The 57671-nt window shown below is 41.2% G+C and carries 51 protein-coding genes and 1 tRNA gene (2 of these 52 running past the window's edge); 18 read left to right on the top strand and 34 right to left on the bottom strand.

What is annotated here, in order from left to right; translation table 11 throughout:
• The 3 genes in view from JO943_RS07190 to JO943_RS07180 are tightly spaced (at most 50 nt apart) and all read right to left on the bottom strand, a layout consistent with a single transcriptional unit that may run on beyond the window.
• Window positions 1-444, bottom strand: partial view of a hypothetical protein gene (locus JO943_RS07190; protein WP_202740395.1) — the 5' portion only. 48 nt of this gene lie to the left of the window's left edge; 444 of the gene's 492 nt are visible here — the first part of the coding sequence; the start codon lies at window positions 442-444; the stop codon falls past the left edge of the window.
• 50 nt (window positions 445-494) lie between these two features.
• A complete protein-coding gene (locus tag JO943_RS07185) occupies window positions 495-644 on the bottom strand; it encodes a hypothetical protein (protein WP_202740394.1) in 150 nt (49 codons plus the stop codon).
• 10 nt (window positions 645-654) lie between these two features.
• Window positions 655-912 (bottom strand): hypothetical protein, encoded by a 258-nt coding sequence (locus JO943_RS07180; RefSeq protein ID WP_004770428.1) that lies wholly within the window; start codon window positions 910-912, stop codon window positions 655-657.
• 739 nt (window positions 913-1651) lie between these two features.
• On the opposite strand from JO943_RS07180, the gene JO943_RS07175 reads away from it, so the two are divergent.
• From JO943_RS07175 to JO943_RS07160, 4 genes are all read left to right on the top strand, one after another.
• A complete protein-coding gene (locus JO943_RS07175; RefSeq protein ID WP_202740393.1) occupies window positions 1652-2707 on the top strand; it encodes a hypothetical protein in 1056 nt (351 codons plus the stop codon).
• Window positions 2708-2834: 127 nt separating this feature from the next.
• Complete coding sequence (locus tag JO943_RS07170) at window positions 2835-3068, top strand: helix-turn-helix transcriptional regulator (protein ID WP_004673345.1); 234 nt, start codon at window positions 2835-2837, stop codon at window positions 3066-3068.
• 384 nt (window positions 3069-3452) lie between these two features.
• Window positions 3453-4640, top strand: coding sequence for an inovirus-type Gp2 protein (locus tag JO943_RS07165; protein WP_202740392.1), 1188 nt, complete (start codon window positions 3453-3455; stop codon window positions 4638-4640).
• Window position 4641: 1 nt separating this feature from the next.
• On the top strand, window positions 4642-5712 hold the full coding sequence (locus JO943_RS07160; protein WP_202740391.1) for a hypothetical protein: 1071 nt from the start codon (window positions 4642-4644) through the stop codon (window positions 5710-5712).
• Window positions 5713-5792: 80 nt separating this feature from the next.
• Here JO943_RS07160 and JO943_RS07155 read toward each other — a convergent pair whose 3' ends face one another.
• The 4 genes from JO943_RS07155 to JO943_RS07140 form a co-directional block, all read right to left on the bottom strand.
• Complete coding sequence (locus JO943_RS07155; RefSeq protein ID WP_009510207.1) at window positions 5793-6686, bottom strand: reverse transcriptase family protein; 894 nt, start codon at window positions 6684-6686, stop codon at window positions 5793-5795.
• Complete coding sequence (locus JO943_RS07150) at window positions 6664-6987, bottom strand: helix-turn-helix domain-containing protein (protein WP_009510187.1); 324 nt, start codon at window positions 6985-6987, stop codon at window positions 6664-6666. The genes JO943_RS07155 and JO943_RS07150 overlap by 23 nt, the downstream gene beginning before the upstream one ends.
• Before the next feature lie 63 nt (window positions 6988-7050).
• Window positions 7051-7215: a hypothetical protein gene (locus JO943_RS07145; protein WP_009510285.1), complete on the bottom strand. Its 165-nt coding sequence runs from the start codon at window positions 7213-7215 to the stop codon at window positions 7051-7053.
• A 681-nt stretch (window positions 7216-7896) separates the two neighbouring features.
• Window positions 7897-8850: a hypothetical protein gene (locus JO943_RS07140; protein WP_032873559.1), complete on the bottom strand. Its 954-nt coding sequence runs from the start codon at window positions 8848-8850 to the stop codon at window positions 7897-7899.
• 250 nt (window positions 8851-9100) lie between these two features.
• Between JO943_RS07140 and JO943_RS07135 the strand changes: the two genes are divergently transcribed.
• Entirely contained in the window at window positions 9101-9412 is a 312-nt protein-coding gene (locus JO943_RS07135) for a DUF6953 family protein (protein WP_227614430.1), read from the top strand.
• Window positions 9413-9454: 42 nt separating this feature from the next.
• On the opposite strand, the gene qatD is transcribed toward JO943_RS07135, so the two are convergent.
• From qatD to JO943_RS07095, 8 genes are all read right to left on the bottom strand, one after another.
• Complete coding sequence (gene qatD / locus JO943_RS07130; RefSeq protein ID WP_032873556.1) at window positions 9455-10195, bottom strand: Qat anti-phage system TatD family nuclease QatD; 741 nt, start codon at window positions 10193-10195, stop codon at window positions 9455-9457.
• Window positions 10195-11523, bottom strand: coding sequence for a Qat anti-phage system QueC-like protein QatC (qatC, locus tag JO943_RS07125; protein WP_032873554.1), 1329 nt, complete (start codon window positions 11521-11523; stop codon window positions 10195-10197). The genes qatD and qatC overlap by 1 nt, the downstream gene beginning before the upstream one ends.
• Window positions 11516-12277, bottom strand: a complete 762-nt coding sequence (locus tag JO943_RS07120) for a hypothetical protein (protein WP_032873552.1) — start codon at window positions 12275-12277, stop codon at window positions 11516-11518. Before JO943_RS07120 ends, qatC begins: the two co-directional genes overlap by 8 nt.
• Before the next feature lie 16 nt (window positions 12278-12293).
• A complete protein-coding gene (locus tag JO943_RS07115; protein ID WP_032873550.1) occupies window positions 12294-14087 on the bottom strand; it encodes a P-loop NTPase fold protein in 1794 nt (597 codons plus the stop codon).
• Window positions 14088-14451: 364 nt separating this feature from the next.
• Entirely contained in the window at window positions 14452-16182 is a 1731-nt protein-coding gene (locus JO943_RS07110) for an esterase/lipase family protein (RefSeq protein ID WP_202740390.1), read from the bottom strand.
• Between the two features lies 1 nt (window position 16183).
• The gene (locus JO943_RS07105) at window positions 16184-17242 is read right to left on the bottom strand and encodes a T6SS immunity protein Tli4 family protein (RefSeq protein ID WP_032873543.1); all 1059 of its coding nucleotides are present in this window, start codon (window positions 17240-17242) and stop codon (window positions 16184-16186) included.
• A gap of 20 nt (window positions 17243-17262) precedes the next feature.
• On the bottom strand, window positions 17263-19995 hold the full coding sequence (locus tag JO943_RS07100) for a type VI secretion system Vgr family protein (protein ID WP_032873541.1): 2733 nt from the start codon (window positions 19993-19995) through the stop codon (window positions 17263-17265).
• 20 nt (window positions 19996-20015) lie between these two features.
• A complete protein-coding gene (locus JO943_RS07095; RefSeq protein ID WP_320407884.1) occupies window positions 20016-21350 on the bottom strand; it encodes a hypothetical protein in 1335 nt (444 codons plus the stop codon).
• A 268-nt stretch (window positions 21351-21618) separates the two neighbouring features.
• Between JO943_RS07095 and JO943_RS07090 the strand changes: the two genes are divergently transcribed.
• Both JO943_RS07090 and JO943_RS07085 read left to right on the top strand, forming a co-directional pair.
• A complete protein-coding gene (locus tag JO943_RS07090; protein ID WP_202740389.1) occupies window positions 21619-21945 on the top strand; it encodes a gamma-glutamylcyclotransferase family protein in 327 nt (108 codons plus the stop codon).
• Between the two features lie 100 nt (window positions 21946-22045).
• Window positions 22046-22121, top strand: a tRNA-Thr gene (locus JO943_RS07085).
• A 9-nt stretch (window positions 22122-22130) separates the two neighbouring features.
• Here the strand turns inward: JO943_RS07085 and JO943_RS07080 are convergent.
• The 4 genes from JO943_RS07080 to JO943_RS07065 all read right to left on the bottom strand — a co-directional run bounded on the left by JO943_RS07080 (window position 22131) and on the right by JO943_RS07065 (window position 25986).
• On the bottom strand, window positions 22131-22553 hold the full coding sequence (locus JO943_RS07080) for a GFA family protein (RefSeq protein WP_005227807.1): 423 nt from the start codon (window positions 22551-22553) through the stop codon (window positions 22131-22133).
• A gap of 7 nt (window positions 22554-22560) precedes the next feature.
• Window positions 22561-23388 carry an SAM-dependent methyltransferase gene (locus JO943_RS07075; RefSeq protein WP_202740388.1) on the bottom strand — a complete coding sequence of 276 codons (828 nt, stop codon included), beginning with the start codon at window positions 23386-23388 and terminating at the stop codon, window positions 22561-22563.
• Between the two features lies 1 nt (window position 23389).
• The gene (locus tag JO943_RS07070) at window positions 23390-24688 is read right to left on the bottom strand and encodes an FAD-dependent oxidoreductase (RefSeq protein ID WP_005282532.1); all 1299 of its coding nucleotides are present in this window, start codon (window positions 24686-24688) and stop codon (window positions 23390-23392) included.
• Window positions 24689-25119: 431 nt separating this feature from the next.
• On the bottom strand, window positions 25120-25986 hold the full coding sequence (locus JO943_RS07065; RefSeq protein ID WP_005282529.1) for a pirin family protein: 867 nt from the start codon (window positions 25984-25986) through the stop codon (window positions 25120-25122).
• Between the two features lie 286 nt (window positions 25987-26272).
• Between JO943_RS07065 and ycaC the strand changes: the two genes are divergently transcribed.
• Complete coding sequence (ycaC, locus tag JO943_RS07060; protein ID WP_004657244.1) at window positions 26273-26899, top strand: isochorismate family cysteine hydrolase YcaC; 627 nt, start codon at window positions 26273-26275, stop codon at window positions 26897-26899.
• Window positions 26900-26968: 69 nt separating this feature from the next.
• Entirely contained in the window at window positions 26969-27895 is a 927-nt protein-coding gene (locus JO943_RS07055) for a LysR substrate-binding domain-containing protein (protein ID WP_005227815.1), read from the top strand.
• An 8-nt stretch (window positions 27896-27903) separates the two neighbouring features.
• On the opposite strand, the gene JO943_RS07050 is transcribed toward JO943_RS07055, so the two are convergent.
• Window positions 27904-28824: a LysR substrate-binding domain-containing protein gene (locus tag JO943_RS07050; RefSeq protein ID WP_005227817.1), complete on the bottom strand. Its 921-nt coding sequence runs from the start codon at window positions 28822-28824 to the stop codon at window positions 27904-27906.
• Window positions 28825-28960: 136 nt separating this feature from the next.
• Between JO943_RS07050 and JO943_RS07045 the strand changes: the two genes are divergently transcribed.
• The gene (locus JO943_RS07045) at window positions 28961-29638 is read left to right on the top strand and encodes a hydrolase (protein WP_199949097.1); all 678 of its coding nucleotides are present in this window, start codon (window positions 28961-28963) and stop codon (window positions 29636-29638) included.
• 108 nt (window positions 29639-29746) lie between these two features.
• On the opposite strand, the gene JO943_RS07040 is transcribed toward JO943_RS07045, so the two are convergent.
• Together JO943_RS07040 and gabT are read right to left on the bottom strand one after the other, a co-directional pair.
• Window positions 29747-31195: an NAD-dependent succinate-semialdehyde dehydrogenase gene (locus tag JO943_RS07040; protein WP_202740387.1), complete on the bottom strand. Its 1449-nt coding sequence runs from the start codon at window positions 31193-31195 to the stop codon at window positions 29747-29749.
• Window positions 31192-32484, bottom strand: coding sequence for a 4-aminobutyrate--2-oxoglutarate transaminase (gene gabT, locus JO943_RS07035; protein ID WP_202740386.1), 1293 nt, complete (start codon window positions 32482-32484; stop codon window positions 31192-31194). The genes JO943_RS07040 and gabT overlap by 4 nt, the downstream gene beginning before the upstream one ends.
• 153 nt (window positions 32485-32637) lie before the next feature.
• Between gabT and JO943_RS07030 the strand changes: the two genes are divergently transcribed.
• The gene (locus JO943_RS07030) at window positions 32638-34137 is read left to right on the top strand and encodes a PLP-dependent aminotransferase family protein (RefSeq protein ID WP_032868489.1); all 1500 of its coding nucleotides are present in this window, start codon (window positions 32638-32640) and stop codon (window positions 34135-34137) included.
• Between the two features lie 69 nt (window positions 34138-34206).
• Here the strand turns inward: JO943_RS07030 and JO943_RS07025 are convergent, their stop codons facing one another.
• From JO943_RS07025 to JO943_RS07010, 4 genes are all read right to left on the bottom strand, one after another.
• Window positions 34207-35640: an amino acid permease gene (locus tag JO943_RS07025; protein WP_202740385.1), complete on the bottom strand. Its 1434-nt coding sequence runs from the start codon at window positions 35638-35640 to the stop codon at window positions 34207-34209.
• Between the two features lie 427 nt (window positions 35641-36067).
• The gene (ssb, locus tag JO943_RS07020) at window positions 36068-36640 is read right to left on the bottom strand and encodes a single-stranded DNA-binding protein (RefSeq protein WP_005227828.1); all 573 of its coding nucleotides are present in this window, start codon (window positions 36638-36640) and stop codon (window positions 36068-36070) included.
• Window positions 36641-36691: 51 nt separating this feature from the next.
• Window positions 36692-38053 (bottom strand): MFS transporter, encoded by a 1362-nt coding sequence (locus JO943_RS07015; RefSeq protein ID WP_202740384.1) that lies wholly within the window; start codon window positions 38051-38053, stop codon window positions 36692-36694.
• Window positions 38054-38210: 157 nt separating this feature from the next.
• Complete coding sequence (locus JO943_RS07010) at window positions 38211-39293, bottom strand: DUF475 domain-containing protein (RefSeq protein WP_202740383.1); 1083 nt, start codon at window positions 39291-39293, stop codon at window positions 38211-38213.
• Window positions 39294-39465: 172 nt separating this feature from the next.
• Here JO943_RS07010 and tenA point away from each other — a divergent pair, with 172 nt between their 5' ends.
• Entirely contained in the window at window positions 39466-40146 is a 681-nt protein-coding gene (gene tenA, locus JO943_RS07005) for a thiaminase II (protein ID WP_202740382.1), read from the top strand.
• Window positions 40147-40183: 37 nt separating this feature from the next.
• On the opposite strand, the gene JO943_RS07000 is transcribed toward tenA, so the two are convergent.
• From JO943_RS07000 to JO943_RS06985, 4 genes are all read right to left on the bottom strand, one after another.
• Window positions 40184-40915 (bottom strand): hypothetical protein, encoded by a 732-nt coding sequence (locus JO943_RS07000; RefSeq protein WP_202740381.1) that lies wholly within the window; start codon window positions 40913-40915, stop codon window positions 40184-40186.
• A 319-nt stretch (window positions 40916-41234) separates the two neighbouring features.
• Window positions 41235-41588: a DUF1304 domain-containing protein gene (locus JO943_RS06995; RefSeq protein ID WP_202740380.1), complete on the bottom strand. Its 354-nt coding sequence runs from the start codon at window positions 41586-41588 to the stop codon at window positions 41235-41237.
• A 70-nt stretch (window positions 41589-41658) separates the two neighbouring features.
• Entirely contained in the window at window positions 41659-42636 is a 978-nt protein-coding gene (locus JO943_RS06990) for a zinc-binding dehydrogenase (protein ID WP_202740379.1), read from the bottom strand.
• Window positions 42637-42640: 4 nt separating this feature from the next.
• The gene (locus tag JO943_RS06985; protein WP_202740378.1) at window positions 42641-43243 is read right to left on the bottom strand and encodes a TetR/AcrR family transcriptional regulator; all 603 of its coding nucleotides are present in this window, start codon (window positions 43241-43243) and stop codon (window positions 42641-42643) included.
• 244 nt (window positions 43244-43487) lie between these two features.
• Between JO943_RS06985 and uvrA the strand changes: the two genes are divergently transcribed.
• Entirely contained in the window at window positions 43488-46319 is a 2832-nt protein-coding gene (gene uvrA, locus JO943_RS06980; protein WP_005282485.1) for an excinuclease ABC subunit UvrA, read from the top strand.
• 28 nt (window positions 46320-46347) lie between these two features.
• Here uvrA and JO943_RS06975 read toward each other — a convergent pair whose 3' ends face one another.
• The 3 genes from JO943_RS06975 to gigD all read right to left on the bottom strand — a co-directional run bounded on the left by JO943_RS06975 (window position 46348) and on the right by gigD (window position 50564).
• Window positions 46348-48060, bottom strand: coding sequence for a P-loop NTPase fold protein (locus JO943_RS06975; protein ID WP_202740377.1), 1713 nt, complete (start codon window positions 48058-48060; stop codon window positions 46348-46350).
• A gap of 57 nt (window positions 48061-48117) precedes the next feature.
• Window positions 48118-49839 (bottom strand): GGDEF domain-containing protein, encoded by a 1722-nt coding sequence (locus tag JO943_RS06970; protein ID WP_202740376.1) that lies wholly within the window; start codon window positions 49837-49839, stop codon window positions 48118-48120.
• Between the two features lie 272 nt (window positions 49840-50111).
• On the bottom strand, window positions 50112-50564 hold the full coding sequence (gene gigD, locus JO943_RS06965) for an Lrp/AsnC family transcriptional regulator GigD (RefSeq protein ID WP_032873854.1): 453 nt from the start codon (window positions 50562-50564) through the stop codon (window positions 50112-50114).
• A gap of 145 nt (window positions 50565-50709) precedes the next feature.
• Here gigD and kynU point away from each other — a divergent pair, with 145 nt between their 5' ends.
• Genes kynU through JO943_RS06945 form a run of 4 tightly spaced genes read left to right on the top strand, consistent with a single transcriptional unit; the run spans window position 50710 to window position 55347 of the window.
• Complete coding sequence (kynU, locus tag JO943_RS06960) at window positions 50710-51960, top strand: kynureninase (protein ID WP_202740375.1); 1251 nt, start codon at window positions 50710-50712, stop codon at window positions 51958-51960.
• A gap of 40 nt (window positions 51961-52000) precedes the next feature.
• Complete coding sequence (locus JO943_RS06955) at window positions 52001-53407, top strand: amino acid permease (protein ID WP_199949110.1); 1407 nt, start codon at window positions 52001-52003, stop codon at window positions 53405-53407.
• Between the two features lie 6 nt (window positions 53408-53413).
• Window positions 53414-54169 (top strand): alpha/beta hydrolase, encoded by a 756-nt coding sequence (locus JO943_RS06950; RefSeq protein ID WP_199949111.1) that lies wholly within the window; start codon window positions 53414-53416, stop codon window positions 54167-54169.
• 23 nt (window positions 54170-54192) lie between these two features.
• Window positions 54193-55347 (top strand): porin, encoded by a 1155-nt coding sequence (locus tag JO943_RS06945; protein ID WP_202740374.1) that lies wholly within the window; start codon window positions 54193-54195, stop codon window positions 55345-55347.
• Between the two features lie 337 nt (window positions 55348-55684).
• Here the strand turns inward: JO943_RS06945 and blaOXA are convergent, their stop codons facing one another.
• Complete coding sequence (blaOXA, locus tag JO943_RS06940; protein ID WP_202740373.1) at window positions 55685-56521, bottom strand: OXA-294 family class D beta-lactamase; 837 nt, start codon at window positions 56519-56521, stop codon at window positions 55685-55687.
• A gap of 690 nt (window positions 56522-57211) precedes the next feature.
• Between blaOXA and omp33-36 the strand changes: the two genes are divergently transcribed.
• Window positions 57212-57671, top strand: the beginning of a protein-coding gene (omp33-36, locus tag JO943_RS06935) for a porin Omp33-36 (protein ID WP_265102658.1). The gene runs 506 nt beyond the window's last position; only the first 460 of its 966 coding nucleotides appear in the window; the start codon lies at window positions 57212-57214; the stop codon falls past the right edge of the window.

Below are 57671 nucleotides of genomic sequence, written 5' to 3'. Positions count from 1 at the left end.
GATCGTTACCTCACCTGTTCGGCAGTTGGTCATCTCACCCGTCTTTTGGTTAAAGCTTTCTGAGACGTTTGGGTTATCACATAAGCGTTTGTATTTACTGACTGGGGCTGGTTGTGATGCTTTGGCTGGTGCACGGTAACCAACGCGTCGAACAAATAAACTGTTCCGTGTGCCGAATACTCTTAAAATGCCTCCACCTTCCCAAGTTGCGGTATAGGCGAGCTGTTGTTCACAGCCATCGAACATTGAGGCTTGAACTTCATGTACACCATAATGAAGTGTTGCTGAGCGGTAGGTACAAATAGCTTGATAACCACTGCCTTTCTGTACATTGACTAAGTGCGCCATGGTTTCTGCTGAACCTAATCCATAAGAAGATGCTGCATGGCTAAGGACACTAAAACTGCTAGCGAGGATTGCCACGGCAATTAATTTTTTCATCATTTTTACCTATTCATTTTTATCGTGTTGCTTGAGATAGTTGCTTAAATTCTCTATGAGATCAGCCATTCCAGAAAGGTAAAGGGCCAGACAAAAGCATGGCCCAGGAGATAGGCTTTGGAATAACCTGCGGGAAAACTCCAAATCAATTTGATCCAGTAGCCCACCATAATCAGCAAATAAGTAAGGAGAACGTTCTTCATGCTCAGCTCCCTATTTCAATTCAGCCATACAGGCAAAGCCTGCACGCTGTACTTGGTTTGCCCAATCATCGGGAAATTGCCACGGCTCTTGAATCTGTTCTAACCGATCTTTGCCGTAGTGCTTTTCAACATTGTTATAACTACAGGAACAAAAACTGCGATTAGCTCCCCAATTTCTGCATCCATCCTTAAACTTAGATTCAAATGAACTGCTACAGGCTGTGAGTAAGGCACAGCCGAATAATAAAAATAATCGTGTTAATCCCATCTCTTCTTCCCATCAATACATATGCATGCCAGCCCGTCTCCGGATATGGCTTCATTGAGGTAATGTGTAAGTGAAATTGCTTTAATTAAGATCAGAACGAAATTAATGAAGTTGTTTTTATAAAGCCCAGATATGACTTATCCTGGGTTCATCCCAAGTTCATTATGAATATTGATCGTCATAAAGGTTTCAGTGAAATTAGTAGAAGCTATGTCCTGCGATAACGGACAGACAAATAGTGAGATGATGAAGAGAAGAAACTAAAAATAGTACGCATGGCGGACTCCTAGATGAAATAGAAGCTCTACCGAATCACTGTCAATTGATTATGGTGGTAGAACGAAGGTGGGTTGACAGACCAGCCATCTAGGAACTGGCACGCACAAGGCGTCCCTCCTTCGCCCTACCGCAACGGAGGAGGAACGAACGAGTTCGCCACCAAAAAATTGCTTTTTTGATGTGCTAGATGGAAACGGTCTGTCAAAACCGACTGGCAATGTAGGCCAGCAAGCAAAGGATAGTTGTTGAAACAAAGAGTGTCAATCTGATATAACTGGGCAATCATTAGAAGCGTTATTAGTGCATACTTGTCGCCCTTTTAAGGGTAACACATTCACCACAAGCCATTGAATTAACCACCTTTTATAGCTAACTTTGCACATAATCACCTCGCCCAACTACTTACAATCTCAATCCTCTGATATTATTCTTTTCATTCATAACAGACTCTTTTTTACACATGTCAGAAAAGAAAAATTCGATTGATCTCATCAAACAGTTAGAAGAAATTAAGATCCTTGAGCGATTTGTGATTCAGAATATTCGTAATCCGGCTATCTCAATTGAACATCATTGGCATTTTTCCCACGTAAAAAATGAAGCTGAGGAACAGCAAGTTATTCAATCACTCCTCGATAATGGCAATTTTTCAATTTCAGATGAACAAAAAGCGCTATTAGAGCTAGGTTTACAACAGCATTATTTTGATAAAACTAAATTTATTGAATTACCCATCGAAGACCGTCTTTATCGACATTATGATACGGTGCTTCTTGCCATCAAAAAGTTTAAGGACTATATCGCTTCAGATGATTATCTCCAATTAACCAGTCCCCTCATCGAGTCAGGAACAAAGAATGAATGGACTGAACTTTTGAAAGAGGCGCAACTCGCCTATAAACAGGCTTTTCAATTTTATGGACGGCATATAGATTGTAGATCAGTAGATATTCCAGCAGAAATTGCTGAAAAAATAAAAAAAATACAGGCTCAGGCATATAAAGATTTAGAAATCAAAGAAATGATTCGGGTTCATTTAAAGCCCAAATACAGAGAGCACGTGGAAAAGTTTCTCTGCCCAACCAAGAAAAAGAATATTGAGACACATGCGCTTTTTGACACTGAAATTGACGTTGAATATGAAAAAATGATTCTTCCAATCATCATAGAAATTTATACGCACAAACAAAGAAATTTATTGAATAAACAGAATGCCTTTAAAAGCGCTCAAAATAGGGGGCATTACTGTTATACCTATATGCCTAGAAAGAAAGATGTTAAAAAAATCTTCATCAAAACAGGTATTCCAGGGAGCAAACATATCAAACGCTTAGATGACCGACTTGAGGGCTGTGAGGAAGTATTAGAAAAATTACAGGCTGAGGATGCCATTCCTTATATCCATAAAAATATCCTTCAAAATTTCTATCAATGGAAACATCAACTGAAAGATCATGATGATCCTCAGCTGTCCCTTTATGAAAAGGTTAAAAAAAATTGCTGTATCGTGAAGTAAAATTTAGTACGGATCGTTCTAATGAAAAATCTCTCGGTGCACAAAACTGTTAGAACATCGACACCCCATCTAAAGTATTCCTATGTTGTACAACATGCACTTAAAACTCCCAACAAGGAATACACTTATGGCATCAACAACCGATCCCTTCAAAATGATCACGCGCCTTGATCTAGAGGAACTGACTGGTTTATCTAGATCAACCATCTACGATCGCATGAATTCAAAGTCTAAACGTTATGACCCAGACTTCCCCAAACCAGTAAAGTTTGGCCATCTAACCCGCTGGAGGCTCAGTGAGGTTCAGGCCTGGATTCAGTCCAAAATTGAAGCCCGTAATCTCCTACAAAAGACGGCCTAACTGTGTATATCTCATAGATTGAGATATTCACGGAAATACAATATGAATTTGTGCATAGCCTGTCTGTTTTACTTGAGTTTTGCTTGAAGATGAATAACGGTATTAAACCATTTAATATATATTCTCTAAATATATTCATATCTTTTAGATATTTATATTCTTGAATATTGATCTTCATAGTTTAAACGTAAGAGATAATTGAGCAATGATCATCTATAGTGATTCTGACTGCTCTAGCAAAGTCAGATCACTCAATCAGTTAATCCGTCTCATAGAGTAAATCATATTTAACTGATGTCATACATCCCATTTAGACACGACTCAACCTCGTGGCTACAGACAGCTATTGCCCAAATTTCTTGAAACCTATTTATCGAGAAGTTTATGAATAAACCACAACTCCATAACTCCGCTGGCACATTTACGCTTGAGGAGCTAACTGCTCTTCAGCGTTCTGATCTAAGTTCAAGCATGATGACAGCACAAGATGGCAACTCATATCAATTTAGACATGCGATTGATCATGTAGCTGATATTTGCTTCAACATTGTCAATGTCGTTGCTCAATGCCAAAAGACTCAACTTCCAGTAGCAAAATTAGTGAAAGAAAAGTCCCCATTCTTTCATGAACGCTATCGAGTCCATTTTCCTCCTACATGGGAGTCTTTGGAACAGAAAATACGTTCAGCATTTCAACATCACTTCTCTACGAAGTATTTATATGGAGTAGAAATCAAAGCTTGGATATTGATTCAATCTCAATTCACCCCAGTTGAGCTTGAAGTATTGGCCCATGTGTCTGCAATCGATTATCGAAGTGAAGAGTGCGTGCAACAGTATGTCGATTTATTTAATCTGTTTATAGCGCGGCTGGTTAAGTACCTGAGTAGTGCCGAGTATAAAAAGAAAATTAGAGATCGGAATATAGACAAAAAAAATAATAAGTCTGCGTGCATTGAGCTCTTCAACCATCTCATTGCAAAGTTTGCCAGAGTCTTGATCATCAGAATGGATTTTGCCTTGAAGCGTGATCCAGAGACCTTACTCAAACATGCATCGTCTATGGCTCTCCCTTATTCGCGTCATGACCTGAGCTATCTAAAACGGTCTATGAAGAAGTTCAAGAACAATTGGCGCAATAACAAGCTATTAAGCGCCATTGAAGGCTATATCTGGCAGTATGAATACTCTCATGCCACTGGATTCCATGTACACGCCTACTTTTTCTATGATGGCGATAAACATCAAGAGGATATTACGCTCGCCCAATATATTTCGGGTTACTGGAAGACAGTAACTAGAAATCGTGGATGTACCTACATCTGCAACATGCAGAAAGACCAATACAAACACTGTGGTATTGGCATGATTCATTATTCGGATAGTGAAAAACAGTCTTACTTGTTCAAAACCTTTGATTACATCGTCAAATCCGATCAGTTTTTTATGTTTTCTGAGCTGAAGAGTTTTAAACGATTTCAGCGCAGTGAGCTTCCTGAGCCTAAAGCCAATTCAGGCCGCCCTCGCGCTCTAATCACAACAAAATCTCAACCATTCACTCAGGAAGTATAATATGACCACATTCAGCGCTATGGAAAAAACCGAAGCCCTTAATTATCTCAATATTGTGACGAGAGCCTATGCTTATCAAGGATACACGCATGCTGCCCCTGTTTCATTAGCCTTATACTCAGAGCTGATCCACAAAATTAAAATGGGAAAACGCTTTCGGATTTTCACCCATAATCCTACGTCCTTCCCTAATCCATTTGTCCCTAATCTTTATGTCACAAACTTAGGACACATTGTTCTAACTATTGTGGGAGACAATACCTGTAACCCTTATACAACGGGTAGATTTCAAAATGCCTTACTTCATCCTGAAATTGCCTTACTCAGTCAATTGATGCGAACACATGGTATTTGCAATATTCCTCTCGGAGCATATCAACATGTAGAACAAGCCTGTGAGATGTGTTTTGCTGATTTTAAAGTCAAAATCCAAACTAGAGCAATCACAACTCAATGTAGATCCTGGAGTAGTAAATACGGATACTTTACGGGTTCATACGATCGTTTCTTAGAATTCATCTATGGTGAAACAAATCGTTTTGAAGTTCATTCACTCGTTGTACAGCGTAAACTTCTTAATGGACTTGAGCCTGCTTTTGGTGATCCTGATTTTCGAGATAAATCAGCTTATGAAATCGTACAAGAGCAATGTACAGAGATCATTCAAGCCGTTTGGCGTAAACGCCGTCAAAATAATGTCCTCGGTATTCTATCCAGAGAAGAGATCGACATAGAGCAGACCCAATCGATTAGACTCATATTCTTTGTAAAAAAAGAATATTCAGACCTATGTCCGTTTGATAGTACGCCACTTTACCAAACACTCGCCCCTTATTTTATTAATCTCAATCGAGATCATATTGCCTTAGGTACAATCCACACCATGAATTCTGGTATTGCTCCGCTCTATCAAGAGCAGGAACAAAATTACTATGACTTAAATCAAATTCATGTAGGTAATCGCCTAAATGTACTCAAAGCTCAACTGGTTGTTCCTGACCACTGGTTTAGGCTTAGGGATAACGCTCCAAGTTTGAAAATTGAACGTGGTAAAGCGGATTATGAGCGATAACTAAGCTATTTTGAACGAAACAGCATAAGATAACTTATGCTGTTTTCTATTAAATTAATATGTAACTAGCGTTTAGCTAATTATTTAAAGTCCATTTTAACTCTCAAATTAGGCTTTATTTGAGATAAAAAAGCAAGACGCCCATTATAAGAATTTCTATAGACTTCATTTTCTGGATCATTGTAGAAAAGTTTTTCAACAATTCTCAGCTCTTTAAGCTGCTTAAATTCCGCATCTAATTTATTATTTAACACAACTGTTCCTGTAATGAATTTAGCTTGATTTTCTTTATAAAGAAAAATCTTATTCTCTTTTACTTTTAGATTATATTTTTCTATAATTTTTTTAGCATTCGTTAAAAAATTTGAATTCACCCCACAACCAGTAAATGTAAGATCATCTACATAAACCGTCATAATTGTATCTCTATTTTTAGAAAATCTTGACAACTCATCAAAAAGCCTTTTATTAGCCCAAAAAGCTATGCTCATACTAGCAGGACTTCCCGTTGGCACATGATCGTTAAAAGTAAGTAAATGACTTAAAGTATCAGCTACATCGGGAGATTGTTTTAACTCTCTCATGAAAAATTGAAATACTTTATCTCGAGTCGTAGAGGTAAAGAAGCTCTCAATATCAATAGTTAATGTTCTTTTATCAGAAAAAAGATGTTGTGAAGCATTGGTAATTATCGAATGCTTTTTCCGACCTGAATGTAAATAATCGGGATGATGAATTCTACCCAACAATGAAGCAATTCTTTGATGGACTATAAACAACTGATCTATTGGTTGCTGTATAGATCTAATCTTATTTTTTTGCTCTAAATCAAAGCAAGAATAATATGAATCATTCTTTAAAACTTTAAACGAGTTAAGAGGGATACCTAAAATATCCGATAATTTTCTTTTCGAATGCAATTTATATAAAATAGATTGAGAAATATCATAATTAACATTGCATTTTTGCTTCATTAGTTTCTTTCAGTTTCTTATCACCAACCCATTCTAAAATACTTACAAGTTTAGAGGTAGCAAATAATTTAAACTTTTTAGATATTTTTTCTGGATTTTCAATATTTTCTGAAAGATAGACTAGTGATGACGTAGGAATTTCAAAATATTTAGCGAAATCTTCTAAAAAATTATATGAAACTGTCTTTTTACCAGCTTCAATTTCACATAAATAGGATTTAGATATATTCAATTCAGACGCTAATTCTGCTTGTGAAATACCATGAAATTTACGAATTGCTTTTAATGTTCTATGTATCATAATGTAACATCCTAATATGAGTTACTTTTAGAGTTCACTTGAACTCCAAATAGGATATTACATCTATTGATCAAATCTCTCCCAAAAGCTCAAGACTCTTTCAATATTCGCAATAAAAGAAATACCTTTCAGAAATAAGGTAATAAGAAAACTTCTCTTCTTTTTAACTACATTCTGTCGAATATCTCTTTGTTCAAGTGCTTGCTGATTTTCGTTTGATTTATCCATATATGGTACCTTTCTTAATTACACCTAACGGGATGTTAGGCTCCGTCTGTAATAAAGAACCGTATCAGCAAGTTATCTCTAAAGTCTGCCCCTTGCTGCCGTCAGCAAGGGGCGACTAAGCCTAATTTAAGTATCTATAAAAATTATATTTAAAATATAAAATTTAGAAACTGTACGGGCATGGGTTAGAAGAAATCTTCCACGAGTCGCATTGCTACAACTCAAAAAGGTGATACTGTATTTTCATAAATTTAAGGCTATAAAAATTTATAGTATCAACCAGACGGAAATCTGGTCATCAAAACGATGAATCAATTATAGGGAATTTAATAAGAATTTCAAGAAAAATTCGCAAATAGCGAACAATTATTTTTCTAAGCCTTTATTAAATATATTTCTCTGATAAAAGCATCCTTCAAGAAATGGGGGATGATTGGGGGATTTTTAATAAAATTAAAATACTTATTTAATATATATCATATACTTAAATAACATATTAAACTCCCTCTCTCGCCAGAATTTATGATCATGTGTTTGCATGAAATGAGAAAGCTTAAATCGAAGGATTTAGGCTTTTTTATTGCTTGTATTTTTTCAATTGATTTTATAGGAATATTTAAAATTTCAATAATTTTAATTAAAATACAGCTACTTACAATTAAACCATCTAATAGTTTAAATCTAGTTATCATCAACTTTCCGCACTTTCTCAATCGTAATGTACTCATTCGGAATAACGATCTGTTTCTCAATCTTTTTAACTTTGTAAGCAATCAGGGTGTTTTTACCAATACCCTGAAATAAAACTTTTACATCCTTAAAAATAAAGGTTTGATGTTCGCTTAACTCAGGAGTCGTTGTTTTAGGTAAATCAATTAAGTTGGCATAAGGGGCTTTAATATACAGTGTCGCTTTTTCTATACTGACACCTGTTTTTTGCATTGTGAAATCTAAGAATACTTTGCCAATATCTCCAATAAAAAACATAGGTACAAGGGGAATTAGGATAAGAAAGAACGATATTTGTATACTGTCTTTAATATGTGTTTCTAATCTCTTTAATTTAGTTCTTGCAAATGCTTTAAGATTTTCACTGGCATCAGGATCATCAATAATCTCCTTTAAGTTTTCAAACTTATTGCCAAACTCTTTGATCTTCTGCTTATTAATGTAAAAAGCATAATAGAAAAGTGAAATAAAGGCCGAAGTAAGTGCTACATAAAGACTGATTTTCCAATGCAATAATAATAAACTTCGAATGGTATATAAAAGATAAAGAGAGCCAGCTAGTGTCAGGATACTTATCTTTGGAAAGGGAAGTTTTCTACCTATTTGTATATGCTGGGGTAAATACTTATCTATGGCACTTAAAATTAGATAGGCGATAGGCATCAATGAAATTCCAAAGAAAAATAGCACTATGCTTAATCCAGTATAGACAATAGAACAGGCAACAAAAATCAATAGAAAAATGAGTGTATCGCCAAAGCTAATTTCTGAAGGGATATAACCAATTGTGAGAAGATAGGCAACTAAGCACAATATTCCAATCGAAATAATTACTTTTATAGTTGTTAGCCCTACCTCATGCCACTGACTAAAATTATTTAAAAATTTTTCTATTAAATCATTCATAAATTATTGAACCAAATTTGTATAATGCCATTTAAATAACTTATTTCCCCAATACTATCTACACTAAAATTTATTATATCAACTTAGGAGGTGAGTTATATATATTACATTATAATTAATAATCAGCATTTTTGTTCTTAAAAAATTATTATATACTCTATCTTATAAGTAAATCAGATTCATCATCCCACACGGACTCAAGCCATGTTAGTTCAATGTAAAAGATGGAAACTAGTGGCAAGATTTCGATATGATTAATTCTCAAGATAATGGAGCAAAAATTAAAATGACAAAGTTAACTGCTATTGATATAGCAAAATGGATGATTAAAGAACTAGATGATCAAGAAGTTCTTTATCCTGAATGGGCTGTGTGGGAAATCCAAGAGTTATTTGGAGATGAGTTTATTTCCGAAAATGAGAATGGAAATATATCAATCTCCAAGAATGTTCTAAAAGAATTTCGTAAATTGACCGAAAGAGAAGTTGTATGGATGCGATCAGAAAAAGCTTGGCGTAGATTATATGAAGATGAAGAATATGAAGGTCGGCAAACATACTAAAGAACTTTTGATTCTTAAATTATTATTTACAATTAAAAATTTTTAATTAATATTTTTTAGAAGACTTTTTAAGTTCTCGAAAATTTGTGCAGTAACGACTTCTTGAGGTGTTTTCCAAATATCACCTAACTTATTAATAACAGGTATTACAGAAGCGGGCTTGATAGGCTCGTTTCCACTCATAACAAAAGGTCCATCCGTTTCAGTTAATATTCGATCTTTAGGAATTTGGCTTACAAGCAGCCGCCCTCTATCACTTGACAACATCCTTTGATTAATTGAAAACCAACATCCTCTATCAATAGCTCTTTTTAAATCGTTCTCCTTACCTGTATACCAATGTAAGACAGGAATACCATTGTGAAAATATGCATCCAATCCATCTAATGTAGCTTCCACAGCATTCAGGCTATGAATCGTTAATATTTTAGATGAAGAGTTATTTGCTTTTTGCAAGATATGCTTAAAAACTTTAGTCTGTATTTTCTGATGAGATTTTAGTGAAGATGAACCATCTAACCCAATCTCACCTATATACTTTGTATCATTTATCAGCAAATCAAATAGATCTAACTCATCATAACGCTCATGTGCGATTTGAGGATGTAATCCAAGTGCGGTCTGAATACGCTTATGATTTTCAGCAAGCTTCTTTGTACCAAACCAAGCCCTTGGCGTAGTTGTTACAGACAAAATATAATTAGACTCTCCACAAGCAGAGACTACAGCTTGTGGATTATCATACAGATCTAAATGACAATGAAAATCGATTAATGGAAGCATTAGATATTAATACCGAGATTCTCTTTTTTTAGATACTGCTCTACCTCTTTGACACCCCTTAAAACAGTATCAATAATTTGCTGACGCTCATTAGGTTCTGTTGGTAAAAAACCAGATTTTGCAACCCATAAATTCTTATTAGATATATTTTTAATTTTTCTAATAGCCATAATCATAGACATTAAGTCATCTCTTTGGTTATCTCGTTTTATTACATCATTTAATTCAGCATAGTTATACTTCGTTAAATCTTTATAATTAGATGCATTAAATGACGCTCGTCTAATTAAGCATGGTAAGCATTTACCACATTGCACTCCTGATCTTTTCCACTTCCCACAAGAAACAGTTTTTTTAGCAATCTTTTGCAAAGATTTCTGATCTTGGCACTCAAGCATCATTTCTCCTTTTGTTTTGAATTGGTAAGGATTCTCTATTTCAACTGGAATCCCAATGTTTTCAAAAAGGATATTTAATTTTTGAAGAAAATAAGGATGCGTTGTTCTTGTACTTAATGCACCAATACGTCGAGGAGTAAGGGGTGGATTAATCGAAATAAAACCATTTTCTGGAATATAAAGCTTAATCTTTTTATTAGAAAAATGATTTTTACTTAAAGCTGTACCAACTAATGCGCCAAATGCAATGAAGTTAAAACTTCGTGTCCTCATTTGGACATCTGCTGGAATTTCTTTAACTTTCCTAGGGTTAGCTACAACTTGAAACCTAGCATTATTAAATCCAAGCTTATCATATACATCATCCTGTTTTTGTCTGTCTTTCGGATATGCATGACTCACTAAAACTGATTTTTTCCCTTGAACCTTTAAATCTATCGCACCAATTGTACTATCCAACCCTCCTGAAAATAAACAAACTGAGTCATGTCCTTTTATATATATTTTCCTTGTTCGAATACCACCATTCATCATTTTTGGTATTTCAAAATTACTTTGTCTAAACTCAAAATCCCATAAATCACCACTAAGGAAATGTAATGATTCCTTTAATAAATTCTTTTGTCCATCCCAAAGAGCTGGATTCAACATTGGAATATTTATTTTGAGTTGTCGACACCATGCATCTTCTGCCCTACTATCTCTCTCAACAAAAGTATCAGCAGCTGTTACAGCTAATGAAAGCATCATTAGATCGAATGCTGTTTCATCAGCTTCCTCTTGAAGTCGTCTAAATTCGTTTAGTGCCGCCCCACCTATACTATTATATTTTCCAGAAACAGCTGACTTTCCGAACATTAAAACTGGTAATAATCGATCTGACAGAGGAGGCAATTTAGTGCTATCGGTTTCAAAATAAAGCTCAATCATTTAAATAGTCCTCCCACTCACCCCAAATATCTTCTAATGCTTTCATTTGTATACGTTCAATATCTTTTCTCGTTAACGAGTTTGCACTATTCTTTAGTTGTGTACTCATATGCCTATCAACTGAAGACTTAATTAAAGAATGCAGATCTTGTTCAAGGCTCACAATATTTTCAGGTGTATCAGCCTTATCAAAAGCGGCTCTTGAATCCAAAATAATTTGTTGAAATAAAAACTGTTCCGTATAGTTCAGCATTAAGTCAATAATCATATCACTTGAAATTTTATTAAAATCAAACTCTTCCACCCCATCTAAACATTCAGCTAAAGATTGATTCAAGCTTGCCCTGATTCTCTCAGAATCTCCATCAATAACTAAAAGATTTTCTATAATTTTATCAATTACAATATCGATTGGCTGACCATTAAGATCTGATATCTTAAGGTTTAAATAATCATTTCCAGCTTGAAAATTCTGAAATAAGTCAAATAAGCCTCCCCCAGCTGAAATAAGCTTTTGATAGCGTTTAGGAGCTACTGATTTTCCGCCCGTCGCACTTTTTGCATAATGACCTATTGCTTTTCTTAAGTTTGTACCACTTGAACCAGATGGTTTATTAGCAGCTTTACCTAAATACCCCCTAAAATCACCTAGATTATTTTCTTCTCCACATTCAATTGACCCTCCATCATTTGCCCAAGAGGGAACTAAAGGCGTTTTTCCATTTGGACCTTTACTTGAAGTTGATGTCCCCATATTTCCTCCTATTTAACTAGTTATTAAACCACTCTTCTTCTCTAACGTAACTTCTAAACCAAGGCCTAACTTTTGGCATAACCTCTGGAATAAACCCTTTAAATTGGGTTCTCGTTTCTTCTAATTCTTTAGCTAGTAAAAAAGCACCAGCAAAGCCTGATGGTATATCACTCCAGTTTGTATGCTGCCTCAACTCTTCTAGAATTAAACGCATCACATCTTTTTCTTCACCTTGAGGAATTGTTCCAATTGCTTTAATAGCAGATGGTGAAGATATCTTTGATGTTCTTATTAATAATCTATAAGCACTATCTGCGATTTCAGATAAACCTCTAGAAACTATACGAAGTGGGACTGTTTCCCGGCTCAAATACACCAAAGGTCTTAAGTTTTTATCTGCAAGAGATGGTTCTAAATTAATCCAATCAAAAAGAAAGTCTTTATGTTCTTTCCATTCTTTAGGTATTTTTTCTTCAAATGTTTCAATATCATCTTTGATGCTTTCAAGTTGGCGGAATAATTCGGGCATTCCATCTGCTGTAGCATTTATCTCATTATAAAGAACTGATATTGCTGAAGATTTACAGCACCTCTCAAACAGTGCCATTTTTGCAATAAGCTTCAGGTCTACAGGCATTTGTCGGACACTTGCTATCATATTTCGCATGCTAATAACATTTAGCATACGCTTCACAATTCTTGGATTACCTTCAACACTTTTAGACGTGGCCAATAGTGGTGCTATACGATCAGCCACAGTAAAATCATTTAAAAGGTTTATTGTATGTGGACCATCAAGGTCCAGGAGTAGTAAAGCATTCTCCACGCTAATTGGATCTTCTTTCCAAGAAAGTCTCAAATTGTTTTCTAAGCCAGTTCTTAAATTTTCTATTTTAATCTCTTGCTTTCCATACGTTTCATGAATTGATGCATAAAGTAAAAATAAGTATGCTCTAACTTCACGAGTACTAATTTTAGGAACTTTAACTGGAAATTGAATTAACTTGTCCAAATAGTCTGTGATATGTTTTTCATCTATACCACTGAAATGTTCTTTTACTGCATGTCGCACCATGTCTTCATCAGCTGCTATCACAAAAGCAGTATTGGGCATAAATAAAAATAAACGTAATGACTCCAACGTTTGTATAGTCTGTTTCGGTAAACATCTATCTAGATTGTCTACAAAGATGACTATTTTCTTATTAAATCCTATAAGCAAATCTGCAAACTCTGTTTTTAAAGCAGCTATTTCCTTTGGTGCAGATGTCACTTCTTCATTCAAAAGCTCTTTTAAACTACTTTGACCATCTTTTAATATCTTACTTATGGCTTCACCATCTTCTGAGTCAGCCTTCCCTTTAATGCCATCACCAATAGCCTCAACAGCCTTATATGCAGCCCCAAAAGTAGGAACACCAGCCATCCAAGAAGCACCTTCTGCGGCCAATGCTAAAATTCGTAATTTATTTACTCGTTTAGTTATTGTTTTTGTTTTATCTAAAAGGGTCTTATTACCCTCCACAAGCTTAGCTATTTCTAAGGTAATAAATTCAATTAAAGCAGCTCTTGCATCATCAAAACCTTGATAAAGCCATGCATCAAACTTAATAAGAATATAATCCTCTTTTTTCTCTGATTGCAGCCTTTGCTCAATTAAATTTAATATCGTTGATTTACCTGTCCCCCATGAACCAAATACTCCTATTGAAATTGGTAACATTGTAGGATTTTTTAATACATTAACTACAATTTCAGAAGCTTCTGAATAATTCAAGAAATCCTGTTTTGACTCAACATCAGACCACATTTTTCATCTTCATAATTATTTATTCAGAATAAACTATATTATTATTTCCCTACATTCAATTATATAACACATTATTTCTTATATTTTAATCAATTATTTTTCACAAAAAATATATAAATCTCCCCTACCCCGCACATGAGAAAAGTAAACCAGCCACACTTAACAGAGCAACCATAAGTATAATCATACCTTTAGTCTCTGACTTATTTTTGCTTTTCATTCTGCACAAAGCTGCTATACCCGCACCAATCAGAAATAAGATGCTAATGAGCATAACAATGGCTATCATTATTCCATGACTAATATTTGCAGCACTCAACATAACTTTTAATGCCTATTTTCTTAAAAATTTATATAAATTTCCTTATCTATATTTGGGCTGAATATTATTTTCTTTAATAATTTTTACGATCGAGTAAAGCACAGAACGCTTGACATGCGTATCGTTATAACTATTTTGATGATCAAAACCTGTCATCTTAAAGACCTGCTTTACACCTTTTTGTTTTAAGGGCGCACAACCAGATTGATAAGGTACTGTGCCATCTCCATCTGCGTCTTTATCTGATATTTTAAAAGTTCCAAATTTTCCGCTGGTTAAACGAATATATCTCAAACCATTATTTTGTTTGGTATTGGCTTTCATATAATACATTGCACCCTGCCCCATATACATTGCATCCTTGGCTACACCTTGATTATAAGCTTCTACTTCTTGTGCACTCACCCTTGGCAATCGTTTCATTTGCTCAGCGGTTAAACCTCTTAATGCTTGGTCTAGGGTCCATGTCAGTGTCCCAAAACTAGAATGTTTAGAGTCATGCCCATAATTGGCATAGGTACATGCATGATATTGATTAGTAATTTTGTCATGAAACTCTTTTACCTTTTCAATTTTTTTAATATAAACATCTTTCACCCTCTTTTTAGGATTATCCTTTGCTACGATCTTGGCAGGATCAATGAGTTCTTCTTTGACCATCTCCCACCAGACACCATCGGCTTTATAAATCTCTTCATAAGGATCACTTTTAGGTAGAGCTACCACATTGGCTTTTAAGTCTTTACCATTCATCAATCCTGAGCCATTGAGAAATAGCCAAGGCCGGCCATTGTTATAGGCCTTACTTGGTAATAATTCTAATCCCCCTGGCGCATTGGACAATACTGCTGTCACATGTTCAGTGTTTTTCCCTAGTACATAAGCGGGGATAGCACCCACATCGGCAGAACCTGTCACAATTCGACGATACGCTGCAGCTGCGCCTTCTGCAGGCATTACACCATGCACCACGCCCGCAATATCAGCACCACGTAATTGAACTAATCTCCGTGTCAGTAATCCGCCCATTGAATGGGTGACAATAATGAATTTATGAAACCTTGCACCATACTCTTGTTTAATTTTATCGAGCTTTCCGGCAACAATAGCTGCACCATTTTCACTGGATTGTAGCCAGTTATAGCCCATGGCATAGACAGGAAAGTGAAAACTACTTAAATGCTTAATATCCTTTTGATCGATCGGCGTAAAACCTTCCTGTGGGTGCCACTTTCCAGATTCTGACTTGCTTAACAGACTCTTCCATTCATATACGAATTCTTGCAATTTCATCTGTTGATAGATGCCATACCCTGCCGTAGCCCCACTAAAGTTAGGGGTACCATAGTCTTCTTTTTTCTCCACCTGAATATTATTTAAGGCAAGATGCAGATAGGTCAAAATCCCACCATAACTATCCCAGTGAACCGTTCCCCAAAAGCGTTTTCTCAGAGTTTCTTCTGTTAATTTCAACCGACTATCCGCAAATATTTCACCACCAGTATCTACTTTGGTTTTCTGCGGATTTAATTCCTGTTGTAAGGTGGCAGGATCTTTTTTCATTTGCTGCATTAATGTTTTAACAATTCCGCCACCATTCCCCACCATCCAAACAGGCTTGTTTAATTCGGTATTAAAAATATTTGAACCCATAATGCCTGGGACAAAGATAATGGGAATGGTGTCTTGTAATGGAATCTCAACATGGGTGCCTGTCTTATTTGATATAGGGCTAGTTGCAGATTTGGTTTGAGAAAGAATATTGTTCGCCATCTTATTTCTCCTTTTTATTATTAGGAGAAACTTGAAGACTTTTTAAAATAAAGTCGTGGAGCTGTATGACATTTTTTTGGCTGATATTCGAATAAAATGACTCATTAGGATTGGTCATTTCCGCACTTTCTAAACTATAGTGAATAAAGGGATCATTGTGATTATCTAAGGTTCCCAAATATTGCCAAGCCCCATCTTCAAATCCACGTTCAGCTAATCCTCTTTCATAAATATGATTGAGAACTTCTTCTCCTGCTAAACCATGAATCACTTTTTGCTGTTCACGAAGATTCTTGACCCCTAACTTTATTTTGGCTATTTCGGGTAAATCTTGCTGATTTTTTTTCATCATAGCAATTAGGGGTTGATCGGATTCATAGGTAACACGATGATTTATATCTATTCGCATTCCAGGATAACTTGGAAATTTAAAATGCAGATAGCCCCCGCCAAATGGAATATTTTTACTCATATCATCGGCTATAAAAAAATCTTTCCAGCAGAGACCTGCCTGTTCCTCACCTTTGGTTGATCTTATTTTTATACTCTTTAAGGTATTTTTCATATCATCTATTGCTTCATCAAGTAAGTCATTACTTGCACCACTTTTTAGTACTAATAGACCTTTTTGAGGGAAGTATAAATAGCCATAGACCTCATATAGAGATGTAACATATTTTCCATCTCTATATACAATAATATGACTAATAGAACGCCCAGCCTGTTGAACCGTACCTGATATTTCCTGTTTGAGTAAGACCCCTTCAGTTTCATGAGGTTCATGCTTTAAATACTGAATTTTATCAGCAATCAATTTTACATAATCATCATAGCCTTTGATTTTTTCATCAAATTCAATATCACTCCCATTGTAATTAAAGTTGCTATATTCAACTTCTGTTTCTTTTGGCACGGTGACTTCAATACGCCCAAAACATACTTTCTTCGGATTACGATAATCAATCACTTGAATTCCTTCTTTCTGTTTCTCAACATTTGAACAAGCACTAAAAGAAACTGCTGTTAAGGTGCTAAGCAGTAAGCTCTTTAATAGTTTCATTCTTAACCATCCTTCGTACTTTATTCTGGAGAAAATACTTCAATATTTAACGCGGTCATCACATCTTTAGAAAAAACACTAGTTTTACCATCTTCACCAGAAACACCTTCAAAAACCTGCCCATCTTCGGCCGTGATTCTGTATCTTAAATTTTTTGCTGGCTCCCCATCTGGATAGTGCAAAATAAAATGTTCGTCATAATTAGATTTCAACTCAGGCATTGCAGGAAGCTGACTAGACAGTGAAGCACCGCTATTCGTCTTGATCTGCCCAGCTTTCAGTTCCATTAAACCTGGACAAGCAATTTCAATATTGCCTCCTTCGATTTTGATGTATCCTCCACCAGCAGTAATGAGGATACCTTTTCCGCTTTCTACTCGTACAAAATCATTGAGTGAATACACATGCATTTGCTGTTTAGAAGATAAAGTCATTTTCCCTTTTTGTGCGGTGACATCCACATCACCTTCACCAGATTTAATCTTGATCCCAGCATGTTTTGCAAAAATACTGATTTTATCTAGTGCCTTTGCAATCCAACTTTTACCAGTAAAGAATTGAAGATTCTTCGGCGTGCTGACATCAATATTTTGTTTTGCTTCGAGCAACATGTTCTCTTTACTGTTGAACACCATTGCCGATTCACTATGTAAAGCGACTAAAGCATCTGAACCTTCATTCCACTGTTCAATCTTTTCTAAAAGAGAGTTTTGTGATTCTAAATCAGGCTCATCAACTTCATGGGCTGACGCGAGTTCTTTAAAATATTGATTACTTTCGTTATGAAACTTTAGATTTTCATTAATATTGGATCTTGTTAACTGTTCACCTTGCGCTTGCTCTGATGATTCTGAAGATAAAAGAATTCCCTTTGATGCACGAATCGCGCCCCATTGATCCGTTCTTAATTCAAAGCCTTCGCCACGACCTTCACTTTCAGCCGTTTCCTTTGGATGGCTTAGATTACCGAGGTTCAGTTGGGTTACACCATGACTGCTGTGTAATTGGGTACTGATTTGTCCAGTGGTATCATCAAAACGTAGTTGGTTAAATCCTTCTCCATCAACTTCTTTTGAACGAATTCCGCTGAGTTTTTTGGTATCGGGCAACTGGCCTTTAATATCAAATTTGGTGGGTGAACGTTGCGCTTCATGAATACGTCCGGTCACAAATGGACGGTCAATATTGCCATCAAAGAAGTCAATCACAACTAATTCATCTTTACGGGGTAAGAATCGTGCGCCATAGCCTTCACCTGCCCAAGGCGTCAGCACATCCACCCAAGCGGAATCGGTATCGCTATCATTTGAACCAGCACCACCATCGTGTGCGTGGTCTTCTGTACGGGTAAATAGAAAACGAACCTTGATCCGGCCCCATTCATCGACATGGATTTCTTCACCGTCACTCACCACTTTGGCACGCTGCACATACGCAGTCGGTCGGTGAAGTAAGGGATCATATTCGGGTACAATCGCAATCGTTCGGCGTACTAGCATTAATTCATTGGCTTGGCGTTCTTGTTCACTGTCTTTACTGATCGTCCAATGACTAAGACTTAATAATTTTTCAACTTGATCTTTGATATCTTTGGGAAGGTTGTTCTGGTTATAAAAATATTTGCTCAGAATTAAAAAGGCTTTATCATTTTGACTATGATTTTTTTCTAATTCCGGGTGCTCATTCAACTGGAACCAATAACCGACCTGCGTATCCCGCACACTGCTGTGTGCAGTAAAGTATTTCGCTTGTAAAGCCTGATATTGATTGAGTTGCTTATTAAGTTTTTCTAATTGGCTATTGCCTGATTTTGTTGCTTGATCTTCACCGTTAAGATCACTGATCCATGCTGGAGAGACACTCCACGCCTGTTCTAGACTTAAGCTTTCATTGTCGCGCTGAGCACTGTGCTGATGTGAGCTAAGCACTGAGCCGCTGCCATCTTCCTGACTTAAACTATCTGCTTGCCAGCGTTGTATATGAATCGCGGTAGGTTGCAATTGGCGTTGGGCAATAAAGCTAGTGATACTATCCGCCTGTTCTGTGGCATTGGAGCGATGGTAACGAATAGATCGACGTTCCAGCGCCTTGAATTGCGCATTATCATCTATTAAACGGAATTTTTGTGGTTCGATACTTTGACTATTGCTTGAGACAATATAATCCGATTCGTCAATTAAAAAGTTAATCGACTCTTCACGTAATAGCCGGGTTAAATATGCAAAATCACTTTCATTGGACTGCATGGAGAATGGACGAATATCATAAGTCTTACTTAAACCGCTGCTGTCTAATTTTAAGCTTGTAGCAAACAAGGCACTTTTCGACTGCCATTCCTTAAAAATTATTTCGCAAATCTCCACAACACTTTTATTCATAAACACGCGGCTATTGCGTCGCTTATGCCATAAACTGGTGGCATCCTGCATGGTCAAACGGTAAAGACTCAAAGCACCGTCGGATTGTCCTTGTGAAGCGCCAGTAATAATTCCCGTTGTTCTAAACAATCTGCCTGAATCAGTCACTTGGTCCACAGCCACTTGGCAACCAATAAACTGTTTGAGTTCTATAAATGGATTACTTGAAAGACAAATTAGCTCTGCGGACAAGCCTTCATTGATTGCATGAAAGCCATCAATACGTTGCAGCATGATTTGGGTATTTAGTGCTGCATTTGAAAATTGAATGCTAATTGCACGTTTTTGAGCGCCAAAACCGAATTTATCTAAGACGCTAAAGATATTATTCAACATTATTATTGCCTTATTCTTAATCAAACTAAATTATCAGAATGATTTGTCTGTATCAATTCTGAACTGGTTTCATTTTGTTTCATCTCAACTAAAAGTTTTCGATAACGCAGAATAATATGTTTCCCAATTTTATACTTTTCTTGTAGCTGTATAATACTGAGCTGTTCCAAATCATGTTGATGCTGTTTCGCCCATTCTATTTTTTGATCTTTAACTTTAATGTTTAAAAATCTTCTTAAAATCATACGATTTCTAATAATATATTTCTCACTACGATTTAATTTTTTTGCAATTTCAGTGATACTTAAATTTAAATCCAGTAAAATAGCCTGATTTTCTAAACGCCACCTTTGAATCTGATCATTACGTTTCGGAAGTCCTAAACGCTGCCTTAATTCTGTTTTCTTTCTAAATATTTGCTCTCGACTTATTCCCAGTCTTGTTACCAATTGATCATTACTGAGCTCAGGATTAAGTAAGTCTTTTTGATGTGATTCTAACCACACTTCTTTTTGAGTTTTCACTTTGGGGATATCTAAAATTTTCCTTAAGCTCATTCTTGCTCTTAAGATCTCACCTGAGGTTTTATCAAATTGCTGTGCTAAGTCTAGGATTGTTTTATCTGATCTTAATAGCTCTTGTTGGTGATCTAACAACCATTGTCTTTTTTGCTGCTTATCATTATGAAATTGTTCAGATAAAGTTTGTCCACCTCGTTCCTTACGGACCTTGTTATAAAGTTTTCTAGCGACAAATAGACTAATACCAAATTTTTCTACTAATTCCTGAACAGTTAAGTTTTCGAATTTTTCTTTATTTTCTTGATACCACATCTCTTGCAGCAATGTAGTTTCACTTTTCCGAAGTTTTTTTCGAAATGGAACTTCAATGAGTTCAGCCAACCACTTTCTATGTTGATAAACCTGATTCCGGTTTAAACCATATTTAACGTTTAAGGCTTTAAAACTATCTTCTAATAGTTCAGCTTGATGCTCCAAAATCCACTGATCATTTCTTTGGACAACATGATGCTGGATATTTAACATGCGTTTAAATTTGCCAATGATACTAAGTGATAAGCCTAACTTCTGGTTTACCTCGGGAATCTTATGGGCTTTGAGAAAAACAGCAATTTCAGGGCTAAGTATGATTGAAAAAACAGGACTCACCCCTCCATCTTTTGGTGTAATACCAGCGGGCCAACCTCGGTAAATCATAATATTCGTTTCTGTCTTTTCCTCTACATAGACATCCCAATATTCGCCCTCCCAATCCTGAATTGTTTTAATTTTAAAATATTTATATTTTCCCATTATTCTTTCAATACTCATCATTAAATATAAATTAGTATTCACAAATTCTCTTACTCATTTTAATACTATCTAATATTTAATTTAAAGATCAAGAATTCACCCAAAATGGATAGTAAATTGACCTATTTTGTATATTTATTTAAAATAATTAAAATTTATATTATCGCTTAAATATAATATAAGATTTAAATACTTATACAATTATCAAAAATAATGAGCTGACGAAGAAAAATTAAAATTATTGGCTAATCAGATACCTACTCTTAACCATTTTTGCTACTCTATTTGTTTTACTTTTCTGCGTTTTACTATGCTCAGTTTATTTGTTTACGGGACTCTAGGACCAAACCGCCCTAATGCCCATATTATGGAAAACATTGGTGGTACATGGGCAGAAGCACATGTATTTGGGACGCTCAAACAACAAGGCTGGGGAGCAGAACTTGGCTTTCCGGGCATTGTTTTAGATCAAAGCGAAAATCAAGTCTCTGGCTTTGTATTTTTCTCAGACAACCTGGAACAACACTGGCAACAATTGGACGAATTCGAAGGTACAGGCTATCAACGTGTGACTGTCAAAGCCCATTTAAACACAGGCGAAATCATTGATTCCTTTGTTTATGCGCTGAATCATTAAGATGGAATTGGCGAAAATTCCATAGGCTCATTAAATTCATCCGTTTGCTTATTTTTTCGCTTGTTTTTTTAAACAAATTCTGTAGAATTCTCGCCACGTTGCCGGCATAGCTCAGTTGGTAGAGCAACTGACTTGTAATCAGTAGGTCCACAGTTCGAATCCGTGTGCCGGCACCATTTCTCGCTTTATTCCCTTTTCTTCCCCATCATTTTCTCAAAATGCGAAATATCAGGATTTAACAGATCCCATTCATTGGCATGGCTCACAAAACATTCTGCTTGCGGTTGATACAGATTTGGATCATCCAGCGTTCCTGCACGAATTGAAATCATCTCTGGCACCAGCTCAGGCAAACCAAACATTTGCGAACCGCAAGTTGGACAAAAGGCACGGCGGATCGGCTTGCCAGACAATCCCAGAGATTCAAAATATTTCAGTTCGCCTTCGATCTTCAGTTCGGATTGATGAAAGAACGCAATCGGCGCATAGGCACTACCCGTCGCCTTCTGGCAATCACGACAATGACAATTAAAACGATAACGTGGCGCAACCTCGGCCTGATAGCTCACCGCCCCACACAGGCATGAACCTTTATATTGATTTGGCATCTTATTCTCACTGTTTTACTGCACTGACCTGAATATAACGTACTAATCCATCCTGATAGAGTTTTCGGCACAACTTGGCAGTCATCTCGATTTTAAACTGGGCAAAATCAAAGCCATGCTTTTCAGCTTTTCGCGACTCAATATATTGAGCAAAACCCTTTAACACCGGTTCGGAAAAATCCTGAATCTGAATGTCGCCAAAACCCTGCTGCGCCAAGGTCTGCTCAAGCTGCTGCTGATCCAGCAGCTGCTGCCAATGCACATCGGCACTTTTTAACAGATAGCGATATTGCTGCTGTTGAAGATATCCACAGTTTGTCCAGTTCTCTGACCACATTAGCGTATGAAAAGCGATTCGGCCTTTTGAATTTAAAACCGAGGACACGGCATCGAGAAATGAATTCAAATCACTGTGATAAGCCGCATCGATACACAGCACCGCATCAAATGAATTCAAAAGTGGCAATGCTTTTAAATTCAAAAAATTTTCACAATAAATTTGCACTTGCGGTAAGTATTTTTGAATTCGTTGTACACAGGCAGGCTGCAGTTCAACTGCGCTGAGTTGCTGAACCTGGTACTGCTGTAACCAGTGCAACAGGCTGGCCCCTTGTCCACAGCCCAGATCCAAAACACGATCTGTGGATTTGAGTTGCAGGGAGACAGCGATCTGATCGGCCAGACTTTGGCAAGCCAGCGGATAGTTATGATGCTGGTCCTGCCAAAAGCCCAAATTGCTCCAGGCAAGCGCTGCGTCATCTCCGAGATGCCGGGCATCAATGGCATATTTATGCCCGATGACTTTTTCAATCAGTGCCTGCTTGAAGGAGCGCATATTAATAACCGAGTTCGGGTGCAACCTTCACTTTTGGTTTTAGCCCAACAAAAGGTAACGGCGCACCTAAAATTTCAGAAATATGCATGGCTGAAGTGACAGCCGATTCTAAAATTGGCAAACCATCACATGACCACGAACCACAATAAAACACTTTACGATTCTGGTCTAAATGACGCTGCTGGATCTGTTTATTCAACGCGACCGTTTCCGAGTCCACCACCGCACGGGTCAGTTTGACCTTGGAAATGATTTTCTTCGGATCAATGTCAATGACTGGACACCAGGTCTGGAACACGGCATTTTTACCGACCAGTGTCGGTTCAATCGAGTTAATCCACACGGTAAATTGCTGACGGGTAAATTTACGGTCCATCATATAGCTGAGTACCGCCCAGTCTTTACGGCGTTGCGGCATCACAATCGGGTCGGTATGAATGACCAGATCACCTTCTTCAAAACGGAATTTTTTCAGCAAGGCAATATCTTCAGCAAACTGCGGCTGTTTCAGGAAACCTTCAATCGCGGGGGTTGGCGTGGCAATCACCACACGGTCAAACAGCTGACGCTCGCCCTGGTCATTTTCCACCAGCACTTTATCGCCCTGCTCTTCCACTGTCTTCACCGGTGAGCCGCTATGGATCTCAATGCCATCAATCAGGCGGCTGACCAACGCGGGCGTACCGCCTTTCATCCGCAATAAGGCTTCACCTTCGGTCAACTGGCGAATAAATTCCAATAAAGGTTTGGCTGGCCATTCACCAATGGTCTTGGGATGACAGGTGCAAATGGTATACAGCACCGGCATCACCGTACCATGCCAGAACACTTCCTCAATATGATATTGATTCATAAATTCGGCTAAGGTAATGTCCTGCTTGTCTGACTTAAAGAATTGGTGTACTGCCGTTTTCAACTGCAACATACCCTTGACCAGACGCCAGCCATATTGCTGGATGCCTTTACGGTTATTAATAATCGGGAAATTACCAATGCGGCTGCGTGAGGTGGTGAGCCAGGTCTCTGTTTTATCTTCAAACAGCCAGCTGCACGCCATAAAAGTACGGACAGGAAAGGTTTCAATACCTAAGTAGCTGGCCAGACTCAGGGTGTTCTGCCACAGCTTTGGATTCATGACACGCAAAGGTGCATCAATAATGCCACCATCAAAGTCAATACTATGACTATCCATGCCTCGACCTGCGAGCGCTTCGAATATCGTTACTTTATGTCCTGCATCATGTAGGATTCTGGCTGAGGCAAGTCCTGCCATTCCACTGCCAATAATTGCAATATCCAAAATTATGTCCCATCAGTTGATGATTTTTCTTGATTATGACTGATACTCGGGCCAAATACGGTATTAAAAAATACCAGATTCAGCATTTCAGGCCGTGTTTTGTTGAATTTCATTGTTCATTTATTGTTACATTTTATCACAATTCTGATTCTGTACTTAAGCCAATGAAACTATTCAAAAAATTACCTTTTAGGCCACAAAACTATACAGAACATTCTTTATTTTTTCATTTTCAGAGCTTTAGGGGCTTTGCAAAGCACAAATTTAGCGCTATTCTTTTGATATAAGAACGAGAACAAAGTCACATAATAAGCTGAATAATTATAAGTGACAATAAATTAAAAAAATCAATAGAGGACCCTTATAGCGAAAGCCCGTCACACTTCAAAGTGTGACGGGCTTTCTTACATAGGCTGGATTTAACTGTGCAATCAAGCCTCCATATGGCCAAATTTACCGCTATTGAAATCACGTACAGCTTCAACGATTTCCGCTTTGCTGTTCATGACAAACGGACCATAACCTTCAATCGGTTCATTGAGTGGCTGACCGGTCAGGATCAGGAATTTACTGTCCTGTTCGGCCTTGAGGCTAAACTCGATATCTTCACGGCTCAGCACCACCAGACTTGGCGCTTCAATGCTTTGGTCGTCATTCAAGCTCACTTTCCCAGACAGCAATACCAATAAGGTGGTATGGCCTTCGGTCACATAAAAGCTGTGTTGCTGACCCTGTACAATCGTGCCATCCCAGACATTGACCGGACTAAAGGTGGTCGCGGCGCCATCAACGTCCTGATATTGACCTGCAATAATGCGCATTTCACTGCCTGCATCATCCAGTGCAATATGCTGAATCTGGTCGGCTTCAATGGCCTGATATTTTGCTGGCGTCATTTTTGAATGTGCAGGCAAATTGACCCACAGTTGCACCATTTCAAACAAGCCGCCCTCGTGGGCAAATTCAGGCGAATGAAATTCCTGATGCAGAATCCCGCCACCAGCCGTCATCCATTGCACATCACCCGCTTTAATGGTCCCACCACCACCACTGGAGTCTTTATGAGTCACTTCACCTTGGTAAGCAATGGTGACCGTTTCAAAGCCACGATGCGGGTGTGAACCGACTCCATGTTGCGCTGTGGTTGGATCAAAACGATAAGGCGCAGCGTAGTCCAGCAACAAAAATGGACTCAGGCTCTGGCCTAAACGGTCATACGAAAACAGGTTATACACCGGGAAACCATCACCGACCCAGTGCATGTGTTTGTTCTGATACACACCAAGAATTTTCTTCATCTGGTTTCTCCTATAGAGTAGAAGTTCTGCTGTTGGATGTTATTTTACGCCTGCAACAGAGGGGCTTATAGCCTCAGAATGGCAACACATTATTCTATCTATAGGACAATTTAAAATTAAAAAGCTTATTGAAAGCTAAATATAATCAATCATCCTATTTTTGATATTGTTTGTCTCATTTTTTGTGCTTCATCTGACTTAAAAATTTAACTAGCATAATTTCAAGCAGTACGGACATTCATCTTCTTATCCGTCTTCTTCTTTACAACAACATGAGGATACAACAATGGCTAAAGACTATATTCGCCTAGACAAAGACAACGCAGCGGTTCTTTTGGTCGATCACCAGGCTGGCCTACTTTCACTGGTTCGTGATATTGATCCAGACAAATTTAAAAACAATGTGCTGGCCTTGGCAGATGCGGCAAAATATTTCAACTTACCGACGATTTTAACCACCAGCTTTGAAAATGGCCCGAATGGCCCACTGGTGCCTGAACTGAAAGAACTGTTCCCGGATGCGCCTTATATTGCCCGTCCAGGTCAGATCAATGCCTGGGACAATGAAGACTTCGTCAAGGCGGTGAAAGCCACCGGTAAAAAACAATTGATTATTGCCGGTGTGGTGACGGAAGTCTGTGTGGCATTCCCTGCGCTGTCTGCCTTGGCAGAAGACTTTGAAGTGTTTGTGATTACCGATGCGTCAGGTACCTTTAATGCGCTCACTCGCGATGCCGCGTGGGACCGTATGTCACAAGCCGGCGCACAGCTGATGACCTGGTTTGGCATGGCCTGTGAACTGCACCGTGACTGGCGCAATGACATCGAAGGTCTGGGGGCTTTATTCTCGAATCACATTCCGGATTACCGCAATTTGATGACCAGCTATTTCACCAACACCGCAGAAAAATAAACCGCCCTATTAAGATCAGGACAGTTAATGCTATCCTGATCTTGTCGTATTTACCGGATCTGCTTTGCCTTGATCAACTCATTTGATGACTTTCATTATTTCTATCTGGTGGTGAAACACGGCGGATTTAGTGCGGCCAGCGAAGCTGAAAATATCAGTAAATCCAAGCTGAGCCGTCGCATCATTGAACTGGAACAGAAGTTTAATGTCAGCCTGATCCAGCGCACCACCCGGCATTTTAAAGTCACCGATTTGGGCCAGGAATTCTATGAAGAATGCTGTAAGGTCATTGCCCAAGTGGAATGTGCCGAAAATGTCTTGCTAAAACAGAAAAATGAACCGCAAGGTACGGTCAAGATCAGTTGCCCACCGTTGATGATGCATTTCCAGATTCGTAAATTACTGAATCAGTTCTTAAAAAACTATCCCAAAGTTGACATCTCTCTGGAACTGACCAGCCGTCGTGTCGATGTGCTGCATGATGATATTGATATCGCGATCCGTACCAGTTTTGAACCGAATCAGGATTCCAGCCTGATTGTCCGTGACGTGATCCGCACCGAACATTGTCTGGTAGCGGCTCCCGAATTACTGCAAGGTCAGACCATCCAGCATTATTCAGACTTGCAGCACTATCCGAGCGTGGCCCTAGGTATACAAAAACATCAATATTACTGGCACTTATGTCATGTAGAGCGGGATGAAACGGTGGATGTGCCGTATCAGCCACGGGTCAAAAGTAATGATCTGGCAGGCGTGTATTATGCGGTGCGTGATGGGCTCGGTATAGCAGACTTACCTTACCTGACCGTGCAAGCCGATATTGAAAAAGGCAAACTGATTCATTTACTGCCCGAATGGAAATCCAATCGCGGTACGGTGCAACTGGTGTATGCCTCACGTAAAGGCCAACGTCTGGTGGTGGAAAAACTGATCGAGACCCTGATGCAGGGCCTGCGTGAATTGGCAAAAACTGACAGCGGCTATTCGTTATAGGACTCTGATTAATACAACACCGAGTTGTGCTGTTTCAGTTCATCAAACTTTTTGACCAGAAAATCGATCAATAATTTCATCGAGGGCAGCAAGCCGCGTCTGGAGGTATACACCAGATGGATCAGCTCAGGCTTGGGTTGCCATTCAGGCAAAACATGAATCAGGCGCCCCTGTTTGATATCTTCAGCCACCATCAGTTCCGGTAATTTAGCGATACCCAGTCCTTGTAAAGTAGCTTCTCTTAATGCTGTTAAATCAGTAGTGGTCAGTCGTGGATGGCACTGAACTTTCAGTTCCTGTTGATCCTGCGAAAATAATTGCCAATGATATTCAGGTGCAAAAGACTCCATCATCAGCACCGGAAACTGGGTCAATTGCTGCGGTTCACTGATTGAATAAAACTGATGTAACAGGTCTGGACTCGCGACAATAAACTGCCGTGCCAGCGCCAGTTCCCGCACAATTAAATCACTGTCTGGCAAAGGCAAAGTTCGAATCCGTAGCGCCAGATCAAAACGTTCATTGATTAAGTCAACCCGGCGGTTGGTGGCTTCCACATGCAGGCTGATCTTGGGATATAGCTGCAAAAACTCATTCAGCATCTGGCTGATATTGATATGCAATAAATTGGTCGGGCAAGACAGTTTGATCAGGCCGCGTGGTGCAGCGGTTAAAAACTCGATGGCCTCCTCGGCTGCCTCAGCTTCAATCAACATGGCCTTGCAATGCTGATAATAGATTTTACCCACTTCGGTAATCGAGACCTGTCGGGTGGTCCGGTTGATCAGCTTGACCCCGAGACGTTCTTCCAGATCGGCGATGCGGCGACTCAATAAGGACTTGGTGACCATCAGTTCCTGACTGGCGGCAGAAAAGCCACCACAATCGATGACTTTGACAAAGAAATATAAGTCATTTAAATCTTTCATCTTATTTGCTCAGCCTGTCAGTATTCAGCAGCATTGTTCTTTTGACATGACAATATATCCTATTATAGATATTTTTCAGTCATCGTCCTGTCTATATTATTAATTATACCCCCTAAGACAAGATGAGGATACAACAATGACAACACCAGCAAATTTCAATGGTCAGGCACCTGTGATTGATGTCAATGATGCCGTAATGCTATTGATCGACCACCAAAGCGGCTTATTCCAGACGGTCGGTGATATGCCCATGCCCGAGTTACGCCAACGTGCCGCAGCTTTGGCCAAGATCGCCAGCCTGGCCAAGATTCCGGTGATCACGACAGCGTCGGTGCCGCAAGGTCCGAATGGGCCGCTGATTCCCGAGATTCATGCCAATGCACCGCATGCGCAATATATCGCCCGTAAAGGTGAAATCAACGCCTGGCACAATCAGGACTTTGTCAATGCAGTCAAAGCAACCGGTCGCAATACCTTAATTATTGCGGGAACCATTACCAGTGTGTGTATGGCTTTCCCTGCGATTAGTGCAGTTGCCGAAGGTTATAAAGTATTTGCTGTGATTGATGCTTCGGGCACCTATAGCAAAATGGCAGAAGAAATTACCTTGGCCCGTGTGGTGCAGGCAGGTGTGGTGCCAATGGATACCGCAGCGGTGGCCTCTGAAATCCAGCGTACCTGGAACCGTGATGACGCACTGGAATGGGCACAGGTCTATACCCAGATTTTCCCGGCCTACCAGTTACTGATCGAAAGCTACAGCAAAGCTCAGGCTGTGGTTCAGAATAATGAAATACTGGACTCGGCCCGCTAAGCCTAGCCAGAGTGAAAAAAGCCAGTCATGAATGGGCATGACTGGCTTTTTATCAAACTTGTGCTATGTAGAACATTGCTAAACTAAGACATAAAACGTTTTTAGGTCTTATTCAGATAAATCCACACACAGATACTTCATTTCGGTATATTCCTCGATACCGAATTTTGAACCTTCGCGGCCTAAGCCCGACTGTTTCACACCACCAAAAGGTGCAACCTCATTGGAAATCGCACCGGTGTTGATGCCGACCATGCCATATTCCAGTGCTTCACTGACTCGCCATTGACGGGCTGTACTCTGGGTAAATAAATACGCCGCCAGACCGAACTCGGTATCGTTCGCCATTGCCACCGCTTCGTCTTCGGTTTTAAAACGGAATAAAGCAGCCAGTGGCCCAAAGGTTTCTTCTTTCGAGACCTTCATGTCTTGGGTAACGCCCGTCAACACGGTCGGTTCAAAGAATGTTCCACCCAAAGCCGAACGTTGTCCACCAATGCGTAGCGTCGCACCTTTGCCAGTTGCATCGGTAATATGCGACTGAACTTTGGTAATCGCATCTTCATCAATCAACGGTCCCTGGGTTGAGCCTTCTTGACGGCCATCGCCCACTTTCAACTTAGACACCGCTTCCACCAGACGATCTGCCAAAGCATCGTAAATGCCATCTTGTACATAGATACGGTTGGCACACACGCAGGTCTGACCGCTATTGCGGTATTTGCTGGCCATAATGCCCTGCACGGCCTGCTCAAGATTGGCATCGTCAAATACCAGTACCGGTGCATTCCCCCCCAATTCCAGCGAAAGCTTTTTAATGGTTGGTGCGCATTGCTGCATCAAAATACGACCGACCTGGGTTGAACCGGTAAAACTGAGCTTTCGCACAATGTCGCTTTCGCATAAAGTCTTGCCGACTTCAATCGCATCACCACTGATATTGATTAAAATATCGGCAGGAAAGCCAGCCTGTAAGGCCAATACTTCGAGGGCATAAGCGGTTAATGGGGTTTGCTCTGCGGGTTTGACCAGCATGCTACAACCCGCCGCAATTGCAGGTGCTGCCTTACGGGTGATCATTGCCGCAGGGAAATTCCACGGCGTGATGGCCGCCGTTACCCCAATGGCCTGTTTAATCACCAGCAAACGCTGGTTCGGCTGGGTTGAGGTTAGCACTTCACCATCAATACGGCGTGCCTGCTCTGCAAACCAGCGAATAAAAGAAGCGGCATAGGCAATTTCACCACGGGCTTCCGCCAGCGGTTTGCCCTGTTCGGCAGTAAGAATCTGTGCCAGATTTTCCTTATGCTCGAGCATCAGGTTGTACCAGCTCAGCAATACATCGGCACGTGCCAGTGCGGTTTGCTTTTTCCAAGCTGCCTGCGCCTGGGCAGAACGCTGGATCGCCGCATCAACGGCCGCTCGGTCATAGCTTTTGACCCAAGCCAATGTATCGCCAGTTGCTGCATCGTTGACTTCAATATAATCACTGGATGCAGGCTGATTAAATGCAATATTGGGATGTTTTAACAGATACTGCAAATTGTTTTGAATCATGCAGGTTGCTCCATTGCTGTTATGCGCTGTGGATTCAATGCGACAAAACCTTGTTTCAAGATCTCCAGACCTTGACGGAATTGTGCAGCAGGAATGGTTAATGGATATAAGAAACGAATAACGTTACCGTATTTACCGCAAGTCAGGAGTAACAAACCGTTTTCCATTGCATAATTTTGTACAGCTTTTGCTTGCTCAGCCGTTTCCAGTTCAACCGCCACCATCGATCCGAGTGCACGAATATCGGTCACCACCTCACCGGATGCCTGCTGGATCTGTTTAAGTACAGCGACCAGCTCGGCCCCCAGTTCATTGGCACGCTCACACAGTTGCTCTTGCTCAATCGCATCAATCACCGCATGGGCTGCCGCAACCGCAATCGGGTTACCAGCATAGGTTCCGCCCAGACCACCCGGGTTTGGCGCGTCCATCACGCCGGCACGCCCCACTACACCTGAAATCGGGAAACCGCCACCCAGGCTTTTTGCCATGGTGATCAGATCGGCTTTGGTCTCGTAATGGTTCATGGCAAACAGTTTACCTGTACGTGCAAAACCGGTTTGGACTTCATCGGCCACCAGTAAAATACCATGCTTGTCACATAAGGCACGTAAACGCTTTAAGAACTCGGCAGGTACCACATTGAAACCGCCTTCACCTTGCACTGGCTCCAGTACAATCGCTGCCACGTCATGCGGGGCAATGTCTTCACTAAAAATATCTTCAACACTGGCAATAGCTGCATCGACGCTGATGCCTTTGGCTGGCACAGGATAACGGGCATGGAACACCCCTGCTGGCATCACCCCAAAATCACGTTTGTACGGCGCTGTTTTACCGGTCATGGCCATGGTCATGAATGAACGACCGTGGAAACCATTACCAAAGGTGATAATGCCATGACGGCCGGTATATGAACGTGCAATTTTCACGGCATTCTCAACTGCCTCAGCACCGGTGGTAAAGAAAGCCGACTTGGCGGCCCCTGCAATCGGCGCGCGTTCATTAATCCGTTCTGCCAAAGCCACATAACTTTCGTAAGGCGTAACCTGATAAGCCGTGTGGGTAAACTTGCTGAGTTGCTCAGTCACCGCAGCCATCACCTTGGGATGACGATGACCGGTATTCAACACTGCAATCCCGCCGGCAAAATCGATAAAGGCATTGTCGTCCTTGTCCCAAATGGTGGCATTTTCGGCTTTTGCCGCATACCACTGACACATCACGCCCACACCACGTGGTGTGGCTTGCTGTTTACGTGCGTTAAGTGCAGAATGTTGATTGTTCATTTAATTCCCTCATATTTTCATCGTCAGTTACAGTGTTGCCCGACATCCAGCTCGTTTTTTTCAGGATGTTTTACCAGGACTGTCTATAGCTGTAATTTCGCGCGTATGAAGGCCAGTGACGAGAGCCACTTTTAAATTGAAGGAGAGAGCCAATTGCGTAGTTTACTTGGAGACCATTTATTACAACGTCTCCAACAGGACATGGAAGGAAAACTACATCAACGCCTATTTCGCTGTTTACGCGGGGCCATTATCGAAGGCGTCATCCAGCCGAAAACCCGCTTGCCTGCTTCACGTGACTTAGCCAGTGAAATTCATGTGTCCCGTAATACGGTGCTTTCAGCCTATGAACAACTTCAGGCAGAAGGCTATCTGGAGGCACGTACCGGACATGGCACCTGGGTGGCAGAACAGCTTCCTGAAGCCTTTTTAAATACCAAGATCAATAAAAAACAAGCACCTGTTGCCCAGCAAGAAACCTCGGTGGTGCTGTCACAACGTGGCTCAAGCTTATTGGGCTATGCTGCGGCTTCTCCACACCAGTGGGGAGCCTTTGTCCCGGGTGCCCCTGATGTCACCGAGTTTCCGCATCATATTTTCAGCCGTATCCAGGCCCGTCTCAGCCGTGAACCCGATATTAACCGGCTGATTTATAGCAGCGCCGGTGGCTGTATTGAACTGCGCAGCGCCTTGGCCGACTATCTCCGTGTTGCCCGTTCCGTGCAGTGCGATGCAGACCAGATCATTATTACCGAAGGCATCCATCAGGCCATTGATCTGGTTTCACGGGCGCTCAGTGATATTGGTGACCGTGTCTGGATTGAAGACCCGGCCTATTGGGGCATGCGCAATACCTTAAGGATCAACGGGCTGGATATTCAGGCCATGCCGGTGGATGCCGAAGGGATTATTCCGGAACAGCAGCCAGCCGAACCGCCTAAACTGATTTTTGTGACGCCTTCACATCAATATCCACTCGGTTCACATTTAAGCCTGGACCGAAGAAAACAACTGATCCAGATCGCCCGTCAACATCACAGCTGGATTGTGGAGGATGACTATGACAGTGAATTCCGCTTCTCTGGCCAGCCTTATCCTTCCCTGCAAGGTCTGGAAAATGATGCGCCGGTGATTTATATGGGCACCTTTAGTAAAACCATTTACCCTTCATTACGGATTGGTTATGTGGTGGTGCCTAAGCCACTATTTTCCCCTTTACGGATTGTGGCAGCGGAATTATACCGGGGTGGACATCTGCTCGAGCAGAAAGCCTTGGCTGAATTTATTCGTGAAGGCCATTATGAAGCGCATATCCGCCGCATGCGTTTACTGTATGGCAAACGCCGTGACTATCTGGTGAGCCTGATTAACCGTTATTTGGGACCGGAATTTGTGCATGAATATGATGAGGCAGCCGGCTTACATCTGGTACTCAAGCTTCCGGCACAATGTGACGATGTCGCGGTTGCCGCCACCGCACTGGAACGTGGCGTCAAGGTACGCGCACTGTCACAATATTATATGCACTCCCATGCCCATGCACAGCGTGGACTGCTAATGGGCTTTGCCTGTGTCAATGAAAAAGATATGGTCATGGCCTTTGGTGTGTTATTGCAATGTCTACGTGAAGCAGGGGTTGCGACCCTGCCTTAAGCACAAATGAAAAATAGAGAATCCCGGTCCCGGGATTCTCTCTGGATTTAAACGATGATTCATGCATGTTTAGATTGATTGTTTTTTCTGGATCAAGGTATTGTTGCTGACTTTAGCCTTATTCAATTTCTGCACCAGCATACCAATCATTACAATCGACAAAGCCAGTAAGGACGTGTAGATCACCTCTTTAAAATAAGTCCCTTCGATCAACATCACCAGCAGTGATCCAATAATGATAAAAATCACGGCATAGGTAATCCACGGGAACAGCCACATTTTAAAATCGATCTGTTTGCCTTCACGCTGGTACTTTTTACGCATCCGTAACTGGGAACAGGCAATCGCCAGATACACATATAAAGCCACCGTGCCTGTGGCCATCATCAGCACATCATAAACATTCATGCTTTCAGTTGCGGTTAAATACACGGCAACAACGGCAAATAAACTGGAAAATACCACTCCGATCCATGGACTGCCCTGACGGTTGGTCAGCGCCAGACATTTAGGTGCATCGCCACGCTTGGACAATGAAAATAGCATGCGCGAACAGGTGTATAGTGCCGAGTTAAAGCAGCTACATACCGAGGTGAGTACTACAAAATTGACAATATGCCGTGCTTCAGGAATGCCCAGTGCCGTCAAGGTAACGCTATACGTGCCCCAGGTCGGATCTTTTAATAAAGGATTGTCATGCGGAATCAAACAGACCGTGATCAACATGGAGCCGACATAGAACAATAAAATCCGCCAGACCACCGAATTGGATGCTTTGCGGATCTCTTTTTCCGGGCTTTTGGATTCCGCAGCCGCTACCGTGACAATTTCAGCACCGACATAGGCAAACATTACACCCAATAACGCAGTAATAACCGGTGCAATCCCATTCGGCATAAATTCTTGTTGGAATAATCCCGTTGAACCTGCTTGAGCCAGATCACCCCACGGCCACAGATGAAAAATGGCTAAACTGCCAATCACCAAAAAGATAATAATCGCCACCACTTTGATCAGGGCAAACCAGAACTCAAATTCACCATAGCTTTTGACATCTTTTAGATTGACCCAGACCAAGGACACAATCACCAGTAGCATATAGCCCCAGATCGGCATAAACGGAAACCAGCTATGCAGAATCTTACCGGCGACATAGGCCTCCCAGCCCATCAACAGGGTCCAGAAACACCAGTACAGCCAGCCAATTGAGAACCCGGCCCAACGTCCAATGGCACGATCGGCATAGGTCGAAAATGAACCGCTATCCGGATTCATCACTGCCATTTCACCGAGCATGCGCATGATGAACAGCACCAGTAATCCGCCTAAGGCATAAGCCAGGATAACCGCGGGACCTGCGGCGTAAATGACGTTACCAGAACCGACAAATAATGCACCGCCAATCACTCCGGCAATCGAGATCATGGTGAGATGGCGCGACTTTAATCCACTTTGTAAGCCTTGGGCTTGTTTGGCTTCGGAACGATCAAGGTGTGCTGTCATTATTGTTCTTCCTTCACTTCAGGCGCATCTTCCGGTCTCAGAACAGTGCATTCTGAAATAGAAAATACCCTCAAAAAATTTAGTCGTTTTGTTCATCATCCATGCCTGGATCTTTCTATGACTAAACCGACGCTTCCGTATGCATACGTCCAATAGATTTAATGTGTCGCTTCGACCGCCAAGAAACGAGAGCCATTTTGAGAATAAAACCGAGGGCCAATTGCAGAATTTATCCTCACAACCGGGACTTTTTTTAAAGTGTGTTTTTAAGGGCATTCTTGTTTTGGTTTTTAGCAATAAGGCATTGGATTCTTTTCAAGATATGAGCTAACAAGAGGATTTTACGGATAAGTGATGCCGGGAATGAGGCAATAAAAAAGCGAGGTATAACCGAAGTTATCCTCGCTTTTGAACATCTGCTTTGAGCTTAGAACGGTAAGTCGTCGTCTAGATCCGCAGGTGCTGCAGCAGGTTGCGGTGCTGCTTTTGGCGTATTAAAACCATTACCTGCTTGAGGGCTGCCCGCATAATTACCTTGGTTACCGCCGTTAAAGCCGCCATTCTGGTTGTTATTGTTATAACCTGTGTTCTGGTAGCCACCACCTTGATTATTATTGTTATTAAAGCGTGGTTGATTGAAATCGCCACCGCTTTGCTCGCCTTGCTGACGCGTATCCAGCATTTGCATCTGGTCACCACGGATTTCAGTGCTATAACGTTCCTGACCATTCTGGTCGGTCCATTGACGGGTACGTAATGAACCTTCGATATAGACTTTTGAGCCTTTACGCAGATATTGCTGAGCAATTTCACCTAAACGGTTATGCAATACAATACGATGCCATTCCGTTTGCTCTTTACGTTCACCTGTACTCTTGTCCATCCACGACTCACTCGTTGCAATCGAGAACTGAGTAAGCGACCCGCCATTCGGGAAGGTTTTTGTTTCTGGATCTCGTCCTAAAGTACCTACTAAAATAACTTTATTCACACCACGCATTAGCTGTCTTCATCCTATATATTTATATGTTTCACTTTATAAGAGTTATGCTCAAATGGCTACCTCTTTGCCAATCAAGTGCGTTAAATCTTGTCGTCCAGCATCATCAATGCACTGTTTATCGACTTTAATATAAGCAACTTGTTGCTCAGGCATCACCACGACTTCTTCAATACCACGAATTGCCAAAAGTTTTGAAGTCCATTCGTCTGTTTGTACCGTCTGAGGTAAAGGCAATACAATTGAGGACAGATATCTTGGCTGTGCCAATCCAAAACTAATCAGCAGCCATATTATAGCAATCCCGGTCAGCACACTCCACCCGAGCGCAGTATTCTGCATCATCAAAAGTTGCCCGCCCAAGGTACCGCCAAAGAAAGCGCCGAGGAACTGGCTGCTGGCATTGACCCCCATCGCAGTCGCCTTCGACTGGATCGGCGCAGCCTTGGACAGCCATGAAGGCAATAAGGCTTCCATCACGTTAAATGCAATAAAGAACAGGCCTAAGCCGGCCAGTAACACGTATTTTGATTCATAGCCAAAAATCAGGATCAACAGGCCGCCAATAATCCCTGCAATGGCAGTGAGAAAAATGCCGCGCATCTTGCGATATTTTTCCGCAATGATAATGCTTGGAAACGCAAAGAACAGACTGATCACTAAGAGCGGCAAATAGACGAATCCGTGCTTCGCCAATGGAATTTGTGCGTATTCAATCAACTGTGAAGGCACATAGATAAACATGGCGGTCAGCAACAGATGCAACGCAAACACCGAGACGTGCAAGCGGTTCAATTCACCCATCTGGATGACTTGTTTAAGCTGATTCAGATAGCCCTGCTGGTAGTTTCGATGATGACGGGTCACTTTAGGCACCAACAGCAACATTAAAATGGCCGCCAGCCCCATAATCGTGGTCACAAAGAATAGCCCCGAAATACCGACCAGACTGGTCAGCCACGGCCCCAAACTAAATGCCACCACAAAAGACAGGCCAATACTCATACCCATCGCAGCCATGGCTTTGGTGCGTTGTTCTTCTCGGGTCACATCTGCCAGTAATGCCATCACCACCGCTGAAACGGCACCGGCACCGGCAATGGCACGACCGATAATCACGCCATAAATGCTGTCCGACAAACCCGCAATTGCCCCACCGATTGCAAACAGCAACAGTCCAAGCACCACCAGCGGTTTACGGCTAAAACGGTCTGCCAGCAAACTAAATGGAATCTGTAAAATTGCCTGGGTTAAGCCATATACCCCGACTGCAAGACCGATAAGGGCTGGCGTGGCGTATTGATAGGATTGTCCTGCCACTGAAAAGACAGGAATAATCATGAACAAGCCCAACATGCGTAAGGCAAAAATGCTACTTAAGGCAAAGGTTGAACGGCGTTCTAAAGCATTCATTGTTGATAAGACACTATAACGGGCTCAGCGAATTATAAGCCATTCGCCTGCAAAGGTTGTAAGTTAGATCATGAAAATCACAATCTTTCTTCAGGGAAAAATAAAGGAGCGAATATCGCTCCTTTATTTAACATAGCTGTTCAAGCTGAAAACAAGCTTAAGAAGCCTGTTGTTCCCGCTTGCTGTACTGAATCGAAGCAATCACCGCCCAGACAATAAAGGCCACCCCGATCAGGCCAGTCACCACTTCAGGTACATGTAAGCCGGTACCGCTGGCAATCATGATAAAGGCCAAGGCACCAATCGCATAATGTGCGCCATGCTCCAGGAAGATGTAAGCATCCAGAGTACCTTTCTCGACCAGATAGATGGTCATCGAACGGACAAAGATCGCACCGATCGCCAGACCGAGCATGATGACCACCACATCGCTGGTAATCGCAAAGGCACCAATCACACCATCAAAACTGAATGAGGCATCCAGCACTTCCAGGTACAGGAAACCACCAAAACCGGCTTTGACCACACCCGCAGCAGCGCCATTTGAATCATGGGTGACAGCATTACCCTCATCATCAATTTCAGGTTCGCCACCCAATAAATGACTCAACACCTGAACACCGATGTACACCACAATCCCCCAGATTCCTGCCATGGTGACCGCCAGACGCACCGATTCATCGACATTTGCCGCCATGATGATCATTGCAATCAGGGCAAGAAAAACCGACATCGCAGGTACACTGGCCAAATGCGCCAGTTTGGCTTCTAACCATTTAAACCAATGGGTTTCTTTGCCATCGTCAAAGAAGAAATTCAAGAACACCATCAATAGGAAGGTACCACCAAAGGCTGAAATTTCCGCATGATGCGCCATTAAACGTTCGGAATAGGTTTTTGGATCATTCAGGGCCAGTTTTGCCACTTCAATCATGCCCATATCTGCCGTCACGGCCACGATGACCACAGGGAAAATCAAACGCATACCGAATACGGCAATCAGAATCCCTACGGTTAAGAAAATCATCTTCCAGAAATGATCCCAACCACGTAGTACCGAGGCATTTACAACTGCATTATCAAACGATAAAGAGACTTCCATCACCGCCAGAATCGCAGTAATGGTCAAGGCTTTCAGCATGGTGGTTACACCTGCTTCAGGCCCGTGCGTATAGCCCCAGTAGGCCGATAGTGCAAGACACACCACCGTAAAGAAAATTGAGAAACGAAAATGCTTCATGAGCAGCCTTTTATTCAAATAGTCGGGTGATAAAAATGTGTCTATTGTAGGCGAGTTTGCGTTGAAATAGATAAAAGATTGTTGCACTTATTTTGAAGAAAATTTTATCTCCGACAGACTCTGTTATAGTGCTGACAGCATTATTTACCATGTTTTTTAATAGGTTCAATCCATGACGTTTTCTCAAGATGTATGGCAACGCAATCAAGACTTATATCAAAAAATATTAACCTTGCCTTTTAATCAGGAACTTGCAGCAGGGACATTAGATCGCAAGGTATTTTGTCACTATGTGATTCAAGATGCGCATTACTTACTGGCCTATGGTCGGGCATTGGCTGTGGCTGCGGCAAAAGCCTATGATGCCGATGATGTGATTCAGTTTTCTGAAGCAGCAAAAATCGCGATTATTGTAGAACGCAGTTTGCATCATGATTTTATGCAGGAATTTGATGTCAGCAAGGCCGAGTTTGAAAATACACCACTGACTCTGGCCTGCCATCATTACACTTCTTTCCTGACGGCAACGGCGTGGTCTGAAAGCTATCCTGTCATTTTGGCTGCCTTGCTGCCATGTTTCTGGATTTATGCCGAAGTGGGCAAAGATATTATCAGCCAGTCTGTTGACAATAATCCTTATCAGGCCTGGATCGACACCTATGCGGGCGAAGAATTTAATACGGCCGTACGGAATGTGATTGCGACCATAGATAAAGTCGCTGCTCGCTGTAATGCGGACACCCTAGCCAAAATGCATGCCGCCTATACCATGGGGGCAAAACTGGAGTGGTTATTCTGGGACAGTGCTTATCAGCAACGTCAGTGGTTAGGTCTGGATCAAATAAATCCATAACCAAGGAGGCATGCGCCTCCTTCTTTTATGAGCAAAGCTAGTTTCTGCGCCATTTACCCCAGTTCAGAAAAATAGCGGCTCCCAGCAGGGTCAGGAAAATCAGGAATTTGGCTTCAAATCGGGCAATACTGAATTGCTGACGATGACTTTGTTCCTGCAACGATGGCTCAAGCTGTTGGGTATCCAGCGGATGGATGTCCAGCGCCAGTAATTGCGGTGTTTTTTCCGCCTCGCCAATCACCACATAGGCCGCTTTAATTTCGAAGTCCTGCGGGTTGGTTATCCCAAAACTGATTTTGGCAGGTGTGCTGGAGTTGTATTCCGGAATCCAGTCCATAATCTGGCCATATACACGAACATTATCAGTTGTGCCCAAGACCGGGTCTTGTATCTTTTTCCCGGTTTGCTCCTCAATCTCATCCACCAGATCTTCAAATTCATGAAAGGAATAGTTCTGGCGGACTGGTAAATGATTTGCGACCAGATTCACCCGCTCTGTCGGATTGGCAGGATGCGCCTTATTAATCACGCCTTCACCCTTAACCACAAAATCGGCCTGGCTATTATTTGAAGCAGATTTGGGCACACCGACCAGATAAAAGGCGGTCCAGAGCTGCGCGCCCGGATTCAGATTTTTCAGCTCAAACTCATAGGCCTCATCGTGATTTAAATTAAAGACCTGATCAAACCCAATGATTTTTGTTTCCTGCGCCATGAGACTTAAACTCAGACACATGCCCCACGCTAGTACCATCAGTTTTCTTAACATTATTATTGCTCATGTGTTCTATGTTATTCATTTTAATTTATTTATTTGATAAACCAGAAAATAATTCCTGACTTTCTTCTGTCAGGATGACCAAAAATGACAGCTTGTAGCATTCTGTTATCCTTAGTTCCCAATCTGGCTCAAGATCAACATGTGCGGATTGCATGCAAGCAGCTCCTGCCCTGAAAAACAGACATAAAAAAGCCCCAATTAAGGGGCTTAGTCGTATATCGTATCGTCCGATATACTGTATGAGGCTCATCTCAAACTGGGCGCATTAAAACATAAATCCATCCAGTTGCCTACTGATATCTCTCGGCTAAAAAACATTCACTACAATTAAAGCAATGAATGCGGGGATGGCCTGAATGTAAATAATCTTCTTGCTGGCGGTTAACCCCCCATAGATGCCAGCGATCAGCACACAGCCCAAAAAGAAATTGGCGATCGCAATCGCATAGCTTGCAGGCGCCAGTAATGACCAGAACAAACCGGCTGCAAGAAAGCCATTATATAGTCCCTGATTTTGTGCCAACACTTTGGTGAGCTGTGCTTTTTCCAGACTATTGCCAAAGGCTTTTAAGCCATAGGGTTTGTCCCAAAAAAACATTTCCAGCACAAGAATATAGACGTGTAATAAGGCGATAAGTCCAATGAGCAGTTGTCCAAGCATCTGATTATCCTTTTTATAATGACGACATAGCGAATGAAACCAGCCTCACGGCTGGCAGTGATGATTTAACTTAGGGCTTCAACAACACTTTACCTTGACGAGCACCTTGGGTTGCCTTGAGTGCAGCAGTTTTGATTTCGTCAAAGCCAAATACGCCTTCAACAGGCAGAATCAGTTTCTTTTGCGCCGCCAAGGTCAGAAGTTCGACAAATAATGCCTTTTTGCGTTCTGCTGGCATTTCTTTGCTCACCACACTGGCCCAGAAACCTTTTACCGTCGCCTGTTTAAAGATCAGGTCACCTGACGAGATCTGCATGGTTTCCCCAGTCATACTGCCAAATGAAACCAACAGGCTATTTTCACTCAGCAGATTCAACATTTCACCACTGGCACTGCCACCAATTGAATCCACTCCCGCAATTAAAGGCTGATCTGCATGGAGGGCTTTGACTTGCGCTTTCCAATCGTCCTGATCCGTTGCCACCACATGTTGGATGCCGAGGGCCTGCATTTCGGCAATTGCATCGCTACGGCGCACCAGATTAATGACTTGCAGACCACGCGCCTGAGCGATCATGGCAACCGTTTTTCCCACCGCACCGTTGGCGGTATTCTGGATCAGCCATTGCCCCGGCTGAATATTGACAAAATCCAGCAGCATCAAGGCACTGATCGGCATACCAATCAATTGAGCGGCTGTTTCATTATCAATGCCATCATTTAAAGGAATGATAGCCTGTGCAGGTGCAATAAAATATTCTGCCCAGCTGCCATGCACACCAGCAACGGCTACGCGTTGTCCTAATTTACTTTGATCAACGCCTTCACCTACCGCATCGACTATACCGACCGCTTCACTACCGCCAATGGCAGGAAGGGTTGGCTTATAGCCATAGCTGCCACGTACAGTCCAGACATCGTGATTATGTATGGGAGACAGGATGGTTTTAATACGAACTTCGCCGGCTTTCGGTTCAGGTCGCGGCATTTCTGCCAGCTGTAATACCTCAGCAGGTTCACCAAAACTGTGATGGATAATACTTTGCATCTTTTTATTCCTTAATCGGTTGTAACAGCTGTTGTGTGGTTTCCAGAGCCAGATGTAGCGGTGCTTTGTCTTGGGCTAATTTGGTCATCAGGGCCGCACCCAGCCATAACTGATACATCACCTGAGCCGTTTTAAATGGATCAAGGTGTATTGGAATGGAGCCTTGTTGCTGCCCTTCTTGTAGTAGCAAGGCTACACGTTGCGTCAGTCGATGCACACCAAGATTGAGAATTTCACGCATGTCCTCGGATAAATCGGCCACCTCTGCACCTAATTTCACAATCAGGCAATTCTCGGCCCAGCTGCCATACACAGGATCATCAATCCAGGCCTGCCATAACGCCATCAAACGCGCATAGGCATTTGGTTCCGTCTGCTGCCAAAGCTGCTCGACCCGAACTTTATAGTCCGCCATGTACTGTTCCAGTAAGGCGCAGCCGAAGGCTTCTTTAGAAGCAAAATAATGGTAGAACGACCCTTTCGGGACATCACAGGTCTTGAGAATTTCTTGCAAGCCCACCCCGACAAAACCTTTACGCAACACCAGTTCAAAACTGGTATCGAGAATATGTTGTCGCGTGGTTTCACTTTTAATTGATCGTTTCATCAGCACACTATAAATTAATATTAGACCAGTCGTCTAGTAATTTGTATATTTTTATTCCTTCCGTGTTGATAAGTCGTAATTTGGCCTAGGGAAAGCTCAAAATACGAGGCATATTACCCACAATAAATGTGAACCAGTTCATTAACCGTCACAATTTGTCGTTTTAATTATTTTTATATCACTTGAACAATTTTAAATCGTTATCATATACATGTTTTCATGTTCAGCTTATTGAGATGTATTTATGAGTCAAAGTCATATCCGTATTCGAGGCGCACGTACCCATAATTTAAAAAATGTGTCGCTCGATATTCCACGTGACAAGTTTGTGGTGATTACGGGACTTTCTGGCTCAGGAAAATCATCCTTGGCCTTTGATACCTTGTATGCCGAAGGCCAGCGCCGTTATGTCGAATCGCTATCGGCCTATGCACGCCAGTTCCTGTCACAAATGGAGAAGCCGGAAGTCGATTCGATTGAAGGTTTATCGCCTGCGATTGCGATTGAGCAAAAGTCGACCAGTCATAACCCGCGTTCGACCGTAGGGACCATTACTGAAATTTATGACTATTTGCGTTTGCTCTACGCGCGTGTCGGTACGCCTTACTGCCCTGAACATGACCTGCCGATGGTGGCCCAAACCATTTCGGAAATGGTCGATGTAGTCAAGAGTCTGGAAGAAGGCACCGCCTTGATGCTGCTTGCGCCTGTAGTGCGGGAGCGTAAAGGTGAGTACACCCAACTGTTTGAACAGTTACAGGGTCAAGGTTTTGTTCGTGCCCGTGTCGATGGTGAAATCATTGATATCGATACCCCACCCGAGCTGGACAAAAAGAAAAAGCACACCATTGAAGTGGTGGTGGACCGCTTTAAAGTACGTGATGATCTGGGTAACCGGATTGCAGAGTCGTTTGAAACTGCATTACGTCTAGGCGGCGATATTGCGGTTTTATCCTGGATGAATGGTGAACATCCGGAACGTGTGTTCTCGGCCAAGCACTCTTGTCCTGAGTGTGATCGTGCCGTCGCTGAACTGGAACCACGTCTGTTCTCATTCAACAATCCCTTCGGTGCCTGTCCTGTCTGTGACGGTTTGGGAACTCGTAGTCATTTCAGTGCAGATAAACTGATTCCGAATGCGGAGGTTTCGATCAGCCAGGGTGCGATTCGTGGCTGGGACAGACAGCGTCCGTATTACTACACCATGCTGCAAAAAGTTGCGGATCATTTTGGTATCGATCTGGATGAGCCTTGGAACAAACTCGATAAAGATACGCAAAAGAAATTCCTGCAAGGTACAGGCAAAGAGAAAATCGACCTCAGTTATATTGATGAACGCGGTCGTAAGCACACCCGTGTACAAGCCTTTGAAGGGATTTTGCCGCATCTGGAACGTCGCTACCGCGAGACGGAATCGAATTATGTCCGTGATGATCTGGCGCAATATCTGTCGAATGCCGCGTGTGATGCTTGTGGCGGTTCACGTTTGAATGAAATTTCCCGTCATGTTCGGGTCAAGGACAAGACCATTGCCCAGATCACCAAAATGTCGATTGGTGATGCGGAAAATTATTATCAGGACCTCAATCTTGAAGGTGCCAAAGGCGAAATCGCCGATAAAATCTTTAAAGAGATTCGTGAGCGTTTACACTTCCTGGTCAGCGTTGGCCTGAATTATTTGAGTTTGGCCCGTTCAGCCGAAACCCTTTCAGGTGGTGAAGCCCAACGTATCCGTCTGGCGTCACAGATTGGTGCCGGTCTGATGGGCGTAATGTATGTGCTGGATGAACCGTCAATTGGTCTGCATCAACGTGATAATGATCGCTTACTACAAACCTTGATTCGCCTTCGTGATTTGGGAAATACCGTTCTGGTGGTTGAGCATGATGAAGATGCCATCCGTGCCGCTGATCATATTATTGATATTGGTCCAGGTGCAGGGATCCATGGCGGTGCCGTGATTGCCGAAGGGACTTATCAAGAACTGGCAGATCATGCCGACTCGCTGACAGGTCAATATCTGTCAGGTAAGTTAAAAATCGAAGTACCGAAACAACGTACCCAGTCTCCTCGTCCGGATGAAGTGATTAAGCTGTCTGGTGCCAGCGGACATAACTTGCAAAATGTTGATCTGACCATTCCATTGGGCATCATGACCTGTGTCACAGGGGTGTCTGGTTCGGGTAAATCCACGCTGATTAACCGGACTTTATTGCCGTTGGCAGCGACGCAACTGAATGGTGCAACCACGCTAACTGCAGAGAAGTTTGACTCGATTGATGGCTTACAACATTTAGATAAAGTGGTGGATATCGACCAGAGTCCAATTGGGCGTACCCCTCGTTCCAACCCTGCCACCTATACCGGTTTATTTACACCGATTCGTGAGTTATTTGCCCAAACACCGGAAGCCAAAGCGCGTGGTTATAGCGCAGGCCGTTTCTCCTTTAACGTCAAAGGCGGTCGCTGTGAAGCCTGTGAAGGTGACGGTATGATCAAGGTGGCGATGCACTTCCTGCCGGATATGTATGTGCCTTGTGATGCTTGTCATGGCAAGCGTTATAACCGTGAGACTTTAGAAGTCGGTTATAAAGGCAAGAACATTTCTGATGTCTTGGAAATGACTGTGGAAGATGCGGCTGAGTTCTTTAGTGCTATTCCGGTGATTCATCGTCGTTTAGATACTTTGACTCAAGTGGGCTTGGGCTATATCCGTTTGGGTCAGGCTGCAACTACCCTTTCTGGCGGTGAAGCGCAACGGGTGAAGCTGGCACGTGAGTTGGCAAAACGTGATACAGGTCGAACCTTATATATTCTGGATGAGCCGACTACGGGTCTGCATTTCCATGATATTGCCAAGTTACTCGACATTTTGTACGAGCTACGCAATAAGGGGAATACCATTGTGGTGATTGAGCATAATCTGGATGTGATCAAGACCGCGGATTGGGTGATTGACTTAGGCCCTGAAGGTGGTTCTGGTGGTGGTCAAATCATTGCCGAAGGTACACCTGAACAGGTCGCCGAGGTTGAGATTTCACATACAGGTCGTTTCTTAAAGCCGATGTTGAAATGATAAAAAAGGGCTCATATGAGCCCTTTTTTTAATCGTTTAATCTTGTAATTATATAGTCTACATTCAATTTGATTAATTCCGATTCCGTTGCCTTTTCTTGTAATATTTCTAAAATTTCTTGTCTTATTTTTGGATTCAAATCAGGCTTAATTGGTTGTGTAATTATTTTTTTAATAAAATCCAACCTATTAATTTCTTTAAAGTCGATATCTTCATTAAAAACTTCAAAGAGCAATTTATGCCAATCTTCTTTATCAGCTTGTTCTAAAACAAGAGCACTGGTTTCACTATTATAAGTATCATGGATAACATATTGCTTCACGACTTCGATAAGATTAGGCAAACCTGCTAATGGATTGTGTTTAACTAAAATTCTTATGTAACGATGAAATATATTGCTTTCTTTATAACCAAAACCAAATACTTCTTCAGAAAATGATTTTCCTTTGGCCTGTACCCTTGCTTCTATCCAATGTTTTATATTAATTTTTAAATCCTTTGATAGATCAGCTCTACCAAACTTAATCAATAAAACTCTGCTAAAATCTAAATTTTCTAAGCTCTCAAAACCAATCTTTTTAATAGCGCAAGAATGTAGCCGTTCACAAAAATTCTTTTCTATCTCAATATTTCTCCACTGAATCATTAGCTGCCTTATTTCCTTAGTAAGTTGATTCTGTTCCTCTGATATCAACTCAGACGTAGCTAGTTCTGTAAGCGTTTGGAAATCCACTCTGTCTTTTTGTTCAAACCATTTTTTAAATTCATAAAACCATAAATCATTTTGAATAAAGTCATAGCTAATTTTTTTCAGCGCCTCATACTTCTTTTGTTTTATTTCACTCCAATGTTCACGATCCCTATCAGAATAATATTGGCAATCATTCCAGTCGTACTCAAAATTTGCAAAGTCATGAATCAAGTAACCCTGAATAATTCTTATCAAAATAATTTCTTTAGTAGACTGAGCAATATCTAAAGGTAACTCATCTCTAAATTGCTGATATAGCTTAATTACCTTTTGAAAAAATCTAAAATTGTGAACATCCAAAGTCTCAGCAAACTCAATCATTAGTTCAATAAGTGGTTCATCAATTCCCACTTCTACAGATTTTGCACGGATTAAAGGTGTCACAGAATTAATAATAAGTGTTTCATCCACCAGTTTTTCTTTATATTCAACATACTTTTGTTTATTGCCATCCTCGGCCTTATCTTCATCCAAAATCAAAATAATTTGGCAATTTCTTTCTAATTTAAGTTGATTTGCCAAACCCATAACATCTTTTATATCTAGCTTCTTTGACATTCTTTCAAAGTCATCGAAACAAATAATCGCATCTTTAATTTGTGCGAACATTAAGCCGTCAAAGAGTTTTACAGGTGCATTTATTCCAAATTGAGAAATTTTTGTATCTTTAAAAATTGATGGTAATCCTTTAATCCATTTAGGGATTTCTACTGTGGAATGATAACTTTCTACACTGCTATAAATCTGAGTCTTAAGATCACTTAAGGATTCAAGTCCAAATAATGAAACATAAGCGTATTTACGATTGAATAAATTATCTTTTTTATAAATACGTTCCTCAGATAGTTGTTTCTCTAAAAATTTTTTCCAGAAGAATGTCTTCCCAACTCCCCAAGGCCCTGTAATAGCAATCGCTGTCCCAACTTTCTCATTTCGAATATTATGTTCTAATAATTGTTTTAGCCTTTGTTCTTTCTCTAAGATATCCATCTTTCTTTTGTTCACATTTAACTATAAAACTTTATAATAATTAAATAATTGTGTGAATCAAGTCTCCACCACATTCTTCCCTTTTGCTTTAGCTTTTAACAGCGACTGATCTGCTTTTTCTAACAGGGCTAACCAGCTATTTGCACCAATCGCAACACCAATACTCACCGAAACCTGAATCTCGTCGGCCATACCCGAAAGCAGAATACCTTGCCCTGCAACCCCTTCACGAATATTTTCCGCAATCGCTTTAGCAGCATCCATCTGAATATTTTCCAGCACAATAAGAAACTCATCACCGCCATAACGTACGATCAGGTCAGAGGTCCGGACATGACGCTTAAGCTGATCCGCAATCATGCTGATTACCTGATCACCGACAATATGCCCGTACTGATCATTTACAAACTTAAAATTATCAATATCAATGGCGATCACACAGGTATGCGACAAGCCCTCAGCTTTGTCCTCGAGTGCAGCAATATACTCCTCTAAGGCCAAACGGTTCGCCACACCTGTCAGTACATCAGAGTTCGCGATCTGCTTGAGTTGCAACTCCATGCTGTCGCGCTGTTTCAGCATCCCTCTGAGTTTATCGATGGCTTCAAATAATGAAAAAAACTCTTCCTTGTTTTTGCGCATTTGAGTCAGTTCATCCGAGCTACCGGAAAGACGCAGAATCATATTACGTGCATTGATCAACGGACCAAACACCCTGCGCTTGGCATAAATCATGGTAAAGATGGCAATCAGTAACGATAAACTGGAAATACACAGCGTAAAGATAAATTGCAGTTTTGCACGTCGGTTTTGTTCGTCTGCAACCGCAATACTGTCGTCCAGAATATAGTTTTGCAAATCCATGACCGTGGTAAATTTACCCACCATCTGATCGGTCAATTCGTTCGCGGTAATAAAGTAGGCCTGATGATTTTTACTTTCATCCAGTAACTGCGAAATAATAGGCAGGCCTTTATCCAGAAACTCTGTTTTTACCCGTAAATATAAACGGACATATTCAGTTGATTTGGACTGTTCAGGCTGAATGGTATCCACCAACCCCCATAGATAAATGGCTTGATGCTGGGTCTGTAAGGAGCGCGCCCGATTCTCATCAGAAATTTTCTCGTCAAAGGTCACAGGCGCCATAATATTGGAAGCGACTCGCCCGGCCTGATCCCGCATATCGGTTAAAATCAGGATCGAAGTAAAATAGTTCGACATTTTACTGTTTTTACTTTCAGACAGAACCATCAACCATTTGAGCAACTCGCGGCTTTCATCCCAGACATCAAACATGGACAGGATGGCGCGATCAAACTGCATCGAGGTCCGTTGAGGCGTTGGAGTATTTGCATAAGCATCCACCGTGCTACGCGCCTGCGCCAGTTTGGTCTTGAGGTCGGTATCCAAATCTTCGGCAATCATGCCAAAACCATTTCGTTTTAAAGTCTCAATGGTTTGTTCTATCTGCAGATCGACGACCTTACGGTATTCTTGCAAGTCCTGACGGTTTTTGGCCAGATCCTGCGGCTGACTCGACATGACTTTATTGGATGGAGCACGTTCCCGTGAAATTTTATTGGCAGTTTTCACCAGGCTACGCAGGCTAATGATCTCGATTAAGGTTTTATTTGTTCTTATATATTCTTGATAACTATTAATAATAAGTGGTATAGACAAATAAGAGATAGAAAAAATAATAACAAGCATGCAGAGAAACAGGCGCCGACTAATTTGCTCAGAACGTAATTTCGAGCTTTTCAAGTGTTGCCCCATTAACACACCTTACACTTTTTCAAAAAATGATCTCGATTGCATTTTCAACAGTGCATAATTTTACCTGAATTTGAAAACCCAGAACCATGATTAAATAAGCTTTTTAGTTAAAAGAACCAAGGTGTGATGAATCTTTGAATATCAATTCTCTGATTTAATCAGCTTATCGAGAATAATTTTTATTTAATCATGTGCTATATAATTTCACTATATTTATAAATCATCTAAATATGCTGCTCCTTTATATTTATATTGCATAAGACCAATCATATTTACAGTAAACTTTTCTGAATGACCTTATCCAGAATAATTTTGGAATTAATGCTCATTATCCCTTTAATTTTATTAAGTTTATTTATTATGAACTGTGAAAATTCATTTAAGTCTCTGGCTGCAACATGTAATACATAATTGGAATCCCCCGTAATCACATAGGCATTAATCACTTCTTCACATTGATCAATCTGCTCAAGAAAAAATTTATGATCTGTTTCAGTGAGCTGCACAAGTTTTATTTCAACAATGGCCTCAATTTTAATCCCCAATTTCTCGTAATTAATTTTCGCCTGATATTTTTCAATAATGCCATGGCTTTCCATAATCTTGACCCGACGGTGACAGGCCGAGGGAGAGAGATTGACCAAGTCTGCTAATTCCTGATTGCTGAGGCGCGCATCTCTTTGCAAAAAGTTAATAATTTTGAGGTCAATTGCATCAATATTCATCTTCGTCAATTCTTCTAATAATTTAGCTATATTTGAAATCATATCCGAAAAACTGACTTTTTTTGCTGTTTTTATCGAATAAATCATAAAAAAACAACTGATAAAATCTAAAGATAAAATTTCAAAAATCAGGGATAGAAGCATCATGATTAGCTATCAACAATGTCTGGACTGGGATCAGCAAGATCAACTCAAAGTCTTTAAGGACGAATTCGCCTTACCTGAGAACATCATTTATCTGGATGGGAATTCATTAGGGGCAAGGCCCAAAAAATCATTGAACTATGCACAACATATTATTCAGCAACAGTGGGGAGAAGACCTGATCAATAGCTGGAATAAGGCAGACTGGTGGGGACTTCCGACCCGTTTAGGTGATAAGGTCGGTCAACTTATTGGCGCAAAGACCGGTGAAACCGTTATTTCGGACTCGACCACTTTAAATTTGTTTAAAGTCCTTTCTGCCGCAGTCAAGATTCAGGCCGCACAATTCCCACAACGCAAAATTATTGTGGCGGAAAAAGATGCCTTTCCAACCGATATTTATATTATTGAAGGTTTTATTGACCTGATCAATCAAGGCTATCAGGTTGAATTGATTGAAGGTGCCGAGGAGTTAGAACAGGTTCTTGAGAAAGATGTTGCCGTTGTGGTGTTATCACATGTCAATTATCGCACCGGCTACTTCTATGACATGTCAACCATCAACCAGCGCATCCATGCAAAAAATGCCTTAATCATCTGGGATTTATGTCACTCTGTCGGTGCCGTACCGTTGGATCTCAATCAAACCAGTACTGACTTTGCCATCGGTTGTACCTATAAATATCTGAACGGTGGTCCGGGTTCGCCGGCATTGCTGTGGGTGAATCCCAAACATCGTGATCAATTCTGGCAACCTCTTTCCGGCTGGTGGGGGCATAAAAAACCCTTTGATATGGCTCAACATTATGAACCAGCCAACAATATCCGTCGCTATCTATGTGGTACCCAGCCAATTATCTCGATGAGTCTGATTGAATGTGGGGTAGATATTTTCCTGAAAACCGATATGCAAAAAATTCGTGAAAAATCCCTTCAGTTAACCGATTTGTTGATGGCATTGATCGAACAGGAGTGCTCAGAATTTGGTTTTGAGCTGATCACACCACAAGATCATCAATACCGTGGCAGTCATGTCAGCTACCAGCATCCCCATGGTTATGAAATTATTCAGGCACTGATCGCTCGTGGCGTGATCGGAGACTACCGCGAACCTGAAGTTCTACGCTTTGGCATCACCCCGCTCTATCTGGGCTTTGAAGATATCTGGCATGCTGTGCAACATCTCAAGGCAATTATGCAGCAACAAGAATGGAAGAATGAACGCTACCTGGTAAGAAGTGAAGTGACCTGATCTGACACTTTCAGATTGAAGTTCTGGCAAGGAGACGCCAATGGATAATTTTAACAAGATTCAAGCACGTGAAGCAGGTTTACATAAGAAACTCTCCGCCAACCAAATGGCCATGATTGCCATTGGCGGAGCAATTGGCACCGGGCTATTTATGGGCAGTAAATTTGCAATTAGTTTTGCTGGCCCAGCCGTAATTCTCAGTTATGCGATTGGCGGCCTGATCGCCTTTGCACTGATGGCCTGTTTAGCGGAAATGACCGTGCAACATCCGACCTCCGGATCATTTGGTGCCTATGCCGAGCACTATCTCAATCCCATGGCTGGTTTTCTGGTTCGCTATAGTTATTGGGCCTGTATTGTACTCGCAGTCGGCACAGAAATCACGGCGGTTGCCGACTATATGAAAATGTGGTTTCCACAACTACCCGCCTGGATCTGGATCGTCTTCTTTTCTGGCACCTTGCTCGCAGTCAATGCCTATAGTGTCAAGGCATTTGGACTGGTGGAATACTGGTTTTCTACCATCAAGGTCTTTGCCATTATTGTCTTCATTCTGCTAGCGATCGGTATTCTTACCCAAAATACCCAACAAAGTAGCCATGTGATGGGGAATCTAACCGGTCACGGCGGCTTTTTTCCAAACGGATTTAGCGGAGTCTGGATGGGTGTGATTATTTCTATTTTCAGCTATCTGAGTATTGAAATGATCGCTGTTGCAGCAGGCGAAGCGGCAAATCCTGAACAAGCAGTCAAGTATGCATTTAAGAGTACTGCCCTGCGTCTGATTCTATTTTATCTGCTGTCATTGTCTTTGATTGTTGCCTTGGTGCCATGGACTGAACTGATCGGACAGAATGCAACCAGTCCTTTCGTCACTGTCATGCGCATTGTCGGTATCCCTTATGCAGATAGTATTCTGAACTTTATCGTTATTGTGGCGGCACTCTCGGCCATGAATAGTATGCTGTATATTTCAACCCGCATGCTATTTAGCCTTTCGCGGGCAGGCGATGCCCCGCAATTGTTTGGTAAAATCCGTCCGAATGGCGTACCGATCAATGCCCTGTTTCTCTCTGCAACGGGGATTGCTGTCGCCAGTGTAGTTTATACCCTTGATCCCGCCTCAGCCTTTCCGATCATGATTGCGCTCTCCATGTTTGGCGCTTTATTTACCTGGGGCAGTATTTTCGTCACGCATATCTTTTTTAGAAGAAACATGGCCAAGAATGGCAGAACATTAAAATTTAAGATCCCGGCCAGTCAACTGATTTCATGGCTCGGTTTATTCAGTATTCTGAGTATTACGCTCACCACCTGGTTTACACAGGAATTTAAATCCACCCTACAGTTTGGTCTCCCGTTTATTGGGGTGCTCCTGTTTTTTTATACGCTGAAACATAGGGCAAAAAAACGCGATCTCGCCTTAAAACCTGAAGTGTCCGAGTAGAAAATCATGCAGCTTTATGACAATTCTCGCACAGTAGCTAATGAGGCAGAGATTTTGGCTGCCTTCCAGCAGCGCAGTAGGCTGGCCTATCAACATTTTCCTTGCCTTCAGGAAATCCGATATGCCGAAGCTCCACGATCAAGCCTCGATGTCTTCCCCTTGGCGCAGGCGACAACAACACTGGTCTTTATTCATGGCGGCTATTGGCAATGGTGTGATAAGTCAGATTTTGCCTTTATCGCCACAGATGTACTGGCCAAAGGCATGCAGTGTGTACTGGTCGAATATGAGCTTGCGCCACAAAGCACGATGGCCGAAATTGTCGCACAGGTTAAGCAGGCACTCGACTTTATCCAGCAGCAGCCCTGGATTACGCAACACGTGCTACTTGTCGGTCATTCCGCAGGTGCGCATTTGGCAGCGCTCTGGATGCAGCATGAGATAGTGACTGAAACCGTCTTGCTCAGTGGTATTTATGATTTAGCACCGATCCAGCAAACACATCTGAATAGGGCATTGAATTTAACAGAACAGGACATTCTTCAATATAGTCCGCTATTACGACAGCATGCTATTTCAAAGCCTTACAGTATTTACTGTGGCGAGCAGGAGCTGGACGAATTAATTTTACAAAGCCAAAATTATTTTCAGCACAGGTCTGGATTAGATCAAGCACAGGTTAGCTTTAAATTACTCGACAAGACCAATCACTACACGATTCTGGATGAATATTTTCAGCATTTATTAAAACCAAAGACTTAAATTTATACATGGATGTTATAACAATGGTTAAGTTTAAACTTCAGTACCAGTGGCTTTTTATTGCCTTAAATTTGTTGATTTCACCGCTTAGCCAAGCTGAAATCGAACTGCTCAAACAAGAGCATATCCTGTCCGATCATGATCAGTTGATATTGACCAGTAAAGGTAGCATGCGACTACAGGCACTTAATTTTGATCACTACGATGCATCGAATACAGAGCAGAAATATCGCAGAAATGGCTATAGTTCGACGAGCCGTATCTATGTCAATGCGGATTATAAAATCAATGATCAGTTCAACCTGATTGCAGGTTATCAAAACTTTATTAATCCTGCCAAAATTCTGGATTGGCAAGGACATTATCAGAAAAATGACCAGAGCCTAAGCACAGAGCAAGCCTACTTGGGAATCACAAATCCACATTATGGCACTTTAAAATATGGAAAGATTTATAGTGTTTATTACGATGTGGTCGGCAGCAAAACCGACCTTTGGGACTATAGCACCCTGGCCCAGCCTCAAACCTGGAGTCCTTTTGCATATCATGATGGTACTCAGGCAGCGGCGAAAACTTTAAGATATGAGAACAAAATCAACAACATTGATGTATATGCGTCTTATTTATTTAAAGACCATACGACGCTCGGGCCGGTCCGTTATCAACGGCAATCCGGACAGGAAATTGCTGTAGATATTCATTTAAATAAAAACCTAAGCTGGGCCATCTCGGGAAAATATAATCAGGCCCAGCTTCAGTCTGATCTTGAAACAGATCGCTTTTCCCAAACTTTACTTGCTTCTGCCCTGTTTTATTTTGACGGAACCTGGATGCTCTCCGCTGGAGGAGGCTGGTATAAAAACCTTCTTCCTAATTTTGAATTTTCAGCCCATTCCGATTCTCTAGAAAAATTTTTAAATACGGAAGCTTATGGACTTGAATACTATGCAGGACATAATTTCGATATTGGCCATGATGGAATCAAATACATTCAGCCTTATGTCATGGGTAATTATTTGAAATATAGCAGTGGCTATAATTTCTCACGTCAGGATCATGGTGTTGGTATGGCATTGCGCTTTAGCCATGGACTGGGTTTTGATTATGAACGTCTTTTTACCCGAGATACCAGTCATACACCGGATATGCATTTATTTAGATTGCGCTATGAATGGTAATCTCATTCAAAATCGGGGCATAAAAAAATATCGCTTTATAGACTCAATGAGACATATGCCTTTCATCACTTAATCTCCATCTTGCTTTAAACGTCTACACCTAACTTAGTTTCCCCTAGCCTTTGCAATGACAAAGGCTTTGTGATTCTCAATCGAAAAACCCTATCTTAAAAATAAAAATTATCAATTTCACAAATTACTTTCTAAAGAACATAATTTAATCAGGTAGAGAAATTGTTTTATTACCCAGAAACCCTCAAGGATGTTTTTCTCCCCAATGTAAAACATCCTTTTTCGAACCCAGCTTGATCTTAAAAGCTGGGTCTTTTTTTAAATATTATTGGGGCAATAGACTCAGTTGTTGTAAAGCCTGATACACAATAGCTTTACGTGCTTCTGCATGTGCTGCCTTTTTCATTTCCATATTCAGTGAAAATGCAGTGACCTGACCATTGGGTTGTTCTACCCAACCTGTCCACCATCCCACCTGAGGATTTACATCCATGCCCCATCCACTTTTGGCATAGATTTTGGTGCCCTGAATATCTTCAATTAGCAACATATCTTTAACTTGTTGCTGGGTTGATGAGTCAAATGCAAGTTGTTTTTTCGCCAAGGCATAGGCAAATTTTACTTCCTCCACAGGGGTAATTTCTAAAGGCCCCACTAACCAGAAATTATCCACTTGCGTTCCAATTGACTGATTGCCATACCCGACTCGTTTTACTTCACTGGCCATTAATTCCAGACCGATACGGCGTGCCAGTTCCTGATACACAGGTACAGCCGAAGCCTGCATGGCTTCTGCCAGGGTTAAATCTTTTTCCCAGCTGGTAAATGCCCGCTTCTGTCCATCCCATTTAAATACTTCATTCGGTGAAGTCTTATGATACTGGATACCAATCAAGGCATTCAGCATTTTAAAGGTAGAAGCCGGAATATAGCGCTGATTGGCCCGGTTAAGCGCATTGCCATATTTTTGAATAGCTTTGCCATCATAGGTGACCAGTACACCGGAGGTCTGAATATTTTCAAATGCAGTTGCGATCTGAACTTCAGTGTGTTTCTGCGCGACTAAAGTTTCAACGTGTGGCTGAATATTTTGGCAGCCCAACAGTGTTATTGAGGGAATCACAACTACAGATAGAAAGAGTAATTTTAATTTTTTCGGCATGACTATAAAATTGAACAACACAGAAAGGACCTATGACTATAAGCTTTTTCATGTATCTATACTGTAGCGTTATTTATTAGACAAAATAGGCCATTGCAGACAAAAAAAAGCTCAGCCTTGGGGAAAGCCGAGCTAGTAAAACATTGATGTTTAGAACATCAGAATACTCAAGAAAATGTTATGAGATATTAAAATGCAAATTAGATACCTCTTGCTGATTATTATGTGAATTGCTTCTCGAAAAGTAAAGTTGATTAAATAGATCGGAATTAAAATTCCAATCGTTTTTGCTAATTGGTTATTAAAAATCAGATTTATGAGCTATTTTCAGTTATATTAACCCAACTTGAAAAAACGCATTTTTTTGCCTACCGTTTCGCATAATATCGAAATAAGGTTATTTCAGCTCACGCTTTTGATTACCTTTTTATGACAAAATAAAGCCACAACTTAACGAAAAAAACGATTATAACAATCGAACAAACCAATCAAACTATTTATTTACGACATACCTATTACATTCTATAAAAACTCAAAATATAAGCTTATCTCCTTGTTAGTTATATACTTTATAAATGGTTGACAACAATTCAATTAAACGTTCACTTTTTAAACGATCGTGAGTCACATTTTGAACGTTTATCGGAAGGGCGAATTTATTACATTGACTTCATAAATTGTTACAATACAATGGCTGCAAATTTACTCTTTCTTGTTTTAAAGCTGGAAATCATTATGAAAAAACTCGGTTTAGCCACTGCTCTAGTTTTAGCCATGACCGGTGCTCATGCATACCAAGTCGAAGTTCAAGGTCAATCTGAATTCATCAATGCAACTGATGCAAATGACAAAGACTTCACTGGTGCTGCTCAAGGTACTTACTACTTCAAAAATGTAGATGCGTCTAAAGGTCCTTTAGCTGAAGCGGCTTTCTTAAACCAAGCTTCGAATGTTTCTGCTGCATACAGCTTTGCAAAATTAAGCGGTGACGAATCTGCAACTGTTAAGAACAACTCTTTCGGTGCAAAAGGTGAAGCTTACCTTCCAACTCCTTACTTACCAGTTTATACAAGCGCTTCTTACAGCCACTCTCAAACTAAGTTTGAAGGCGAAAAAGACAATGGCGATCGCTTCGCATTAGAAGTTGGTA

It is taken from the genome of Acinetobacter sp. 'aerobic (ED)' (assembly GCF_904886855.1).
GTDB lineage: Bacteria > Pseudomonadota > Gammaproteobacteria > Pseudomonadales > Moraxellaceae > Acinetobacter > Acinetobacter courvalinii.
Note: the sequence above shows the minus strand (reverse complement) of the source record. Positions and strands in the feature narration are given on the sequence as shown.

Coding starts and splice junctions, on each gene's coding strand:
- JO943_RS07110 (WP_202740390.1), bottom strand. CDS start 16,182: ATGGCGAACAATATTCTTTCTCAAACCAAATCTGCAACTAGCCCTATA.
- JO943_RS07185 (WP_202740394.1), bottom strand. CDS start 644: ATGAAGAACGTTCTCCTTACTTATTTGCTGATTATGGTGGGCTACTGG.
- JO943_RS07140 (WP_032873559.1), bottom strand. CDS start 8,850: ATGAATGATTTAATAGAAAAATTTTTAAATAATTTTAGTCAGTGGCAT.
- JO943_RS07045 (WP_199949097.1), top strand. CDS start 28,961: ATGACAACACCAGCAAATTTCAATGGTCAGGCACCTGTGATTGATGTC.
- JO943_RS07015 (WP_202740384.1), bottom strand. CDS start 38,053: ATGAATGCTTTAGAACGCCGTTCAACCTTTGCCTTAAGTAGCATTTTT.
- JO943_RS07040 (WP_202740387.1), bottom strand. CDS start 31,195: ATGATTCAAAACAATTTGCAGTATCTGTTAAAACATCCCAATATTGCA.
- ssb (WP_005227828.1), bottom strand. CDS start 36,640: ATGCGTGGTGTGAATAAAGTTATTTTAGTAGGTACTTTAGGACGAGAT.
- JO943_RS06985 (WP_202740378.1), bottom strand. CDS start 43,243: ATGAAACGATCAATTAAAAGTGAAACCACGCGACAACATATTCTCGAT.
- JO943_RS07145 (WP_009510285.1), bottom strand. CDS start 7,215: ATGGATAAATCAAACGAAAATCAGCAAGCACTTGAACAAAGAGATATT.
- JO943_RS07135 (WP_227614430.1), top strand. CDS start 9,101: ATGATTAATTCTCAAGATAATGGAGCAAAAATTAAAATGACAAAGTTA.
- JO943_RS06975 (WP_202740377.1), bottom strand. CDS start 48,060: ATGGATATCTTAGAGAAAGAACAAAGGCTAAAACAATTATTAGAACAT.
- JO943_RS06950 (WP_199949111.1), top strand. CDS start 53,414: ATGCAGCTTTATGACAATTCTCGCACAGTAGCTAATGAGGCAGAGATT.
- uvrA (WP_005282485.1), top strand. CDS start 43,488: ATGAGTCAAAGTCATATCCGTATTCGAGGCGCACGTACCCATAATTTA.
- JO943_RS07165 (WP_202740392.1), top strand. CDS start 3,453: ATGAATAAACCACAACTCCATAACTCCGCTGGCACATTTACGCTTGAG.
- JO943_RS07180 (WP_004770428.1), bottom strand. CDS start 912: ATGGGATTAACACGATTATTTTTATTATTCGGCTGTGCCTTACTCACA.
- JO943_RS07160 (WP_202740391.1), top strand. CDS start 4,642: ATGACCACATTCAGCGCTATGGAAAAAACCGAAGCCCTTAATTATCTC.
- qatC (WP_032873554.1), bottom strand. CDS start 11,523: ATGATTGAGCTTTATTTTGAAACCGATAGCACTAAATTGCCTCCTCTG.
- JO943_RS06970 (WP_202740376.1), bottom strand. CDS start 49,839: ATGGGGCAACACTTGAAAAGCTCGAAATTACGTTCTGAGCAAATTAGT.
- JO943_RS07025 (WP_202740385.1), bottom strand. CDS start 35,640: ATGACAGCACACCTTGATCGTTCCGAAGCCAAACAAGCCCAAGGCTTA.
- JO943_RS06995 (WP_202740380.1), bottom strand. CDS start 41,588: ATGCTTGGACAACTGCTCATTGGACTTATCGCCTTATTACACGTCTAT.
- kynU (WP_202740375.1), top strand. CDS start 50,710: ATGATTAGCTATCAACAATGTCTGGACTGGGATCAGCAAGATCAACTC.
- blaOXA (WP_202740373.1), bottom strand. CDS start 56,521: ATGCCGAAAAAATTAAAATTACTCTTTCTATCTGTAGTTGTGATTCCC.
- JO943_RS07075 (WP_202740388.1), bottom strand. CDS start 23,388: ATGCGCTCCTTCAAGCAGGCACTGATTGAAAAAGTCATCGGGCATAAA.
- JO943_RS07010 (WP_202740383.1), bottom strand. CDS start 39,293: ATGAAGCATTTTCGTTTCTCAATTTTCTTTACGGTGGTGTGTCTTGCA.
- JO943_RS07090 (WP_202740389.1), top strand. CDS start 21,619: ATGCTCAGTTTATTTGTTTACGGGACTCTAGGACCAAACCGCCCTAAT.
- JO943_RS07175 (WP_202740393.1), top strand. CDS start 1,652: ATGTCAGAAAAGAAAAATTCGATTGATCTCATCAAACAGTTAGAAGAA.
- JO943_RS07050 (WP_005227817.1), bottom strand. CDS start 28,824: ATGAAAGATTTAAATGACTTATATTTCTTTGTCAAAGTCATCGATTGT.
- JO943_RS06990 (WP_202740379.1), bottom strand. CDS start 42,636: ATGCAAAGTATTATCCATCACAGTTTTGGTGAACCTGCTGAGGTATTA.
- JO943_RS07150 (WP_009510187.1), bottom strand. CDS start 6,987: ATGATACATAGAACATTAAAAGCAATTCGTAAATTTCATGGTATTTCA.
- ycaC (WP_004657244.1), top strand. CDS start 26,273: ATGGCTAAAGACTATATTCGCCTAGACAAAGACAACGCAGCGGTTCTT.
- JO943_RS07170 (WP_004673345.1), top strand. CDS start 2,835: ATGGCATCAACAACCGATCCCTTCAAAATGATCACGCGCCTTGATCTA.
- qatD (WP_032873556.1), bottom strand. CDS start 10,195: ATGCTTCCATTAATCGATTTTCATTGTCATTTAGATCTGTATGATAAT.
- JO943_RS06955 (WP_199949110.1), top strand. CDS start 52,001: ATGGATAATTTTAACAAGATTCAAGCACGTGAAGCAGGTTTACATAAG.
- JO943_RS07080 (WP_005227807.1), bottom strand. CDS start 22,553: ATGCCAAATCAATATAAAGGTTCATGCCTGTGTGGGGCGGTGAGCTAT.
- JO943_RS07120 (WP_032873552.1), bottom strand. CDS start 12,277: ATGGGGACATCAACTTCAAGTAAAGGTCCAAATGGAAAAACGCCTTTA.
- JO943_RS07115 (WP_032873550.1), bottom strand. CDS start 14,087: ATGTGGTCTGATGTTGAGTCAAAACAGGATTTCTTGAATTATTCAGAA.
- JO943_RS07000 (WP_202740381.1), bottom strand. CDS start 40,915: ATGTTAAGAAAACTGATGGTACTAGCGTGGGGCATGTGTCTGAGTTTA.
- gigD (WP_032873854.1), bottom strand. CDS start 50,564: ATGAATATTGATGCAATTGACCTCAAAATTATTAACTTTTTGCAAAGA.
- JO943_RS07105 (WP_032873543.1), bottom strand. CDS start 17,242: ATGAAACTATTAAAGAGCTTACTGCTTAGCACCTTAACAGCAGTTTCT.
- JO943_RS07065 (WP_005282529.1), bottom strand. CDS start 25,986: ATGAAGAAAATTCTTGGTGTGTATCAGAACAAACACATGCACTGGGTC.
- JO943_RS06945 (WP_202740374.1), top strand. CDS start 54,193: ATGGTTAAGTTTAAACTTCAGTACCAGTGGCTTTTTATTGCCTTAAAT.
- JO943_RS07155 (WP_009510207.1), bottom strand. CDS start 6,686: ATGAAGCAAAAATGCAATGTTAATTATGATATTTCTCAATCTATTTTA.
- JO943_RS07100 (WP_032873541.1), bottom strand. CDS start 19,995: ATGTTGAATAATATCTTTAGCGTCTTAGATAAATTCGGTTTTGGCGCT.
- gabT (WP_202740386.1), bottom strand. CDS start 32,484: ATGAACAATCAACATTCTGCACTTAACGCACGTAAACAGCAAGCCACA.
- tenA (WP_202740382.1), top strand. CDS start 39,466: ATGACGTTTTCTCAAGATGTATGGCAACGCAATCAAGACTTATATCAA.